Genomic DNA, 55,888 nt, shown 5'->3' with positions numbered 1-55,888 from the left:
GTCATCTATCCAGAACTCCGAGGACCGCAGGCCTAGCGCCAACCTATGCCCGCTAACGCACGTAGGCTACGAATCCGGCTGGCCCCTGCATATCGATTGGGAAGGGCCTGGCGGCCCTTCCCGAATAACCGAAAGCCGGTCCTTATTTAATCACGGGCTCCTCTACGGCAGCGGGTTCCGGCGGAGGAGCCTTCCCCTTTCCTTTGCCGATCATGCCATTCGCGCAGCCGCTCAGGCTGGCAACGGCGAGGGTGGCAACCATTACAATCAACATCCTGTTCATCAAGCAATCCTTTCCCCGAGGGCGGAACAGCCTATGGAATCGCCACAAATAAAAACAATATGCAGCCCCGCCAAGCTACCCGCGATCTACATCAACGCCTAGTGCAGAAATGACACAGTTGGCACCCGGTTCCAGGCGGCACCTTTGCGGTGACGTGCTGGCAGGTTCACCATCCAACGGAGATCAGGCCTGCCCACCATCAAACAACCACCACCGTCGTGCCCAAAGGAGTACGGTCGTAGAGGTCAATGACGTCGTCATCGATCATACGGATGCACCCGTTCGATACTGCTGTGCCTATCGTCCACGGCTCGTTTGTACCATGTATCCGGAAGTGGGTGTCGCGCCCGTCGCGATAGAGATAAAGGGCACGCGCACCAAGCGGGTTGTTTGGTCCGCCAGGGACCCCCCCTGCATACTTCACCAGGCGCGGCTTGCGCTTCATCATGCTGGCGGTGGGTGTCCACGACGGCCAGTCCGCCTTGCGGCCGACGGTCGCTGTACCCTTGAACGAAAGTCCCTGCTCGCCGACGCCGACGCCGTAGCGCGTCGCCCACCCGTCCGTCTCGACGGCATAGAGAAAACGTTGCGAAGTATCGACGACGATCGTTCCGGCCGGCTCGTTTCCGTCGTACCGCACATGCTGCCGTCGGTAACGAGGATTCAGGCCACGCCTTGGTCCGAACGCGGATGAAATCGGCTCCGCCACCTGTTGTAACGTCGACGTACATCCGGAGACCATCAGAGCCAGACTACCCAGCACGAGCCCCCGGCGCGCAATGTGGTGTTCTTCCATTTCTACCTGCTAGGAAACTGGTCATCTACCGCCGCCTTCGTCTCTACCATTCCAAGGCCTGCGGGCCAAGTCTCGCTTTGTGGTGGCAAAATGAATTCACAGGATTGACAAGCGAATTGGAGCGAAACTTCTTGCGATAACCGTCTGCCTCTGTTCGGTTATGTCAAAATTGGCATAGGACAGAGACGATGAAGCCTGACTTCCATGGTAAAGTCGCGATTGTGACCGGCGCAGGATCCGGAATAGGTGCGGCTGTTTCACGGCAACTCGCGCAAGAAGGAGCCGAGATTGTTGTCGCCGACCTTGATGCCGAGGCAGCGCACTGCAGAGCCGCCGAAATAAGCTCGCAAGGCGGCAGGGCCTACGACTTTGCGGTAGATGTCACGGATGCCGCAGCCGTGGAAAAGCTGATCGAGTTCACTGTCCAGAAATGCGGCGGACTGGATATGGCGGTAAACAATGCAGGTATCGACGGCATTCGAAAAGCAACGGCAGACTATCCGCTCGACAACTGGCACAAACTGATAAACGTCAATCTAAATGGCGTTTTCTACAGCATGAAGTACGAAATCGCCGCGATGCTGGATCGGGGCGGAGGCGCCATCGTGAACATGTCCTCCGTTCTCGGTTCCGTCGGCTTGCCAACTGCGTCCGCATACACGGCAGCGAAACACGGGGTCGTTGGATTAACCAAGGTTGCGGCGATTGAATATGCGAGGATGGGCATCCGGATCAATGTCGTCGGCCCCGGCTGGATCGAAACGCCTCTTTTATCGGAGCAAATGGAGGCATTAGCCAGCCGGCGCATGGCAGGTCTTCAGCCGATGGGCAGGCGCGGGAAACCGGAAGAGGTAGCGGCTCTTGTATGCTTCCTGTTGTCCGACCAGGCCAGCTTTATCACTGGGAGCTACCATCTGGTGGACGGAGCTTACACCGCCCATTAGGTGCAGAGGCTGCCCCCACTCACGCCGGCCACCGTCAGGGCGATGACGCCGGAGATCGCCGGGGTGCCCGCCTTGCCCAAGATGGCGCTGTTCCTGCATCGCAAGGAGGCCGAGCCCGACCCGGTAGCGGCGCGGCTTGGCGACATCCTGTTGCAGGCAGCGCTGGAAGCGTTGCCGCAGACGCAACCGGCGCCCGTTCTGCGCAACGTAGCGTAAAGGGACAGTGGCGCTCAGCGGCGCTTCTTTGCCTTGCTGGCGAAAGGATTGTCCGAGGTGCGCAAGGCGATGCGGATCGGCACGCCGGGCATGTCGAAAGCCTCGCGCAGGCTGTTCGAGAGATAGCGGACATAGGATTGCGGCATCGCGTCCGGCCGTGAGCAGGAGACGACGAAGCCCGGCGGCCGCGTCTTGGCCTGGGTGACATATTTGATCTTCAGCCGACGTCCGGCGACGGCCGGCGGCGGATGATGCGCCAAAATGCCTTCCAGCCAGCGGTTGAGCTTGCCGGTCGACACACGGCTGTTCCAAACTCGATGCGTCCGGATGACGGCATCCATCAGCTTGTCGAGGCCACGCCCGGTCTCGGCCGACACCGGCACCGCCTGCATGCCGCGCGCCTGCGGCAGCAGCCGCTCGGTTTTTTCGCGCAGCTCGGCCAGCAACTCCTGGGGATGGTCGACAAGATCCCATTTGTTGAAGGCGATCACCGCGGCACGGCCCTCGCGGATGATCAGGTCGGCGATCTGCAGGTCCTGCTTCTCGAAGGGAATGGTGGCGTCGAGCACGATGATGACGATCTCGGCAAAGCGGATGGCGCGCAAGCCGTCCTGCACCGACATCACTTCGAGCTTTTCGTGGATCCTGGCCTTGCGGCGCATGCCGGCGGTGTCGAACAATTTTAAGCGGCGGCCATGCCAGTCCCAGTCGACCGAGATGGAATCGCGAGTGATGCCGGCCTCAGGGCCGGTCAACAGCCGCTCCTCGCCGATTAGTGCGTTGATCAGCGTCGACTTGCCGGCGTTGGGGCGGCCGACGACGGCGATGCGCATCGGCTTGGTGTCGTCATAGCCCGGCTCGGCGTCCGGGTCGGTGATGTCCTCGCCGATCAGCACCTCGCTGGCCGCGATCTCCTTCTCGCCGGCCTCTTCGTCCCCGCCGAAGGCGCGCGCCTCGCCAAGTGCCGCGATCACCGCGTCGCGCAAATCGGGCAGGCCCTGGCCGTGTTCGGCCGAGACCGGGATCGGTTCGCCAAGGCCGAGCTCCCAGGCCTCCAGCATGCCGCCCTGGGCGCCGCGCGCCTCGGCCTTGTTGGCGACGACGACAACCGGCTTGCCGGACTTGCGCACGATCTCGGCGAACGTCTTGTCGTCGGGCATCAGCCCGGACTTGGCATCGATCGTAAAAAAGATCAGGTCGGCCTCGCGGATGGCGATCTCGGTCTGGGCGCGCATGCGGCCGGGCAGCGTCGAGGCAGCCGCATCCTCGAAGCCGGCGGTGTCGATGACGTCGAAATGCAGGTCGTAGAGCTTTGCGGCATGGACGCGGCGATCGCGAGTGACGCCCGGCGTATCGTCGACAAGCGCCAGCTTCCTTCCCACCAGCCGATTGAAAAGGGTCGATTTGCCGACGTTAGGCCGGCCGATGATGGCGACTTTGAAGGTCATGGACTATCACGACACGCCGCCCGAGCCACGGATCAGCTCGGACATCAAAGTCGCCCGCTCGCGCGTGTTGCGCGGGGCGCCATCATCCGCGGCGATCTGGTCGAACAGCTTCAATGCATCCGCCGCCTTGCCTTCCTTCCAGGCGGCAAGGCCAAGCGCCTCGCGCGCCGTATGGCGCAGCGTGTTGGTGTCGGCGGTAAGCGCCTCGACGCGGCTGGAGACATCTGCGAAAGAGCCGTGGTCGACCAGAAGCAGCGCTGCCCTGAGCCGAGCCATGTCGCGAATGCCGGAGGGGATCTTGGTGTCGGCGGCGACGTCGTCGAAATCCTTGACGGCCGCGTCGACGTCGCCCTTGTCAGCCTTGACGGTTGCCGCGCGCATACGGGCGAGCAGCGGATAGGCGCCGTAGCCGTCCTTCTCCAACGCCTCCAGAGCGGCAAGCGCCTCGTCGTTCTTGCCGTCATTGGCAAGCTTGAGCGCCTGCGAAAAAGCATCGCCCGAGCGGTTGGCGCGAGTTTCGTCCCAATAGCGGTAGCCGACGACAGCGGCAGTGCCGAGCACCACCAGCACGGCCAGCACGAGCAAGGCGGGACCGAAACGATCCCACAGCGCATGCGCCTGGTCGCGACGAATCTCTTCGTTGACTTCGCGGATAAAACTGTCGTCCGACATGGATCAAAACCATTCATGCCCCGGCCGGGGCGGTTGATGAGCCCGCGTTTTAGCGAAATTTTGCCGGCATGGAAGGGGTTCGGCAGGAAAATCGCCTATTCACGAGGCAGTCGCCGCCAACGGCGGCCGTACAGGTCGATCGTACCCGTGCCATATTTCACCGGTAGGCGTCGCTTCTACATTCCTTGATCCGGTCAGATGCCTTTGCCCCGTTTGTCCCGCGTTGTTGCGTTTTCGATTGCCGCGCTTGCTACCGGCGCGGCTTTTGCCGACCCGCCGGCGCCGCCGGCAAAACCGAAGCAGATCGTCATCATCTCATTCGACAGCGCCCGCGACATTTCGCAGTGGCAGCGCAGCCGGGCGCTGGCCCGGCGCACAGGCGCGCATTTCACCTATTTCGTCTCCTGCGTGTTCCTGTTGTCGCCCGAGACACGCAAGGAATACACCCCGCCCGGCAAGACAGAAGGCAAATCGAATATCGGCTTTGCTGCCTCCAAACAGGAAGTCGCCGAGCGGCTCGAGCAGATCAACCTTGCGGCGTCGGAAGGCCACGACATCGGCAGCCATGGCTGCGGTCATTTCGACGGCAAGGATTGGAGCAAAGCCGACTGGCTGAGCGAGTTCGGCTCGTTCAAGCATGTTCTCGAAAACGCCTATTCGATCAACGGCATTGCTCCTGAACCGAAGGACTGGCGCGATTTCGCCCGCAAATCGGTGATCGGGTTTCGCGCGCCCTACCTGTCGGCAAACAAGGCGCTCTACGAGGCGCTGCCCGCGGCCGGTTTCCTGCTCGACGCAAGCGGCGTCTCGCGTGGGCCGGTCGAGCCGCCGACCGTCAACGGCATCACGCGCTTTTCGCTGCCGCAGATCCCGGAAGGGCCGAGCTCAAGGCGTGTGATCGCCATGGACTACAATCTCTATGTCAGGCATTCCGGCGGCTTCGAGCGGCCGAGCATGGCGGAGGAGTTCACTGGGCGGACCTATCATGCCTTTCGCGCCGCCTTCGACGCGCAATACCAGGGCAAGCGCATTCCGCTGGAGCTCGGCTTCCACTTCACGCTGATGAACGACGGCGCCTACTGGAAAGCGCTGGAACGCTTTGCCGGCGAGGTCTGCACCAAAGCGGACGTCGAGTGCATCAGTTTTCGCGATTATCTTTCGCGGCGAGGCGAACGGCAGGCGGCGGTGGGCGGCTGAGCGGAAGCGCTCGCCACCCGATTTTCTTAGCTTGCTGGCTGATCCTCAGGGCGCAGGCCAGCTTGCTCCCGTTCCAGATAGTGCTGATCGATTACCGGCAGCGGTGCCCCTTCAAGGGTCGCTTCGAACGCGCGCAGACGTTTGTAGATAGAAATCAACTCGACGATAGTAGGCCAGGAATTGACGAGATACTGGAACGAACTGGCGACTTGGGAAAAGGCGGAGACGACCTGCTGAAAAATGCCGAAGCTTATCTTGCCTACAGCGAGAGTCGGAACAAGAATAAGTGTGGCGAAAACATTGTCTACCTGGAGATAGAGATACCGGACCATGTCGAAGTAGACATAATGAGCGTAGAGGGTGAAATAGTTCTTCCGAACATTCGCGAACAGCTCAGCTAGGGTTGGCGGTTGCGCTCTTGCCATATCGTCCTCACCAAGGACAAGTTCCTTGCGCAGAGCGGCTTCAACCCGTTGATTCCGAAATTCCAGGCCAGGAAGCTTGACCCCGACCACGGCCAACAACCCAGTGCCGAACAACGACCACACGATTGCGGCGATGACCAGTGGATAGGGAATCGCTCCGACGATGGGAAGGGTTGGGACATGACGAGACAGAGCTGCCAGCAAGGGCAGGAATGCGATGAGGGTCATAACGGAATCGATGAAGTTCACTCCCAGCCCTTGCATTGTGCTCGAGAAGCGCATCGTGTCGTCCTGAACGCGCTGCGACGCCCCTTCGATATGACGTAGCCTCGGCCAATAGGCGGTAAAATAGTCGTTCATGGCCGTCCGCCAGCGGAAGACATAGTGCCTGACGAAGAAGACGTTCAAAACCGCGATGGTCATATAGACCAGCGCCAAAGAGAGGAACTGCCACACTCCGTAGTAAAGCTCGGCAGGCGTGACGGAGCCGGGCGTGGTCAGGGCCCTCTGCACCATGTCGTAGAACATGCCACGCCAATCGTTCAGCGCCACACTTATCTGGACGATGAAATTAGTGACAAAAACAACCAAACCAGAACCAAGGATCGACCAATTCTGCCAGGGATGGGGGGCGTACAGCGCCCAAAAAAGGTAAAATATGCCGATACCAGCGAAGAAATATCCGTAGAACCAGAGGAATGACGGCGTCAGGAATCTCACTGGGCTTATGACAGGCGCTGCCTGCGGATCGACTGGCGGCATGCCAAGCATCGTGCCGAGGTGTTCGCCGCCGAAAAACCAAAGAACAACGAGCAGAAGGCTCCAGACGGCCGCCGAGGTGAAAAACAGCTTCGGCTGCGGAAAAAACGATACAAACACTGTGGGAAAATCCTCGGTCGATGCGCAAATCAGCGGGTTCAGCGCGCATAAAGTCACACATTAGTGGGAAAGAAAATGCCCGCTACCCGACGCCCGGTGCCGAGCAAGACCATAATCATGGCGATTTTGGCGCAGCCGACCAGGCGATCGCGCCGGAGGCGAGCAGGACGGCGGCGGCCACGATCGAGGCAAGGAAAAAGTTACCCGATGCCTGCGCAAGCATCCCGGCGACGATCGGGCCGATGATCTGGCCGAGGCCGAAGGCGGCCGTCATTACCGCCAGCATCCGGCGTGGTGCTTGCGGAGCAAGCTGCCTGCCGGTCTGCAGTCCAAGCGCGGTGATGGCGATGAAGGTGCCGCCGACAAGAAGGCCGCCGAGCAGCGGCCCGATGCGCCCGCCCATGACGACACTGGCGCTGACGCCGACCACCTCGACCAGGCATCCCAGGGCATAGGTGGCATAGAGCCCAATCCTGGCCGCAAGCTTCTGCCACAGCCAGACCGAGGGAAAACCGGCAAGTCCGGTTACCATCCAGACCACGGCTTCGAAGACGCGGCCGCCGCCGCCCTGGCGGACGATGGCGACCAGGAACGTCGCCGTGACGATGTAGCCGAAGCCAAACAGGCCGTAAGCGACAATGATCTTCACCAGTGAAGGGTTTTTTGGCAACGCCGGCTCGGGCCCGGCAACGCTCTTCGCGGCCGAGGTGCCGCCGGCCAGCAAGGCGACGGCGGCAAAGCCGCAGGCCGAAATCACCGCGGACCACAGCCAGCCCGCCGCCCAGCCGGCATGTTCGGTGACGAGGACTGCCAACAGCGCCGAGGACGCCGCGATGCCGAGGCCGACACCGCCGAAATACAGTGCTTGCAGGTCGTTTCGCCCGGCCGCGGCGAGATGACCGAAAACGATGCTGGTCATGAAGACCAGGACAAAGGCGCTGGCGAGGCCGGCAAGAAAGCGGATGACGAGAAACGCGGCCATCGTGCCGCTCAGGCCCATCAGGCCGGCGAGGATCGCGGTGGCGGCAAGGCCGGCCAGCATCAGCTGGCGCTCGCGGCCTTGCGCCCAGCCGCCGGTGGCGGCAAGCGCGCCGACGAGGTAGCCGAGATAATTGGCCGATGCGATCCAGCCGGCATCGGCCGGCGACAGGCCGAGCTCTTCCATCATGCCAGGCAGGATCGGCGTATAGACGAAGCGGCCGATGCCCATGGCGACGGCCAGGGCGATCATGCCGGCGATTGCCAGGCGCAAAGGCGAAGCGATGTTCATCGCGGTGCACCATAGGTGCGCCTGCCGGTGAGACAATCCGCCTTTTATTGGGCCAGAAGTGTTCGCAGCCGCGTCGGCGGCTGGCTCGCCTGAGGTGCCAAGCACGATCCTCGTTCAGGAACTCAGCCGCAGCAGGTCGAGGCCGTCTCGTAGTGAGTACGACCCGCGGTCAGCCTGAACGGCATGTCGGCGAGTTCGCGCTCCGACATGGTATAGAGGAGCGGATGCGCCAGCGGATCGGTCACCCAGCTGCTGGCCTCGCTGTCGTGCCGGTATGGCTGCATCCCGATCGGGGAAAAGGCGCCGAGCCATGATAAAATCTTCATCGGATTTGCCTCCTCACTCTGCGTAATCCACTTAGAATCCGCCGTTCGTTAGCGTCTGGCAATTGAGATTTCCGCCGCTCCAGTTTAGAAAAACTGTATGGCTATGCTGAACCGTGTCCATCTCAACGGCTTGCGCGCCGTCGAGGCCGTCGCCCGCTTGGGCTCGCTTGCGGCGGCGGCCGGCGAGCTCAACGTCTCGGTCAGCGCCGTCAGCCAGCAGATCAACCGAACAGAAAAACAACTCGGCCGCGCGCTGTTCGAACGAACGCCAGCTGGCCTGGTGGCGACGGAATTCGGCACCGTCTTTACCGCGCGGCTCGGCGCAGGGTTTCGCGAACTCGCGCAGGCGGTGGCGCTTGCCGACGAAAGCTCGGAATGCACGCTGGTGGTTTCGGTGGCGCCGGCCTTCGCTTCGAAATGGCTGCTGCCGCGGCTGTCGCGGCATTTCGCCCGCCATCCGAACGTGCTTCTGCGCATCGATGCCTCGGTGCGGCTTGCCGATCTTGATCGTTCGGACATCAACGTCGCCATCCGGCTCGGCGACGGCAAATGGCCGGGCGGGCAGGCCGAATTGCTGCTGGCGCAGGAGGTGTTTCCGGTCTGTGCACCGGTGATCGCCAGCAAGCTGAAATCGATCGAGGACCTTGCTTTGACCTGTGCGATCACCGACGAAAGATCGATGATCAGCTGGGAGAGCTGGTTCGAAGCGGCCGGGGTGAAGCCGGTCACCTTCATGAAGGGCGCGCGCTTCACCGATCCGATGCTGTGCCTGGAATCGGCGATTGCCGGCCACGGCGTCATGCTTGGCTGGCAGTTGCTGGCCGCCGACGCACTGGCCGACGGCCGGCTTGTCGCGCCGTTTGGCGTACGGGCGCAGAGCGGGCTCGGCTATTGGCTGGTGACCTCGGCCAGCAAGAACGAAAGCCGTAAGGTCAGGGATTTCAAGATCTGGGTGCGCGAAGAGATCGAGGCGACGATGGCGCAGTTCAGGTCGCTCGAGAGCGCCAGCTGAGCCTGCCAGCACATCACGGTGGAAAGGTCGGTAGCGCCGGTCTATGTAAGAAACAGTCCCCAATCACGGCAGGCAGGATCATGACCACACATTCGCGCGGCGTTTCCGCAACCATCGACCCGGTGAAGCTCGACAGGCTGGCGGAGGTCGCCGTCAAGGTCGGGCTGCAATTGCAGCCGGGGCAGGATCTGGTGCTGACCTCGTCTATTGCAGCGCTGCCTTTGACGCGGCGGATCGTCGAGCACGCCTACAAGGCAGGCGCGGGCCTTGTGACGCCGATCTTCAACGACGACGAGATCACGCTCGCGCGCTTCCGCTACGGCGCCGATGCCGGCTTCGACCGCGCCGCCGGGTGGCTCTATGAAGGCATGGCGAAAGCCTTCGCCAACAATGCGGCGAGACTTGCCGTGCGCGGCGAGGACCCGTCGCTGCTTTCGGCGCAGGACCCGACAAAGGTAGCGCGTGCCAACAAGGCGATTCGATGGCCTACCAGCCGGCGCTGGAGAAGATCACCGGCTTCGACATCAACTGGAACATCGTCGCCTATCCCGATCAGGCCTGGGCCAAGCAGGTATTCCCGGACGACGCCGAAGACGTCGCCGTGGCCAAGCTTGCCGACGCCATCTTTGCCGCCTCGCGGGTGGATGTCGAAGACCCGATCGGCAACTGGACGGCGCACAATGCGGCGTTGAAGAGCCGCACCGAATGGCTGAACGGCCACAATTTCCACGCGCTGCATTTCACCGGCCCCGGCACCGACCTGACCGTCGGGCTGGCCGAGGGGCACGAGTGGATGGGCGGCGCCTCGACCGCCAAGAACGGCATCACTTGCAACCCCAACATCCCGACCGAAGAGGTTTTCACCACGCCGCATGCAAGGCGCGTCGAAGGCCATGTCACCAGCACCAAGCCGCTGTCCTACCAGGGCACGCTGATCGACGGCATTGCGGTGCGTTTCGAGGCGGGCCGCATTGTCGAGGCCAAGGCCACGAAGGGCGAGGATGTGCTGCAAAAGGTGCTCGATACCGACGAAGGCTCGCGCCGTCTCGGCGAGGTGGCGCTGGTGCCGCATTCCTCGCCGATCGCCAAGAGCGGGCTGCTGTTTTTCAACACGCTGTTCGACGAGAATGCCGCCTGCCACATCGCGCTCGGCCAGTGCTACTCGAAGTGCTTCGTCGACGGCGCCTCGCTCGGCCAGGACGAGATCGCGGCGCGCGGCGGCAACAAGAGTTTCATCCACATCGACTGGATGATCGGCTCGGACAAGATCGACATAGACGGCGTCCATAAGGACGGCAGCCGCGTGCCGGTGATGCGCAAGGGCGAGTGGGTTTAGGCCCGGGATCTCTAAACGAAGGCCAGCAAGCAGCGGCGCCTGCTGGCCCGTGCGGAGTTGGCAATGGAGCTCGCGGTAAAGCGCATCTATGAGCCGCCGGCGCCCGATGACGGGCAGCGGGTGCTCGTCGACCGCATATGGCCTCACGGCGTCCGCAAAGAGGACGCGGCGCTGACGCTATGGCTAAAGGACATCGCGCCAAGCACTGGGTCGCGCAAATGGTTCGGCCATGAGCCGGCGCGCTGGGCGGAGTTCCAGCGGCGATACCGCGATGAGCTCGACCGGAACGGCGAGGCGGTGGCGGAACTGCGCGCCTTGCTCCGTGAGGGCAAGGTGACGCTGCTCTACGGCGCCCATGACGAGGCGCACAATAATGCGGTGGCGCTGGCGAGCTATTTGCGTGGGACGGACTGAAGCGCGAGCCTGCGTCCTGTGACTTTGGAGATTGGCGAAAGCCGTAGCGACGGCCAGAGGGGTGCTTCCCTCCGACCTCTCAAGACCTGGGTTCCTCGCCCCCGCGAAGCGGGGGAGAGGTGGCCGCGAAGCGGTCGGAGAGGGGGCTTTCGTAGAGTGCTCCCCCTCTCCGTCTCGGCTTCGCCGAGCCACCTCTCCCCCACTTTCGTGGGGGCGAGGAACCCAAGCTGGAACGAAGCCGCGAAACCTCGCCGTCCCGCTGCACCGGGTTCAACCACCCATCGCCTGCTGATAAACGTCCGGCTTGAAGCCAACCAGTATGCGATCGCCAAGTTCCAGCACCGGACGCTTGATCATCGTCGGTTTGGCCAGCATCAGCGCCTTGGCCTTCTTCTCGTCCAGGCCCAGTCTGTCCTCGTCCGACAGTTCACGGAACGTTGTGCTCGCCTTGTTGAGCAGGATTTCCCAGCCGACCTTGCCTGACCAGCCGTTCAGCCGATCCGCGTCAAGCCCGTCTGCCCTGTAGTCGTGAAAGCGATAGGCAACATCGTGACTCGCCAGCCAGGAACGCGCCTTCTTGACCGTATCGCAATTGGTGATGCCGTACATGGTGATCGTCAAAACGCGTCCTCGGACCAGTCGAATCTGATGGCACCCTAAAGCCGCGCCTCTCGGTTTTCCAGCGGCCTCGCCGGGCTCCGCGATTTTCGCGCTTGCCAATAGTAAGGAATCTTCCGAACTATTTCCCGAGCTAATTTGAGGCAAGGAAACGACCATGACGGGCCTGCAGACCGAAAGCCCCCCGCCGATCGACGGCATTTTCCGGGCGCTCGCCGATCCGACCCGGCGACGCGTGGTCGAGCGACTGAACCGAAGCCCCGCCTCGGTCAGCGAGCTTGCCCAGCCGTTCGAGATGGCCCTGCCATCCTTCATCGAGCACCTCAGGGTTCTGGAAGGCTGCGGGCTGGTGCATTCGGAAAAGGCCGGCCGCGTCAGGACCTATCGGCTCGCGCCGGAGCCGTTGAAGCTCGCGGAAAACTGGCTGGCCGAGCAGCGTGCGCTGTGGGAGCGCCGTCTCGACCAGTTCGACGATTACGTGCTGAAACTCAAGGAGAAAGACAGATGAATATGGTGCCGTTGTTCCAACCCGATCCGAAGCTCGACCTCGTGCTCGAACGGACGATCGAGGCGCCGCGAAAACTGCTGTGGATGGCCCTGACGAGACCCGAGCATGTCAGCCAATGGTTCACGCCGAAGCCGTGGATCATCACCGATTGCGAGATCGACCTGCGGCCCGGCGGCCTGTTCCGCACCCGCATGCAGTCGCCCGACGGCAAGGAGGTCAACGACAGGCGTTGCTGCTACCTCGAGATCGTCCAGGACGAGCGGCTGGTGTGGACCGATGCGCTGCTGCCAGGCTACCGGCCGTCAGGCGACCCATTCATCACAGCCGTCATAGCGCTGCAATCGCATGGCGAGACGACGCGCTACACCGCCACCGCCATCCACCGCGACGAAGCCACGCGCAACAGCCACGAGGAGATGGGCTTCTACGACGGCTGGGGCACGGTGGCGGATCAGTTGGCCGGCTATCTCAAGACGATCTGAGGCGACCCTGCTTCGCACTCACATTGCGGCCACGCAATCGTTGTGGCCGTTCAGCCGAACGCCGGTGCCGAGGCACCAACGCTCGGAACAAATTTCGACGGTTGGCGCAATGCCAGATGTCGAAGGCTCAGGCGCCGTAGCCGATGATGCCCTTGATCTCGAGGAAGTCGTGGATGGCCCAGTCGGCGTATTCGCGGCCGTTGCCGGACTGCTTGTAGCCGCCGAAGGGCGCGAACGTGTCCCATTCCGGATAGTTGATCGAGACCTGGCCGGCACGCAGGCGGCTGGCAATCTTGCGGGCGTGGTCGATATCCCCGGACTGCACATAGGCAGCCAGGCCATAGACGGTGTCGTTGGCGATCTTCACCGCATCATCATCGTCATCGTAGGAGATGACCGACAGAACCGGCCCGAAGATCTCCTCCTTCTCGATGGTCATGCCGGGCGTGACGTGGCCGAAAACGGTCGGCCGCACATAGTAGCCACGGTTGAGGTGCTCCGGCCGGCCGGGGCCGCCGGTGACCAGCGTCGCACCCTCGGCGATACCTGCCTCGATCAACCGCTGGATCTTGTCGAACTGGATGTTGCTGACCACCGGCCCGAGCTTGGTCTCCTCCGAGCGCGGGTCGCCGACCTTGTGCGCTTCGGCGGCCTTCCTGGCGATCGTCAGCGCCTCGTCGTGACGGGCGGCCGGCACCAGCATGCGGGTCGGCGCATCGCAGGACTGGCCGCTATTGCCGAAGCAGGCGTTGACACCCTTGCGCACCGCCGTCTCGAAGTCTGCGTCGGGCAGCACGATGTTGGCCGATTTGCCGCCGAGCTCCTGCGCGACGCGCTTGACGGTCTCGGCCGCCGTGTTGGCGACGATGATGCCGGCCCGGGTCGACCCGGTGAACGAGACCATGTCTACGTCGGGATGGCCAGCCATGACCTGGCCGACATCCGGACCAGTGCCATTCACCATATTGTAGACGCCCTTCGGCGTGCCGGCGGCGTCCATCACCTCGGAAAAGATGATGCCGCTGATCGGCGCGATTTCGGAAGGCTTTAAAATGACGGTGCAGCCGGCGGCGATGGCCGGCGCCACCTTGCAGACTATCTGGTTGAGCGGCCAGTTCCACGGTGTAATCAGCGCGCAGACGCCGATCGGCTCCTTGACCACCATGGTGGTGCCGCGCTTCTCGCTGAATTCGTAATCCTCCAGCGCCTTGATAGTGGCTTCCATATGCGCCCTGCCCGCCCAGGCCTGCGCCTCGCGCGCCCACCTGATCGGCGCGCCCATTTCCTGGCTGACCGCCTGGGCGATGTCCTCGTAGCGCTCATTGTAGACTTCGAGGATACGCTTCAGCAGCTTCAGGCGCTCGGCCTTGGTCGTTTGCGAAAAGGCCGGGAATGCCGCCTTGGCTGCAGCCACGGCCTTGTCGACATCGGCTTTCGAGCCGACCGAGATTTTGGTGTAGGCCTCTTCAGTGGACGGATCGATCACATCCAGCGTTGCCGGAACCACGGGGCCGACCCATTTGCCGCCGATGAAAAAATTGAGATGATTGCTCATGGGCCGTGCTCCGGTTTTCTGGAAATGAGTGAGACTAGCTAGGCAGCATAGGGCAGTTGGCACCACGGCGCAGGCTGATATGCGCCACGTCGCCGACGCTGAATTGAAAACCCTCTGTCCGGCGCGGCGCGTCGATCACCACCTGTGTCCCCTGCCCCAACTCTGCATGAAGGCGCAAGGTGCGGCCGTGAAAGACGATGCTGTTCACCCGCACCGGTGCAGTACCGGCCGCCGCCTCGGTCGTGGCCAAAAGGTCCTCCGGACGCACGCCAATGGTGCGCACCGTGCCCTCGCCAGGCAGCTCGCCTTTATCCGAAATCGCTTCCAGCGGCAGAGCGCCGGCGATGAACCGCAAGCGCTCGCCGTCACGGCCGACAAAGCGCGACTGCAGAAGGTTCATGGTGCCGATGAAGCTGGCGACGAATTTGGTGGCGGGTCGATCGTAAAGGGTCGCCGGCGGCGCAATCTGCTCTATGCGGCCCTTGTTCATGACGACAATGCGGTCTGAGATCGACAGCGCCTCGGTCTGGTCGTGCGTGACCATGACGAAAGTGGTGCCAAGCCGCGACTGCAGTCGCTTCAGTTCGACCTGCATCTGTTCGCGCAGATGCGCATCGAGCGCCGACAGCGGCTCGTCGAGCAGCAGCACACGCGGTTCGCAGACGATGGCGCGGGCAAGCGCGACGCGCTGGCGCTGGCCACCCGACAATTCCGACACGCGGGCGCCGAGCTTTTCAGCAAGGCCGACCATGTCGAGCGCTGCGCCGACGCGCCTTGCCTGTTCGGCACCGGAGAGCTTGCGCAGCGACAGGCCGAAGCCGACATTTTCGGCAACGTTCATGTGTGGGAACAGCGCGTAGTCCTGGAACACGGTATTGACGGGACGGCCGAAGGGCCTGAGCGCTGTGATGTCGCGGCCTTCGAGCAGGACCCTGCCGTTCGACGGGCTCTCGAAGCCGGCGATGACCCGCAGGCTGGTGGTCTTGCCGCAGCCGGACGGTCCGAGCAGGGTCAGGAACTCGCCGCGCGAAATATCGAGATCGACGGCGTCGAGCCCGATGATGCCGCCGGGGAAAATCTTGGAGACCTTGTCCAGCCGGACGAGCGGATCAGGCGCCATCGCGAACCTCGGACGGTTTGGTGGTGTTGACCCACAGGATCTGGCAGCGCTCGCTGCCCGGATTGCGGAAGGCATGCAGCAACGTGCTCTTGAAGGCGAAGCTGTCGCCGGCCTTCAGCCCGTATCTGGTCGAATCGACCACCAGCTCGACCTCGCCGGACAGGACGAAGCCGAATTCATGGCCGGCATGAGCGTAGGCTTCGGCGGTGCCGCCACCCGCTTCCACGGTCACCAGCATGCCGGTCAGCGTGGCGGCCGGCGGCGACAGCAGCGCCTTGGCGATGCCTTCCGACTTGACCGGGATCTGCCGCCGGCTGTTGGCGCGCACACAATAAAGATCGTTGCCGACATCATTGCCGTCGGCGATCAGCGCCGACGGCTCTATATCGAGGGCGGCGGCAAGCGGCCAGATCACGCGGACCCGCAATGACGACATGCCGCGCTCGATCTGGCTTAGCGCACCTATCGAGACACCGGCTTTGGCGGCTAGTTCGGCCAGCGAGAGATTGCGCTCCAGCCTGAGCGCCCGCACGCGCCGGCCGACCCTGACGTCGGCGTCGTCCTTCGGCTTCTCAGCCGCTTCGTCCAGCATGTCCATTCGTTCGTCCTTGTTACAGTATTTTTGGCCGGCGCCGCGTGGTCTTCCCTTCTCCCCCTTGTGGGAGAAGGTGGCCGAGCGAAGCTCGGTCGGATGAGGGGTGTTCCAGAAAACACCAACGCCTCATTCCTTCCAACACCCCTCAACCGTCTTGGCGCTGCGCGCCAATCCACCTTCTCCCACAAGGGGAGAAGGAAGAGCGAACTCAGCCGCCTGCCTTGACCTTCTCGAACATCTTGGCGAGTTCGTCATTCTGTTTCATCGGCCCGGTGAAGATCGTGGTCTTCAGCATCACCTCGGGATCGGAAGGCAGCTGCAGTTTCTCCAACTCCTCCTTTGGCACGGCGGCGAAAGCCGAGCTGGTCGAGCTGCCATAGCCGTAGGCCTGGATCAGATACTTTCCGGAATCCGTTTCCAGCCGGCTGTTGATGAAGTCATAAGCAAGATCGACGTTCTTGGCGTCCTTGAGCATGACGAAACCGCAAGCCCAGGTCAGCATGCCTTCCTTCGGCTTCATGAACTCTACAGGCACGCCCTGCTTCTTCAGCGAGGTGGCCGAGGCGTTCCAGGTCATGGCCGCGACCAGCTGGCCGCTCGCCAGTGCCTGTTCGACCGAGGTCATGTCGGTGGTGTAGTTCGAGAGCAGCGGGCGCTGCTCGCGCAGTTTTTCCGCCACCTTGTCCATCTGTTCCGGTGTCATGTCGAATGGATTGACGCCGGCCAGAAGGGCCGCCACCACCGGTGTGTCGTGGACGGCATCGATGGTCGCCATGCGCCCGGCATATTGCTTGTCCCAGAGCAGGTTCCAGCTGGCTTCGGGGTTCTTCACCAGATCGGTGCGGTAGAGGATCGAGGTATTGCCCCAGTCCCACGGCACCATCCAGACCTTGCCGTCGCCGGCCTGCAGGTCGGGCAGGTTCTTGAAGACCGGGAAGATCGAATCCCAGTTCTTGATGCGCTTGGTGTCGATCGGCTGCAGCAGGCCTTCCTTGTTCCAGCGCGCCACCTTGTCATAGCAAGGGTGCGCGACATCGGGGCGGAAGCCGGCCTTGACCTTGGTGAAGGCGTCATCGTCGTCGCCGAACGTCGCGGCTTCGACGCCATCAGGGTGCGCGGCGAGGAAGCTCTTGTTGAAGTCGGGCAGCTCGTAACCCGACCAGGTGAAATATTGCAGCTTGTCGCCGGCAAAGGCGACAGTCGACGCAAGCGCCAGCGCGAAGGCGGCCAGTCCGGTTTTCGCTGTCTTTGCCGTTATCGATTTCAAGTCGAATGCCATTGCAGTTCTCCTCTTTCGGTTTCTTCTGGTTTTGACAGGCTGGCGGGCGCTGGCCGCCGGGTGGCGGCAAGCCCGCGATGGCGCAGGATTTCGGCGAGTGCGGCGATAACGAACGACACGGCCAGGATCGCCGTGCCGAGCGCCATGACGGTCGGCAGCGATTTCGGGAAGCGCAGTTGGCTCCAGATATAAAGCGGCAGCGTCGGCTCGGTGCCGGCAAGGAAGAAGGCGACGATGAACTCGTCGAACGAGGTCAGGAAGGCCAGCATGAACGCCGAAATAATGGCGGGCAGGCTGAGCGGCAGCATCACCCGTCTGAAGGTCGTCCAGTCCGAGGCGCCGAGGTCGAGCGCTGCCTCGCGGATGGTCTTCGGGATGGCGGCGAAGCGGCTGCGCATGACCACCACCGTCGTCGGCAGCGCCACCAATACATGGCCGAGCACAATGGCAATGCGCGACGGCCCGAAACCGGCGAGATTGACCAGGATCAACAGCGAGATGCCGACGATGACGCCGGGGATCAGGATCGGCAGCCGCGCAATGGCACTGATCGTGGCGGCCAGCGGCGAGCGGCCGTAGAGGTCCATATAGGACACGGTGATGCCGCAGAGTGTTGCGCCGGTGGCGGCAATGGCGCCGATGACGAGGCTGGTGGCAAGCGCACCGGACAGCGCCGAATTGCCGTAAAGTGTGCCGTACCACTCAAGCGTGAAGCCTTGCAGCGGAAATGCCGCCTGGATCGAATTGTTGAATGAAAACAGCGGGATCAGCAATATCGGCAGATACAGGAACACCAGATAGGCAAGGACGTAGGCTCCGAGCCAGCCGCCGCCTTGCTTTGCGTCCAGGCGCGCGGTGTTCATGTGCGGCTGCCGTATCGCCGGTCGGCGAAGCGCACCACCAGCACCACGGCGAGAATGACCAGCATGACGGCGACGGCGAGTGCGGCGCCGAACGGCCAGTCATTGGCCTTGCCGAACTCGGCCTGGATCAGTGTGCCGATCATTGTACTGGCAGGGCCGCCGACCAGCGCCGGCGTCACATAATCGCCGACGGTCGGCACGAAGACGACGAGAGCGGCCGCCAGCACGCCCGGCATCGAATTGGGCAGCACGATGCGGCGGAAGCTGGTGAATGGTTTTGCGCCGAGATCGGAAGCGGCTTCGAGCAGCGATTTCGGGATGGTGTCCAGCGCCACATAGATGGGCAGGATAGCGAACGGCGCATAAGCGTGGGCGAGCGTGACGACGACCGCTGCCGGCGTATTAAGGAAGGCCAATGTCGGCTCCGACCAGATGCCGCTTTCGATCAACGCCGAGTTGAGCACGCCATTATAGGCAAGCACGATCTTCCAGGCGAAGACGCGCAGCAGATAGCTGGTCCAGAACGGCAGGGTCAGCAGGAACAGCAGCAGCCCACGCCGCCGCCCGCCATGAAAGGCCAGATAGTAGGCGACAGGATAGGCCGTGACGACGGTTGCCAGCGTCACCAGGCCGGCGATGCTCAGCGAGCGCAGCGTCACCGTCCAGTACAGCGGATCGGTGGCCACAGTGACGAAATTCGCAAGGGTGAAACCAGCCCCCAGCAACGAGCCGTCATTGCCGCGGAAGGCGAGGAAAAGCACGAGGCCGAGGGCGAAAAGGATCAGCAAGAAGGTGACCAGCCCGCCGGGCAGCAGCATGGCGAAGCGGAAGGCCGGCGAAGACCGGGTTTCCGGCAGCGACTGCGTTACGACGATGGTCGACATCGGCTGTCCATCGAAATTTGAAATCGATTAAGCTTTTTTCATATTTGTGAAATTGTCAAGCTGTTTCATGCTTGGGCATGAACGTCAGCGTTCGAACGCGTCCAGCATCCGGTACCAGGCGATCGTCGCGGCGACGCCGACCTGCCGAAACGCATGAAACGGAATCGGCCGGATCGGCGAGACCGGGAACGGCAATTGCCTGGTGTCGCCGCTCGACAGGTAGGAGGCGATGCGCTCGCCAAGCGCGGTCATCAGGCCGATGCCGCGGCCCTGGCAACCGACGACCGCCAGCAGACCCTTCTCTGGCTCGTGGATATGCGGGAGATGGTCCGGCGTCATTGCCACCCGGCCGAACCACCGCTTTTCAATGGCAATGTCTGACAGCGCCGGATAAAGCCGCAGCAGCGCGCGCTCCAGATGCGCCCAGTCGGCCGGGCCGTTCGGCAAGGCCATGCGGCCGCGCCCACCAAGCACCAGCCGGCCGTCGGCACTCTTGCGGTAATAGACGAGGATGCGGCGCGAATCCGAAACCGCCTGCCCGTCCGGCAGGATCGCCGCCGCGAGATTGGACGATAGCGGCGCTGTCGCGATCTGGAAGGAATGCAGCGGAACGATCGTCTTGGCGAGGCCGGGGAGCAGGCCGCCGGTATAGGCGTTGGTCGCCAGAACGACCGCCTTGGCCTTGAGTTCGGCGCCGCTTTCCGTCGAAACGTGCCAAATGCCAGCATTCTTGCTGATCTGCATCACGTTCTGGCGCTCGGCGATCTTTACGCCCGCCGCTGCAGCGACGCGCGCCAGTTCCAACGTGTAGGCGAGCGGATCGATGACACCGGCGCGGCGATCGAGCCAGCCGCCGAGATAGCCTTGCGCGCCGGTCATCGTCGCGATCTCCGTCCCGCTCAGCAGCCGGACATCGGCGCCGCGGGCGCGCCACTGCCGATCCCGGTTCGCCGCCGCTTTCAGCGCGGTCTCGGTATGCGCGGCCTGGATCCAGCCATTGCGGACGAACGGCACCGCCAGTCTTTCGTCGCGGATCAATTCGAAGACGGTGTCAGCGGTCGAGGCGGCAAAGTTGACGAGCGCTTCGCCGCGTTCGAGACCAAAATGCTCCAGCAGCCAGTCCGGATCGTATTTCAGGCCGGGAATGACCTGACCGCCGTTCAGGCCGGATGCGCCATTGCCAATTTCGCCGGCCTCCAGCACCTGGACGGCAAGGCCGAGCCGGGCAGCGTGCAAGGCCGCTGACAGACCCAGAATGCCGCCGCCGACGATAACGACATCGACGCATTGGCCGGCTGGAAAAAGCGACTGGAACGCGGTGGCTGTCCGCGGCTTCTGCCAGATTGGATCGGAAAACCGTAAGACCAAGCGTCACCTGAAGATTTCAGTAGGTGAAAACCCTAGCGACGGTTTCATTATTTTGAAAGAGCGTTTTCCGTCGCCGTTGGCGCACGTCAGGCTCGATCAAGGTCCAGCGATGCGAAGACCGCTTGAAAGAATTGACAAAGCTCGCCCTGCAAGCGGGATAGACCTTTGGCGGGAATTTGTTGAAAGTGCCGCGGCCGAAGGACAAGACAACAGGAAATGTAAGCCATGACGAACGCCACACATTTGCCCGCCGAAGGCCTCTTCGTGGGCCGCGCCCGGGCGAGCGATGCTTCCCTTCCGCTGGTGGTCACGGTGCGTGACGGCACGGTCTTCGACATCACATCAAATGTCGCACCGACCGTACGCGACGTTTGCGAATTGCCGGATCCGGCGGGGCACGTCCGCTCGGCCAAGGGGCGGCCGATCGGCCCGCTCGATGCCATTGCCGCCAACAGTTTCGAGACAGCGCGCGATCCGGGGAAACCGTATCTGCTGTCCCCCGTCGACCTGCAGGCGATCAAGGCATCTGGCGTCACCTTTGTCGTCAGCTTGCTCGAGCGCGTTATTGAGGAGCAGGCGCGCGGTTCGGCGGAAAAGGCCGACGCCATTCGCGCCGACATTGCCGGGCTGATCGGCCACGATCTGTCGAAGCTCAAGCCCGGCTCGCCGGAAGCGATGGAGATCAAGGCCAAGCTGATTGCGCGCGGCGCCTGGTCGCAATATCTGGAAGTCGGCATCGGCCCCGATGCCGAGATCTTCACCAAATGCCAGCCGATGGCCTCGGTCGGCTTCGGCGCCGACGTCGGCCTGCATCCGGTTTCGACATGGAACAATCCGGAGCCGGAGATCGCCATGATTGCCGCCAGCAGCGGCAGGATTGTCGGGGCGACGATCGGCAACGACGTCAATCTGCGCGACGTCGAGGGGCGCTCGGCGCTGCTGCTCGGCAAAGCCAAGGACAACAACGCCTCGGCAGCACTTGGCCCCTTTATCCGGCTGTTCGACGAGACATTTTCCATTGGCGACGTGAAGCAGGCGATCGTACGCCTGAAGGTCGAAGGCGAGGATGGGTTCTCGCTGGAGGGCGCCAGTTCGATGGCCGAGATCAGCCGCTCGCCGGAAGAGTTGGTCGCCGCCGCCATGGGGCCACATCACCAATACCCGGACGGGCTGGCGCTCTATCTCGGCACGATGTTCGTGCCGTCGAAGGATCGCGGCGAAACAGGCAAGGGCTTTACCCACAAGGTCGGCGACATCGTCACCATATCGTCAGAGAAGTTCGGCGCCTTGGTCAACCGGGTGCGGTTGTCGCCCGACTGTCCGCACTGGACTTACGGTGCCAGCCACCTGATGCGCGACCTTGCCAGGGCCGACCTCATCTAGTCCCCCACCCTACATCCGATAGATTCTAGAATTCTCTGATTGGAAATTACCTGCTCGTCGGCATTCGGGAGAGTCCATTGATCGTCGCTCTTGAGGGCAAGACCCTTGTCGTTACCGGCGGAACGCAAGGACTTGGCGAGACCATCGTCCGGCTGGCCTCAGCCGATGGCGTCGAAGGGATCGCCATTGTCGGCCGCAATGCCGAGCGTGGCAGACGCATCGCCGAAGAGCTTTCACGACCAAGCCGGCCCGTCGTCTTCATCCAGGCCGACCTTGGAGATCCGGCCGCGCCTGCAGCTGTCATGGCGGAAGCGATCAAAAGACTCGGCCGCATCGATTGTCTGGTGAACGCCGCGGCCCTCACCGACCGGGCCTCTCTGGAAACTGGCACAATCGACGACTGGGACAGGTTGTTTTCCGTCAATGCGCGCGCGCCGTTTTTCCTCATGCAGGGGGCCGTAGCCGACATGAAGACACGGCGGGCGGCGGGCGCCATCGTCAACATACTGTCGGTGAATGCGCATTGCGGTGCGCCGGACCTTGCCATCTATTCCGCAACCAAGGGCGCGCTTTCGACGCTGACCAGAAACATTGCCAACGCACATCTTTCCGATCGCATCCGCGTCAACGGCATCAACATGGGCTGGGTAGCGACGCCGGCCGAACAAGAGATGCAGGCGCGCACGCTGGGCAAGGGCGAAAACTGGGCAAAGATTGCCGCCGCCGGCCTGCCGCTTGGTCGATTGCTGACCATGGACGAAGTCGCCCAGCTAACGCTGTTCCTGCTCAGCGACGCCTCCGGGCTGATGACCGGGACGCTTATCGACCTAGAGCAATACGTGCTCGGCGCGCCGCCGCGCGGGATTGCATGACGGTCACAAGGCCGATCGTCGGCCGCCTGGAAAATATCAGCCAAACTGATGCAATCTGATGGGATTGCTGATGGCGTGGTGCCTTGCGCCAACGTCCATTGGCGATGGAGGCTTGCCATCGGTCGAAAAAGGGAATGCTCTAATGCGCCCAGGTCGACGCTGGCAAATGCGACCACGGTTGTTGGCCGCGCACGGCTTTGGCCGCGATCGTCGTCGGAGGAGGAGTTCGGTTCAAATGGGAGGAAATCAAATGCTGACGAGGCTAAGACTGCTTGTACTTGGCTTGGTGGTGGCGCTGGCCATTCCGGCCGCGGCACAGGCCAAGACGTTCTACTGGATTTCGCATGGCGGCCCGGCCGATCCGGTCTGGACCTACTTCCTTGCCGGCGCCAAGCAATGGGCGACGGACACCGGCAACACCGTCAACACGTCGTTCCACAATGGCGACGTGGCGTCGCAACAGGAAGCCGTCCGCGCCGCAATCGCCGCCAAGGCCGACGGCATCACCACGACCAGCCCCGATCCGGGCAGCCTTGTCGAGATCGTCAAGGAAGCGCGGGCGGCGAACATCCCGATCATCAACTTCAACACGCCCGACCCGAAGGCGGATTTCAACGCCTATGTCGGCGGCGACAACGTCACCTTCGGCAAGCATTGGGCGCAGTATTTGGTCGACAAGGGCCTGGTGAAGAAGGGCGACTTCGTCTGGATGCCGGTCGAAATTCCCGGCGCCACCTATGGCGTCCAGGAAGAGGAAGGCATCAAGAGCGTCTTCGAGCCGCTCGGCATCACCTATGAAATCACCGAAGCGACGCTCGACCAGGCCGAAGTGATCAACCGCATGGTCGATTACCTCACCGCCAACCGGGCCAAGGTCAAGGCGGTCATCGGTCTCGGCGACCTTGTCACCGGCTCGATCAAGCGGGTGTTCGACCAGGTCGGCGTCAAGCCGGGCGAAATCCCGGTCGTCGGCTGGGGCAACTCGCTCGACACCACCCAGGAAGTGCTGAACGGCTACGTCAATGCCGGCCAATGGCAGGATCCGCAGGCGACCAGCTACGTCGCGCTCTCGCTCGCCAACATGGCGGCGAGCGGTATCCCGCCTGGCTTCGACGTGATCACCGGCGCGCTCTACGAGAAGGACACCGCGGCGGTCTACGACAAGATCCTGTCCGGCAAATAAATCCGCGATCGAGTTGGCCACGGCCGCTTCGGCGGCCGTGACCGTCTCATCATTCCGCCGAAGCCGGTTGCGGTCGCGGCCAAATCCAATCCTATCGCGGGTCCAAGGTGGAAAATCGTTCTCTTATCCAACGCTCGATCGCGCGGCCCGAGTTCGGGCCGTTTGTGCTGCTCGTCGTCGAGATCGCCGTGTTCTGGGGCATCAACCACGACTTCCTGTCGCCGCAGAACATCTCGAACACGCTGGCCTTCACGGTCGAGCTCGGGCTGATCGCGCTGGCGATGACGCTGTTGATGACATCAGGCGAATTCGACCTCTCGGTCGGCTCGGTGTTCGGTTTCTCGCCGGTCCTGATGTGGACGTTGTTCAACAGCGGCGTCGCCTCGCTCGAAGCCGCCTTCGTCATCTCGCTGGTGGTCGCTGCATTCATTGGACTGGTCAATGGCTGCTTCGTGACGCAACTCAAGATCCCGTCCTTCCTGGTGACGCTGGGCATGCTGCTGGTGGTGCGCGGCACCGCTTTGTTCGTCACCAACGGGTTTCCGCAGCGGACCTGGAGCGCCGAGGGCAGCTGGCTGGCGGAAGCGCTGGTCGGCGATTTCTTCATCGGGCCGTTCCGTATCTACATGTCGCTGTTCTGGTTCATCGCCGCCGCAATCGTGCTCGGCTACGTTCTGACGCAGAGCCGGACAGGCAACTGGATCCAGGCGGCCGGCGGCAACCCGAGTGCTGCAAGGGCGCGCGGCGTCAATGTCAGCGGCGTCAAGATCGGCCTGTTCATCCTGTCGTCGATCCTGGCCTCGCTTGCCGGCGTCATCTCCTCGCTACGCACCTCTGCGGCCAACCCCAACAGCGGCACCGGCTACGAGCTCGAAGTCATCGCCATGGTGGTGATCGGCGGCACGGCGCTGACCGGCGGGCGCGGCACAATCATCGGCACGGTGCTCGGTATCCTGATCCTGCGCGTGATGCGCAACGGCATCGTGCTGATCGGTGTGCCCGGCCTTGCCTATAATATTTTCATCGGCGCCATCATCCTCGGCATGATGGCGCTCCATTCATGGCTGGAACGCCGGCATCAGGCAGGGACTTGAACCATGGCCGAACCGCTTGTCCGCATGGAAAATATCCGCAAGTCCTATGGCCGCGTGCAGGCGCTGGTTGATGCCAATTTCCATGTCAACGAAAGGGAGATCGTTGGACTGCTCGGCGACAACGGCGCCGGCAAGTCGACGCTGATCAAGGTGCTGTCGGGCGCGGTCCCGCTGACCAGCGGCGACATCTTCATCCGCGGCAAGAAGGTGAATCTGCGCAGCACCAGCGACGCCATCGCCCATGGCATCGAGACGATCTACCAGGACTCCGCGCTGGTGACGCAGCTGTCGATCGCCCGCAACCTGTTCCTCGGACGCGAGCCGATCAAGCCGCCGCGTTTCCTCAACCGCATGGACCAGGAGGCGATGAACGTGGTTGCCCGCGACCTGCTCAAGCAGGTCGGCATCTCGAAGAACATCCCGCCGACGACGCCGATCGGCTCGCTCTCCGGCGGCGAGCGGCAGGCGGTGGCGATTGCGCGCGCCATGCATTTCGACAGCGATCTCATCATCCTCGACGAGCCGACCAACAATCTCGGCGTCGCCGAAACGCAAGGCGTGCTGAGCTTCGTGCGCAGTGCCCGCGATTCCGGCCATTCCTGCATCTTCATCGCCCACAACATCCATCATGTCTTCCAGGTGGTCGACCGCATCGTCGTCATGCGCCGCGGCAAGGTGGTCGCCGACGATGTCGACCCGAAGAAGACCAGCGTCGCCGAAGTCGAACGCGTCATCACCGGCATGTCGGACAAGGAGATCCATGACGCGCTGGTCGAGGGCACGCAACGGCCCGGCTGAGCAGCCGGGGGTCGGCCTGATCGTCGAGGCACTGGATCGCATCGCCACATGGTTGCGACATGAAAGCCACCGTTTCGGATATTGCCAGGAGCTGCGGCCTGTCGACCGCGACGGTCGACCGTGTGCTCAACAACCGGGCGGGAGCCAGTGCCGCCAACCGGCAGCGCGTGATGGAGGCGGCCAAGCAGCTCGGCTATCTGCCGGTGGTCGACCAGGTAGCGTTGCCCTCGCGGCCGGCGCATCTCGAATTCTTCCTGCCGATAGGCAGCAATGCCTTCATGGCCGATCTGGCCAGGCACATCGAGGATTATGCGGCGCGCCTGCCGCTGGTCGCCTCCTGCCGCATCCACAAGCTCGCCGGCATCTCGCCGAGTGCCTTGCAGGCGGCCGTCGAAAACCTCTCGCTCAAGGCGAACGGTGTCGGCGTCATTGCCGTCGATCACCCGAGAACGCGCAACATCTTGCGCGAGATCGTCGAGGCCGGCATCCGCCTGGTCACACTTGTGTCCGATGTTCCGGGCGCGCCCCGCTCGGCCTATGTCGGCATTGACAACCGGGTGGCCGGCCGTACGGCGGCGCTGCTGATGGGACGGTTCCTCGGCGGCCGCCAGGGCCATCTGGCGATGGTCGTCGGTTCACGCTCCTACCGCGGCCATGAGGAACGCGAGATGGGCTTTCGCTCCGTGCTCGGCGAGGAGTTCCCCAACCTAACCGTCACTAGCGCCGTGGAGATCAACGATGAGCCGGAGGTCAGTTATACCGCGACCATGAAGGCGCTGCACAACGCGCCGGAGCTGCTCGGCATCTATTGTATCGGCGCCGGGCGCTCGGGCGTGGCAAAAGCATTGCTCGAAGTCAGGCCGCAGACGAAGCCGGTGTTCATCTGCCATGATCTGACGCGCGAGACGCGCGGCTATCTCGTCGACGATCTGCTCGACGTCGTCATCGACCAGAATGCGCGGCTGATCGCCGAACAGTCGGTCATTCGCCTGCTCGGCTCGATCGCCTCGTCGGCGCCCTATCTGACGCGGAAATTCATCGAGCCGCGCCTGATCTTCAAGGAAAATGTCCCGGTGCAGTGATGTCGCGCGAGGCGATGGTCGCTCGGGCCTCGATCGTTAAAATTCGGTTGATACCGCAAATCTGCACATCACCTATGCAACTTTTGTGGTTGCCGAATCATTGGGCAATCGATAGTTTTGCAGGTGTCGGCCATCTACTCCTCCCAGATGCGATGCCGACGCTGAGTGCGGTACACCTCCTCCCGTGCCGTATTCGATATCGAGCCCGCTGCCACCTCCTCCCGGCAGCGGGCTTTTTTTGTTCCAGCTCCAGGATAGCGGCCAATGCTTGCGGTCGGGACAGCACCGGACACGTTTGCTGATCCGCGGATCGATGAGCTTCGCTGCGACCGCCGCGGCTTGTCGGGCAGAATCCTGTCACACTTGTCACTCTCACCGGTTCGCCGGCGGCCCTATCCTGCCTCACGACCAGCGATCAACGCCGCGCCGGCCATGGTGCGGAGGATCGGCACAGGAGACGCGAGATGGCACATCGCGATGGGACGAGACATCACCCGGCGACGCGGCCCGCAATCGAAACGCCACGTATCGTTTCGCCGCTTGCGAGACTATCTGGCCCTGAAAGACGTGATCAGGCCTTCCGCCATGCGGACGAACTGCGCGCTCGGGCCCTCGGCGCCGACGCTTTGCAGGCTGACGCGGGCGCCCTCGAGCAACAGCGACAGCGTGTCCGCAAGAAGCTCGGCCTGGCCGATGCCGGCATCGCGACACAGCGAGACCAGCCGCTCGCGCTGCGCTTCCTTGAGCTCCTTGATCACTTGCCTTGCCGGATGATCGGCCTCGCTCAGCTCGATGGCGGCGTTGGCCATGTCGCAACCGCGGCGATCCGACATCAGGCAATCGGCCGCCATCCGGACCCAGGCATGCAGCTGCGCCAGCTTGTCGCCCGGATTCTCGGCCTCGAACTTCTCCCACATCGCGTTGGCGCTGCAGGCAGTCGCCCGCAGACATTCGATGATCAGGTCGTCCTTGGACTCGAAATGCCGGTAGAGCGTCATCTTGTTTGTGCCGGCGGCCTCGGTGATGGCGTCGATGCCGACGCCGCGAATGCCATGCTTGTGAAACATGTCCCGTGCCGTCTCCAGGATCCTGTCCCGGGGGCGAACACGCTCCACAACAACGTCTGTCATCAAAACCTCCGTGATTGCGTTTCCCGAAATTCCCTCGGTGCACCTCTTGACTAGGGTGTTACCGGTCTGTAACGTTAGAGATGTTACTTACCTGTAACACCCGCATTGCATCATGTCAAACTCGCAAGTGCCAGCCATCAGCCCCGCCCCGATCGGCAAGGGGACGAACCGCACCTCACGGCCTCGGCCGGCGAGCAAGAAAACACCAGATCCGCGGCTTGCCGCGGATCACCAAAAACCAGGAGCCGCTTCGATGTCGCAGCGCAATGATCTGACGATCGATGAAGTCGTAAGGGATCCGATGATCCGCATGCTGATGAAGGCCGACCGCGTCGACCCGCGGTCTTTCGAGGCGATGCTGCGTGCGGTGGCGGACGAACAGGCCGAGCGCCGCAATGCGCCGCGCCGCCTTGAAGATTTCGGCTTTCTCGAAGATTCCGGCTCAACACGCAGCCGGCGGCTGTCCAGGGTAGCCAGGGCGTTTGGCCGGGCCAGAGCATCGGGCGAGGCTTGCATCTCATGGTAAACTTCTTCATTCATCGTCCGATCTTTGCGTCGGCGATCGCCATCATCATGGTGCTCGCCGGAGCGATCTGTTATTTCCTCCTGCCCGTCTCGCAGTTTCCCGACATCACGCCGCCCCAGGTCGTGGTCAGCGCCCATTACCCGGGCGCCAGCGCGCAGGTCGTCGCCGACACGGTGACGACGCCGCTCGAACAGCAGATCAACGGCGTCCAGGGGATGACCTATATGTCGTCGTCGAGCTCCAATGACGGCTCCTCGACGATCACAATCACCTTCGACGTCGGCTACGATCTGAGCACGGCGGCCGTCGACGTCCAGAACCGCGTTTCGCAGGCGGCTTCCTCGTTGCCGGCCATCGTCAATCAGGGCGGCGTGACGATCAAGAAGCAGAACCCGAACTTCGTCCTGATCGTCGACCTCACCTCGCCAGACGGTTCCGTCAACCCGGTCGCGCTGAGCAACCTCGCCTACTTGCAGGTGGTCGATCCGCTGAAGCGCCTGCCCGGCGTCGGCGACGTGCAGATCTTCGGTGAGCGGCGCTATTCGATGCGCATCTGGCTCGACCCCGACAAGCTAGCCAATCTCGGCATTACTGCCGTCGACGTGCAGAACGCCGTCGCCGAGCAGAACGTCCAGGTGGCGGCCGGCAAGATCGGGCAGTCGCCGGCTCCGGCCGGCACCGCCTTCGAGATGCAGGTCAACGCCGTCGGCAGGCTGAGCGATCCCAAGGAGTTCGGCGACATCGTCGTGCGGGCCAATACCGCCAACGGCTCGCTGGTCAGGCTGCGCGACGTTGCGCGCATCGAGCTCGGCGCGCTGCAATATTCGTCGTCGGCCTTCTTCGGCAAGGACCCGACGGTGGTGCTCGCGGTCTACCAGATGCCGGGCTCCAACGCGCTCGATCTGCAGCAGCGCGTCAAGGACAAGATGCAGGAGCTGTCGGCCCGTTTCCCGAAGGGCGTCAGCTACGCCATGCATTACGATACGACACGTTTCGTTTCGGCCTCAATGCACGACGTGCTGATCACGCTCGGCGAAGCGCTGGTCCTGGTCGTCGCCGTGGTGTTCATCTTCCTGCAAAGCTGGCGCACCACGATCATCCCGACGATCGCAATTCCGGTGTCGCTGGTGGCGACGCTGGCCGTCATGCATATGCTTGGCTTCTCACTGAACATGCTCAGCCTGCTCGGCATGGTGCTGGCGATTGGCCTCGTCGTCGACGACGCCATCGTCGTCGTCGAGAATGTCGAACGCCAACTTGAGGCCGGTCTCAAACCTCTGGCTGCCACGCGCACCGCGATGGCGGAGGTCACCGGCCCGATCATCGCGACGACCGCCGTGCTGATGGCGGTGTTCGTGCCGGTCGCCTTCATTCCGGGCGTGTCCGGCCGGCTCTACAACCAGTTCGCCCTGACGGTGGCGATCTCCTTCGGCATCTCGGCCTTCGTCTCGCTGACGCTTACCCCGTCGCTCAGCGCCGCCTTCCTGCGCCACCGGCCGGAAACGCAGTTCGTGCTGTTCCGCTGGTTCAACATGGGCTTCGAACGGCTGGCGCATGCCTATGCGAATGGGGTCCGTATTCTCATCCGCCTGCGCTGGATCATGCTCGGCGTGTTCGCGGCCGGACTTGTCGCGACCTATTTCGTCTGGCAGCGCCTGCCCTCGACCTTCCTTCCGGTCGAGGACCAGGGCTATTTCTTCGTCGTCATCCAGCTCCCCGACGGGGCCTCGCTGGAACGCACCGACGCGGTGGCGCAAAAGGCACGCGACATCCTGCAGAACACGCCCGGCGTCGACATCGTCGGCTCGATCAGCGGCTTGAACTTCCTGACCAGTGCCGCGCAGTCGAATTCGGCGGTCGAATTCGCTATCCTGAAGCCATGGGACGAACGCGGCCCCGATCAGAGCGCGTCTAAGCTCGTCGCCGACGTGCGCAACAAGCTGCTGCAAATTCCAGAGGCTTTTGCGCTGAGCTTCGACCCGCCGTCGATCCCAGGCATTGGCACCACCGGGGGCTTCGAGTTCCAGGTCGAGGACCTGACCGGCCGCGGCAGCGTGGCGCTCAACGATGCGACGCAAGCCGTGATTGCCGAGGCGCGCAAGCAGCCCGAGCTCAACCCACAGCAATTGTTCTCGTCGTTCTCGACCTCGACGCCGCAGTTCAACTACGATCTCGATCGCGCCAAGGCGAAGCTGCTCGGGCTCAACCTGCCGGACGTGTTCAATACGCTGCAGATCTATCTCGGCTCGCTCTATGTGAACGATTTCAACCTGTTCGGCCGCACCTTCCGGGTGACGATACAGGCCGACAAGGACTCTCGCGCCGGTCCGGCCGACATATCGCGGCTCTATGTCCGCAATGCGTCGGGTGGCATGGTGCCGCTGAGCACGCTGGGCAAGCTTGTGCCCGTCGTCGGCCCCGAGACCGTGCCGCACTACAACAACAATGCGTCGGCCCTGATCAATGGCGGCGCCGCCCCCGGCTTTTCGTCCGGCCAGGCGGTGGCGGCGATGGAACGCGCCGCTGCCACGGCGTTGCCGAGAGACTTCGGCTACGAATGGACCGGCATCACCTATCAGGAGCTCAAGGCGGGATCGATCGCATCCGTCGTCTTTGGTCTCGCGATCGTCTTCGTCTTCCTGATCCTCGCCGCGCAATATGAGAGCTGGGCGATGCCGTTCATGGTGCTGCTGGCGGTGCCGCTCGCACTGTTCGGTGCATTCGTCGTGCTGTGGCTGCGCGGCATGCAGATCGACGTCTATTCGCAGATAGGCTTCGTCATGCTGATCGGACTGGCGGCCAAGAACGCGATTCTGATCGTCGAGTTTGCCCGGCGCCGGCGCGAAGAAGGCCTCAGCATCGTCGACGCCGCGATGGAAGCCGCGCGGCTGCGGCTGCGGCCGATCCTGATGACCGCCTTCGCCTTCATCCTCGGCGTGCTGCCGCTGATGTTCGCCACGGGTGCGGGTGCCGCAAGCCGGCAGTCGATCGGCACCACCGTCTTTGGCGGCATGGTCGCGGCGACGATCCTGTCGCTGGTGTTCGTGCCGGTCTTCTATGCGGTGATCGAGCAGCTGCGCGAGCGCCGCAGCGAGAGCGAACCGGTTTCCGAAGCGACCGAACAACCAACTGCCGAACCCGCCTTCGAGCCATTGGCCGAAGCGGCCGAATAGGACTGGAGAATTGATCATGCGTAAATGGAAAATCGCGCTGGGAACGGCCGTCGCCCTTGGGGCGATTTCGGTGGCGAGCGTTCACCTGCTCGACATGGGCAGCCTCAGCCTCAACGCCGGCACAGCCGGGGCGGCGACACCCAAGCCGGAAGCTTTTGTCATGCCGGTGCCGGTGGTGAGCGTCGTCAAGAAGACGATCCCGATCTATCTCGACTACGCCGCCCGGGTGGAGCCGATCCGCAGCATCACGCTGCAGGCGCGCGTGCCGGGTTATCTGCAGGAGCAGGTCGCTACCGACGGCAGCGACGTTGCGAAGGGCGACCTTCTCTACAAGATCGCCCCTGAGGATTTCCAGGCTGCCCTCGAGCAGGCGAAGGCGCTTATCCAGCGCGACACGGCGACGCTCGACTATGCGCGCTCCAATCTCGGGCGCGGCAGCGAACTCGCCAAGAGCGGCTATCTCGCCAAGGACGTGTTCGACCAGCGCACCAGCACCTTGCGTGAGGCTCAGGCCTCGCTCGCCGTGAACCAGGCCGCCTTGCGGACCGCCGAGCTCAATTTGAGCTACACCGAAATCCGTGCCCCGTTCGCGGGACGCATCGGACGCAGCCAAGCATCTGTTGGAACGCTGGTCAGCGTCGCCGGCACGGTGCTCAATTCGCTGGTGCAGCTCGATCCGATCTACGTCATCTTCAATCCGAGCGAAACGGACCTGACACAGATCGAGGAAGCCCGGGCCGCGGGACCGATCAGTGTCGACGTCCTGCTTCCCGGTGAAACGGAACCGCGCCAGAAGGGCGATCTTACCTTCATGGACAACACGATCGATCGATCGACCGGCACGATCACGGCACGGGCGACGGTCGGCAACGGCAAGTTCACGCTGCTGCCCGGCCAATATGTCCGCGTCCGGCTGCACGTCAAAGAGCAGCCCGATGCGCTGATGGTACCGCAGACGGCACTCGGCTCAGGCCAGCTCGGCAAATACCTCTATGTCGTCGGCAAGGACAACACGGTCGACCAGCGTATCGTTTCGCTCGGACCGACCAATGGCGATCAGGTCGCCATCTTGAGCGGTGTGGCCGAAGGCGACCGGGTGATTACCGGCAATCTGCAGAAGATCGGCCCGGGAATGCCGATCTCGCCGCTGCCCGAGAAACCGGCCACCTGATAACCCCCATCAGGTTCCGGTCCCGCGGCGCCCTCGGCTCCCACGCCAAGGGCGCCGTTTTTGCTGATGTTTTCGACACGGCCGATTCAAGCCGTAGTGCGAACGGCGGCTCTGGCGACGATGGCAGCATAGAGGCGCTCTCCAACTGTGAAGGCAGTTTGTGGATCAGCAAACGAGACATCCATCCAGCCGACGGCTTGTCGCGGCTACACGTATCACTCGCGCGAACGCCCGCTTCGACCTGGATGGATGGACTGCTGGATTTAGGCGGCATAAGGCACCGTCTTCCAGGTCAAATCCTGGCGCAACGGTTTCGCCGGTCAGGCCGCCTGCAGGATCCGGATCCCGTGGCGTCCGGTAAGCTCGATCACGCGGTTAATCATGCCAGCGGTCGGCGGGCCGGAGGGCGCGTCCTTGGATGCAGCCTCTTCGAAGAATGCGATCATCTCGTCGTCGACGATCGCCATGAAAATAACCGGCACGGGACCAGCATTGCGATAGCCATGGGGCGCGTTGCCCGGAATGGTGACGACATCACCGGGTTCCACCTCATATTCTTGCGCGACCCCATCGATCATTGTCCATATCGTGAGGGTGCCCTCGAGAATGCGGAAAATTTCCGCGGAAGGATGCGTGTGGGGCGGCGTGCCGCTTCCAGGAGGTACCGTGACGTCGATCACGTTGAGTGCCGTCCCAGCGAGCTTTGCCCGGACAGCGACCTGATCGCCCATTACCCAGAAGCCTTGAACCGAATCGGCCGGATGGACCGTCGCTTTGGTCTTATGCCAAGTCACTTGCTTTTTCCTTACGAACAGCGCCTTGCTGCGATTTTGCCGCATTGAGCAAGGCGCGAATTGCCCAGGCGGCTGCCTCTCCGGCCTCACGGCCGGTAAGACCCCAGTAGTCTTTCATCGTCTGCCAGGCAGTGGCGCTGAACAGGAGCTGGATCACGGCCTCAAGCTGGCGCGCCGCCTTCGGGTCCATTCCGTTTGCGACTTGCGAAAGGCTGCTCTGAAAGGCACGTTGCCGCTCACCATTGGCTTGCAGGCGCATCTCGCGCCCGGTAGCGCTCGCATGCGAGGCTCTGACTACGCCTTCGATTGCGTCCAACGAGGCGAAAAGGTCGGGAGGAAGATCGATCAGATCCTGCTCCCGCTCAGGCCAGAACCGCACTCCCAGAGAGGCATTGGTGCTGGCCCAAAAGGCTTCCAAAAGCGCTTCCTTCGTCGGGAAATGGCGGAAGATGGTCCGTCGGTTTACGCCCGAAACCTCGGCAACCTCATCGAAGCCAAGGAGGCTGTACGGATTTTGCTCCAGAATCGTTCGAATGGACGCGAGGATGCGCTCGCGCGTGGCCTGCGCCTGCTCTGCCCGCAGCGGGCTCTCGTATTTCTGAGTCATCGTTTGTGAATTCATGTCACTGCTAGTGACACAAACCTTCCCAGTCGTCAATGGACATTGCGAAGGCTACGCACCAGGTTGTTTCCCGCTGCGAGAAGCCAGCTGACGCTCAGCGGCCGGGACCTGGTCGGCTTGCATGGTCAGGCTGGCCGAGGCCGGAAGGGCGCCAATGTCTCCAGGATCGAGAATCCAGCTCTTGTAAGATTGTCGACAATCTGCTTGTCTTGCTTTCGGTTCCCTGGAGCAGCCGAATGGCAAAGCTGGATTTCAGTCCGATCGCGGATACGACACGCAGGGCCGAGATCGTGGGGCTGCTCCGGCGGGCGATCCTGACCGGCCGGCTGGAACCGGGACAGAAGCTCAACGAACTCAGGATTTCCGAGCAGATGCGGGTGAGCCGCGCGCCGCTGCGCGAGGCAATGCGCGAGCTGGTGCAGGAAGGCATCCTGACCAGCATCCCCTACGCCGGAACCTTCGTCATCAACGTCACCGCCAAGGACATCGACGACGCCTATTCGCTCAACAAGGTGCTCGACGAGTTCGCCATCGAGCGGACCTGGCCGCTTCGCGACCAGCGCTTCTTCGACGAGCTTGACCGGCGCCATGCGGCGGTGAAGCAGGCGACGCGCGGCCTGGACACGACGCGGCAGATCGAAACAGCGCTGCAACTGCATGGCCTGATCCACGAATGGGCCGACAATTCGGTGCTGCTGGAAACCTGGCAGCGGCTGACCAGCCGGCTGCAGATGTATTTCGCGCTGCACCAGCGGGCGCGCAACGAGCCGGTGCCTGCCGTAGATGCTCACGAGACCTATGTACGGCTGCTCAAGGGCAGCGACATGCGCGCCGCACAGCGCCACGCCAAGGACCATATCGACCTGGATTTCGAAGAACTGCTCGCCTATGCGCGCGGGCTGGAACAGCGCGGCTCAAAGGGCGCCGGCGCCGATCGTGCCGGCCGACCTAAAGGCGGCTGAGCCCGACAAATTTGACGGACATCCCGGAACACAGACAACGGACAGAAAACGTGCAGATCAAAACCATCAAGGCCTACCATGTCGTGCAGCCCTTCGTGGACGGGCCCTACCGCATGTCCAAGGGGCGTGTCGCCGATGCGTTCGACGCGGTGATCGTCGCCGTCACGGCCGATAGCGGGCTCACCGGCTGGGGCGAGATGGCGCCGCTTGGTAATTTCTATTCGCCTGCCTTCGCTGCGGGTACTCGCGCCGGCGTCGTCGAGATCGCGCCGCATCTCATTGGCCATGACCCACGCGGGCTTGCCAGTATCAACAGGTTGATGGACACGGTGTTCAAGGGCCATCCCTACATCAAGTCGGCGCTCGACATGGCATGCTCGGATCTCGCGGCGCGCGCCGCCGACGTGCCGCTGGTCACGTTGCTTGGCGGCCGCGAGAGCGAGACGGCGGAACTCTACAAGGTCGTCACCCACGGCACGGTCGACGCGATGGCCGCACTTGCCAAGCACATCGTCGGGAAAGGATTTCAACGGCTGCAGGTCAAGGTCGGCGGCAACGTCCATGACGACATCGAACGCGTCACAGCCGTTGCCGCCGCGGTGCCGAAGGGCACCGTCATCTTCTGCGACGCCAATGCCGGCTGGACCCCTTACGAGGCGCGCCAGTTCGTGGATGCGACGCGCACCATCGACTACACGTTCGAGCAGCCCTGCACGACGATCGACGAATGCCTGTCGGTGCGCCGCTCGCTCGACAAGCCGATGGTGCTCGACGAATCCGTCGCCTCGTTGGACGATATGCTCGACATCCACCGCAAGGGCGCGGCCGACGGGCTGACGCTGAAGATCTCGCGCCTCGGCGGCGTCACCAAAACGCGCCAGATCCGCGACCTTGCCGTCGACCTCGGCTTCATGATCACGGTCGAAGACACTGGCGGCGCCGAGATCGACACATCGGCCATGGCGCATCTGTCGCTGTCGACGCCGGAGGAGCGCCGGCTGCACGCCATCGCCTTCCACGAATGGGTGACGGTGCGCACCGCATCCAACATGCCGCCGGTTTCGGGAAGCCGTATGGGCATTCCGGATGGGCCGGGCCTCGGCATCGATGTCGTTCCCGGCCTGCTTGGTGCGCCCTTCTTCGAAATCGGCAGCTGAGCTACAACAAGGCTGCACCCAATCAACCTGAATATGCCGCGTCCTTCTGACTGCGGAGGCACGGCCGTGTGGATGACCGCTCCTCCAATCGTCTTCGGCCGATTGCAGAGCGACAATGCCCAATTGCCGGTTGAAATATTTTTCATTTGCAAATAGAAATGTTCAAACCGTTGATTTGGACGCTGCGGCGCGTCAGGAACTGGAGGAAGCGACATGTCCCATCCGCAATTTGCAGCGGAACTTCTGCAGCGCGCTGAACAGCAGGGGCCGATCACCATCGGGCTTGCCGGCGCCGGACAGATGGGCACCGACATCGTCGTCCAGGTCGCGCTGATGCCGGGCATGCGGATCGGCGCCATTTCCGAAGTCAGGCCGCAGGCAGCGATCGACGCGGCGCTGCTCGCTGGCCATGACCGTTCCGACATCGTCCATGCCGGCAATGCGGCCGCGATCGACCGCGCCATCGAGGCCGGCAAGATCGCGGTGACCGAAGATTTGCATGCGCTGGCGGCGGCCGGCCGGATCGACGTCATCATCGACGCAACGGGTAATCCCAATATCGGCACGCTGTTTGCGCTCGAAGTGATGAAGAACGGCAAGCATATCGTCATGCTCAATGTCGAGGCCGACATCACCATCGGCCGCTTCCTCAAGGAGGAGGCACGCAAGGCCGGCGTCGTCTATACCGGTGCCGCCGGCGACGAGCCCGCCTGCACGCTGGAGATCATCGGCTTTGCCAAAAGCCTCGGCTTCAACATCATCGCCGCCGGCAAGGGCAAGAACAATCCGCTGAAGATCGACGCCATGCCGGCCGACTACGAGAAGGAGGCGGCCGAGCGCAACATGAATGCGCGCATGCTGGTCGAATTCGTCGACGGCTCGAAGACGGCGATCGAGATGGTGGCGATCGCCAATGCGACCGGCCTGGTGCCCGACGTGCCGGGCATGCACGGCCCGACCGCGACGCTGGAGGAGTTGGCCAGCGTGCTTTGCCCGCGCGAGGATGGCGGCGTGCTGCATCGCAAGGGCGTGGTCGATTACTCGATCGGCAAGGGAGTGGCGCCCGGCGTGTTCTGCATCATCGAGACCCGGCATCCGCGTGTGCTGGAGCGCATGATCGACCTCAAGGTCGGCAAGGGCCCCTATTTCACGATCTTCCGGCCCTATCATCTGACCAGCCTGGAAGTGCCGCTGTCGGCGGCGCGCGCCGTGGTCTACAAGCGGGCCGACATGGAGCCGCTCGACCATCCTGTGGCCGAGGCGGTGGCGGTCGCCAAGAGCGATCTTGGCGTTGGCCAGTCGCTCGGCATGATCGGCGAGAACGACTATCGCGGCTTCGCCATGACCTGGGGGGATGCGCGCGCCCGCGGCGCCCTGCCGCTCGGCCTTGCCGAACGCGCCAAGGTGGTCAAGCCGCTCAAGACCGGCGACTTCCTGACCTATGAAAATTGTGTACCCGACGATTCGATGGTGATAACCCAGATCCGCCGCCGTCTCGACCAGTCGGACGGACGGTTCGTTACAAACGCAGCCTGACCCCGCTGGATCTCCGCCTGATGGACGATGTCGTAATCGGGATCGACGCCTCGACCACGGCCGTGAAGGCGATTGCCTTCGCGCGCGACGGCGAGGAGCTGTTCCAGGCGCGCGAGCCGTACCCGCTTTCAAATCCGAAGCCCGGCCATTTCGAGCAGGACGCCGAACAGTGGTGGACGGCGCTGCTTGGCGCATTGAAGCAGGTCACCGAGGCGGTCGGCGCTACGCGGGTGGCGGCGATCTGCATCGCTCACCAGCGAGAGACCTTCACGCTGGTGGACAGCGCCGGCAAAGCACTCATGCCGGCGATCCTGTGGCTCGACGAACGCGCCCGGCCGCAGGTTATCAGGCTTTCGGCCGAACTCGGCCGCGAGGCGATCCGCGACTGGAGCGGCAAGCCCCCGGACCCGACGCCGGCGCTCTACGCCATTGCCTGGCTTGCCGAGCACCAGCCGCAAGTGCTTCGCCAGGCAGCGGCACTGGTCGACGTGCACGGTTTCTTCGTCCAGCGGCTGACCGGGCGATTGGTCACCAGCACCGCAAGTGCGGATCCGCTCGGGCTGCTCGACGTCGAGAAAGGTACCTGGCATCCCCGCCTCGTTGCGGCCGCCGGACTGCAAATGGAGCAATTGCCCGAGCTGGTCGCGCCGGGCGTGGTCTGCGGCAGTCTTTCCGCAAGCATAGCGCAGCTGACCGGCCTGAGGGCCGGCACGCCGGTCGTTGCCGGCGCTGGGGACGGCCAGGCGATGGGCCTCGGCATGGGCGTCTACGGCGAGGGCAAGAGCTATCTCTCGCTCGGCTCCGGCGTGGTCAGCGGCTGCTATTCCGGCAAGGTGAAAACCTCGGACGCCTTTCGCACGCTGGTCTCGCCGACCGGCTCCGGATTCATGCTGGAGACCGTGCTGCGATCGGGCATGCAGCTGGTCGACTGGATCGTGCGAACCACCGGTTCGCCCTCGGCGGCAGCGCTGGAGAAAGTGGCGCTGGATGTTGCCGCGGGCAGCGAGGGCCTGCTCATCATGCCCTATTGGGCCGGCGTCATGAGCCCGTATTGGGACGGTGCGGCGCGCGGCGCCATTGTCGGCCTGTCGCTCGATCACCGGCCGGAGCATCTCTTCCGCGCTGTCCTGGAAGGCATCGCCTTCGAGCAGGCCGTCGCCACCGAGGCCATGGAAGCCCAGGCCGGCGGACCGGCGGCGATGATTGCCGCCGGCGGCGGCACCAATTGCGCGCTGCTAATGCAGATCATGGCAAGCGTGCTCGAGCGGCCGCTCTCGGTTTCGCCGGTCAACGAAGCCGCCGCACTCGGCGCTGCCATGCTGGCGGCAGCGGCTGTCGGCTGGTTTGCCTCGCCGGAAGCCGCAGCAGAGGTAATGGCTGCCGCTCCCACCAGGCATGTCGATCCGGTCGACGGGCTTGTCGCCGCCTATCGCAGCCGCAAGGAAATCTACCGCGACCTTTATCAGGCGACGCGCGACATCCACACCCGCCTCGGCGCTCTCGACGAAATCTAGCGGTTGAGCAGCCCCTTGGCCGCATCCTCGTCGGTGATCAGAACCGATACCTTGGTGTTGGCCAGCGCCGCCCGCATGATGGCAATCTTTTCCTGCCCTCCCGAAACCAGGATTATGCTAGGAATATCCGACAGATCCTGCAGCGGATAGGCACAGACGCGGCGGTTGACCTCGTGGTCGACCGGGCGGCCCTCGGCGTCGATGAAATGACACAGAATATCGCCGACGGCACCGGCCGCCTGCAGTTCCTCGAGTTCACTTGGCTTGATGAAGCCGTAATTGGCGATCGGGCTGTCGCTGGAAAACGAGCCGACGCTGAGCACGGCGATGTTTGCCCGGCGCGCGCGGAAAACAACATCCTGAACGCTGCGCTGGCTCATGAAAGCATCGCGCTGCTCCGGCCTGTCGGCATAGACCGGCACCGGCAGCAGGAAACACTCCGCACCGATCTTCTCGGCGAAATCCCAGGCGCTTTCGGTCGGGTTGAGCGGCTGTGCATGGGTGAGGCCGCCAAGCATCGAAACCACCGTTGTCCTGGCGATCGGCCGCCGTGGCAATTCATTGATGGCGAATTTCAGCGTCCGCCCCCAGCCCAGCGCGATGACATCGCCGGCGTTCACATGGTCGGCCAGGTAGGCGGCGGCGGCGTGGCCGATCATCAGCGGCGCGTTGCTTCGGTCGGCCGCCGACGGTACCACAACAGCCTGGCTGAGCCCGAAGCGCTGCTTGAGGCTTTCCTCCAGGATCACGCATTCGACAACGCTGTCGCGGATGCGGAACTGGACGACACCCTCTTCGCGGGCGGCCGAGAGAATGCGATGCACCTTGATGCGGCCGACGCCGAGAATTTCGGAAATCCGCTCCTGCGTAAGACCCTCGACATAATAGTGCCAGGCGGCGCGGGCCTTGAGTTCGGCGTCGGGGAAGCGCGAGGCTCTTTCGTTCTCTATGATCGTCATCTGTTTGCCTTGCCGCAGTCGCCGGCTCTGCTCATGATATTCCAATCCGGCGACTTCGAAATGCCCAAGATTTCCGAGACATTGCGTAAGGCAAACCGGCGAACAGCGCAAACCGTGCTCGAATGAAGCGGGCAGGTCTTGACAATTTTCCGACGAACAGTTTAGCTGAACAAAATTGCATGTTAAAGATAAATTGTTCACAGGGAGGGGCCTGGTGAACAAAGTGGCCCGGTGATGCAGCGCCGGATTGCTGTGGAGGAGACAAAGTGGCTGTGAGCAACGACGCAAGCAATTTGAAGGCAGGCGAGTTGAAGGCAGGCTCTGGCGCGCAGGCTACGGCGGGCGCAAGGTTTTCGGCTGTCTTTGCCGGAACCATGGGCCCGCTGATCGGGCTGGTTCTGCTGTGCGTGGCGCTCTCGCTAACCACCGACACCTTCCTGACTGTCCGCAACATCCTCAACGTTCTCGACCAGGTCACCGTGCTCGGCATCATGGCGATCGGCATGACGCTGGTCATCCTGATCGGCGGCATCGACCTGTCCGTCGGCTCGGTACTGGCGCTGGCTTCCATGGTGATGGGCTTCGTCGCCCATCCGGACTATCTCAATCTCGGCCTGCCGGCCGGCATCGCCGCAGCCCTCGTCGTCGCCGGCCTTTGCGGGCTGGTTTCGGGCCTGCTGGTGACGGTCACCAAGCTGCCGCCCTTCATCGCCACGTTGGCGATGATGTCGGTGGCGCGCGGCCTCGCCAACATGATCACCGACGGCTCGCAGATCGTCGGCTTTCCCGACTGGTTCACCAGCCTGTCGATAATCCGCCATTTCGGATTCCTCTCGGTCACCGTCGGGCTGATGATCGTGCTTGCCGTCATTTTCGCGATCTTCCTGAATTATCGCGCTACCGGCCGTAGCCTGTACGCGATCGGCGGCAGCGCCGAAGTCGCCCGGCTGTCCGGCATACCAGTCAAGTCGCTGACCAACTGGGTCTATGCGATCTGCGCCGTGCTGGCCGGTCTCGCCGGCATCGTGCTTGCCGCCCGGCTCGATTCCGTCCAGCCGAGCTCCGGCCTTGGCTACGAACTCGACACCATCGCGGCGGTGGTGATCGGCGGCGCCAGCCTGTCGGGCGGCGTCGGTTCGATCGGCGGCACAGCCATCGGCGTCCTCATCATCGGCGTGCTGCGCAACGGGCTGAACCTGCTCGGTGTCTCGCCCTTCATCCAGCAAGTGGTTATCGGCGTGGTGATCGCGCTGGCGGTGGCCACCGACACGTGGCGGCGCCGAGCACAATGAAGAATGGGGCACAATGAAGAATTGGGCTCAATGAGATTCGCCCCGATATTCGGGCGAAAACGGATCGGTGATCCGAAACTGGGAGTTGTTCGGCCAAGGGGCGCCGCGATGCGCGGGCAGGACAGATTGAACATCAACGGAGGAATAAACATGCTGACCAAACGTTCATTGCTGCTTGCCGCCGCGGCCGTCATCCCGCTGCTTGGCCTGTCCGACATGGCCTCGGCCAAGGAGGCCAAAAAGCTCGGCCTCGCCGTCGCCAATCTGCAGGCCGACTTCTTCAATCAGATCAAGCAGTCCGTCGAAGCCTACGGCAAGGAAAAGGGCATAGAGGTCGTTACCGTCGATGCCAAGGGCGATTCGGCGACCCAGGTCAGCCAGGTACAGGACCTGATCACGCAAAACATCGACGCGCTGATCTATATTCCAGCCGGCGCCACCGCCGCCACCGTGCCGACCAAGACCGCCAAGGCTGCCGGCATCCCAGTCATCAATGTCGACCGCAACGCCGACGGCGCGCCCGGCGACACCTTCATCGCAACCAACAGCGTGGCATCGGCCAAGGCGGTTTGCGACTACATCGCCAAGCAGGCCGGCGGCAAGGGCGAGTTGATCATCATCCACGGCCAGAAGGGCACGACGCCCGAGGTCGACCGCTCGAAGGGCTGCGGCGAAGCGCTGAAAGGCTATCCCGACATCAAGGTTGTCGGCGAATTGTGGAGCGAAGGCTGGCACCAGGACGAAGGCTTCAAGCTGACGCAGGATCTGTTGCAGTCGCACCCCGACGTGTCGATCGTCATCGGCCAGGCCGACGCGCTGGCGCTCGGTGCGGCGCAGGCCGTCAAGGTCGCCAATCCCGGCCACAAGGTCTGGGTTGCCGGCTTCGACGGCGACGTGGCGGCGCTCAAGGCACTGAAGGACGGCGTCTTCGACGTGACCGCGACGCAGCAGACCCAGGGCATGGGCCGGCTCGCCGTCGATGCAGCAATCAAGCTGGTGGCCGGCGAGACCATTCCCGCCGAACAGCTGCAGGATGCGACGCTGACCACCAAGGACAATGTCGAGCAGTTCATCGCCAAGCATCCCTGATTGAGACCAGTCCGGCAATCGACGAGCGCAACGATGTCCACCGATCCTCGCCACACGCACAGCCCCCATAACGGGCTCGTCGTCAGCGGCCTCTGCAAAAGCTACGGGCCGGTGCAGGTCCTGGCCGATGCGAGCTTCGAGGTGCGGCCGGGCGAGGTCGTGGCGCTGCTTGGCGAAAACGGCGCCGGCAAGTCGACTGTCTCGAACATCATCGCCGGGTCGACGAAACCCGATGCCGGCACCATCACCTGGCGGGGGAACGCTTATTCCCCCGCCAATCCTGCCGCGGCGATCGACGTCGGCATCGGCATGATCCACCAGGAGCTGAAGCTCTTGCCCGATCTGTCGGTCGCCGAAAACGTCTATGTCGGGCGCCTGCCGATGCGTGGCGGCCGCATCGACCGCGCGGCAATGAATGCGCGGGCATCGGCCCAGTTGAAGCGCCTCGGCCTCGATGTCTCGCCCGAGCGCAAGGTGCGTACGCTGCGTATCGCCGCCCAGCAACAGGTCGAGATCGCCAAGGCGCTGACGCTCAATGCCGAGCTGCTGATCTTCGACGAACCAACCGCAGCCCTTGGCGGCGAGGAAACGGAGCTCCTGTTCCAGCAAATCCGCAAGCTCAAGGCGGAAGGCATGTCCTTCATCTATATCAGCCACCGGCTGGACGAGATCGCCCAAATCGCCGACCGCGTGGTGGTGATGCGCGACGGGCGCATCGTCGCCCGGCATGAGCGCGCCGATATTCCGGTGCGCACTGTCGTCGAGCAAATGGTCGGCCGCAGTGTCGAGCGGATGTTCCCTACGGTATCGGCGCCGGGCAACGACACGCTGCTCGAGGTCGAGAACCTGTCCTCGCCGGAACGCAGCTTTCAAAATGTCAGCTTTTCAGTGCGGGCCGGCGAAATCCTCGGCATTGCCGGGCTGATCGGCGCCGGACGCACGGAGCTGGTGCGGGCGATCGCCGGTGCCGATCCGATCTCATCGGGATCGGTGCGCGTCGCCGGCAAGCCGGTGCATCTCAATGGCCCGGCGGCGGCGATCAAGGCCGGCGTCGTCCTGGTACCGGAAGACCGCAAGGCGCAGGGCGTGGTGCTCGACCAGACGATCGGCGAGAACCTGGCGATCGGCAATTTCGACCATGTCGCGCCGAATGGCTGGGTGTTCCCGAAGGCGGTGCAGAAATTCGCCGAGGCCGGCATTCGCCGGCTCGGCGTCAAGGGCCGGCCGAACCAGGCGGTCAGCAAGCTTTCCGGCGGCAACCAGCAGAAAGTGATCATCGCCAAATGGGTGTCGCGCCCGCCCAAGGTATTCATCCTGGACGAGCCGACGCGCGGCATCGACGTCGGTGCACGCGCCGCGATCTATGATGTCATCGCCGACCTTGCCCGCTCCGGCATGGCGGTGGTGGTGGTGAGCTCCGACCTCGAGGAAGTTCTCGGCCTGTCGCATCGCGTGCTGGTGGTGAGCCGCGGCCGGCAACGCGGCATTCTCGACCGCAGCGAAGCAAGCAATATCGCCGTGATGGAACTCGCCACGAGCTAGGAACAGCCCATCGAAACAAAGCGCAGCAGGTGGTATCCTCCCGGGCACCAGACCGCGCGGGGCGCCAGCAACAGAGTTGGCGCCCCTTTATTTCCGGAGGACGGCGGTTGGAGCAGAGGGACCGACGATGAAATTATTCGACCTTCATGGTGACGTGGCACTTGTGACAGGCGCCGGCAGCGGCATCGGGCAGGCAATCGCCATTGGGCTGGCCGAGGCCGGCGCCGACATAGCCTGCTTCGGCCACGCCTCGAAAGGCGGGCTGGAGGAGACCGCGCACCGGATCACGGCACTCGGCCGCAAGGCGCTGGTGCTGAACGGCACGGTGACTTCAGAGGCCGATCTCGCGGCCGCGATCGAGCGTACGGAGATGGAACTCGGCGCGTTGACCATCGCCGTCAATAATGCCGGCGTCGCCGGAGCTGAACCGGCAGAGATGCTGTCGCTGGAGAAATGGCAGAAGCTCTATGACGTCAATGTCAGCGGCGTGTTCCTGTCCTGCCAGGCCGAGGCCCGCGCCATGCTGACGCGGCGCAATGGCTCGATCATCAACATCGCGTCGATGTCGGGCTCGATCGTCAATCGCGGCCTGACCCAGGCGCATTACAATTCGTCGAAGGCCGCGGTGATCCACATGTCGAAGAGCCTCGCCATGGAATGGGCCGATCGCGGCCTGCGCGTCAATGTCGTCAGCCCCGGCTACACGCTGACGCCGATGAACAAGCGGCCGGAGGTCGCCGACCAGGTCAAAATCTTCGAGCGCGACACGCCGATGGGCCGCATGGCGGCGCCGGAGGAGATGGTCGGCCCGACCGTGTTCCTGGCCAGCCGCGCCTCGAGTTTCGTCACCGGCATCGACCTGATCGTCGATGGCGGCTTCGTCTGCTGGTAGGAGAAAAAATGCAGATGCGATTCCAGGGAAAAACGGCGGTCATCACCGGCGCCAGCGGCGGCATTGGTGCGGCAATGGCCAGGCGCTTCGCGGCGGAAGGTGCCGCGGTCGTCGTCAGCGCCATCGACGCGCGCGTCGACGAGGTCGCCGCCGATCTCAAGGCTGCGGGCGCCAGGGTCGCATCGCTGCGCATGGACGTGACCAAAAAGGACGAGGTCGTCGCCCTTTATGACCTGGCCGAGCAACAATTCGGCCGCATCGACATCTCCGTGCAGAATGCCGGTGTCATCACCATCGCCAGGATCGAGGCGATGACCGAGGCCGAATGGGACAAGGTGATGGCGGTCAACACCAAGGGCGTGTTCCTGTGCTGCCAGGAGGCGATCGCGCGCATCCGCAAGCATGGCGATGGCGGCCGGCTGATCAACACCGCATCCGGCCAGGCGCGGCAGGGCTTTATCTACACGCCGCATTATGCGGCCTCGAAATTCGGCGTCGTCGGCGTCACCCAGAGCCTGGCCAAGGAAGTGGCCAAGGAGAAGATCACCGTCAACGCGATCTGCCCCGGCATCATCGACACCGATATGTGGGCCTATAACGACGCCGCATGGGGCAAGTTGATGGGCGACTACAAGCCCGGCGAGCTGATGGCCGAATGGGTGAAGAACATCCCGATGGGCCGCGCCGGCAGCGGCGAGGATGTCTCCGGCCTGGTCAGCTTTCTCGCCAGCGAAGATGCGGCCTACATCACCGGCCAGACCATCAATGTCGATGGCGGCCTGATCATGTCGTGAGCGGCGCGGGCCGACGTACCATCCACCGGATATGAAAGCCGCTTCGCTGCGTTCAGCCTGGTCGGCCGGCCCGTGCCAATCCATGCTCCACGAGCCGGTCGATGATTTCGGAATAGCTGACGCCGCTCGCCGCCATTGCCTTGGAATACATGCTGATATCGGTGAAGCCGGGGATGGTGTTGATTTCATTGACCAAGAATTGCATGTCCGGTGTCAGGAAAAAGTCGACGCGCGCCATCCCGTCACAGCCGACGGCTCTGAAAGCCCTTGCGGCCACGTCCCGCATGGCTGCCTCGACCTCCGGCCGCAGTTCGGCCGGCACTTTAAGTGCCGCGCCGTTCTCGTCGATGTATTTGGCATCGTAGCTGTAGAAATCGTGGCTTTCGGCCGGCACGATCTCGCCTGGCCGCGAGACGAACAGGTCGCCTGCCGGGTCCTCCAACACGCTATATTCGATCTCGCGCCCACGAATGAATTCCTCGGCCAACAGCTTGCAATCGTGCCGGAAGGCTTCAGCAAGCGCTCCATCGAATTCCTGGCTGGCATGGACTTTTCCGACGCCGACAGACGATCCCTGACGCGCCGGTTTGATGAAGAACGGCAGGCCGAGTTCGCTTTCCAGTGCAGCGAGGGCGGGCGCCGCACCTTCATGGATCGTCACTGAGCGCGCGATTGGCAGCCCCGCCGCTTCCAGGAGCCGTTTGGCGATGTCCTTGTCCAGCGCGGTTGCCGAACCCAGGATGCCGCAGCCGGCGAGCGGCACCCGAGCCACCTCGGCCACCCCCTGTACCGAGCCGTCTTCGCCATGAGGGCCGTGCAGGACAGGAAACAGGATGTCGATCTTCGGCAGATCATAGGGCGTGCCGTCGGCCGGGATCGCCATCATCCGTCCGCGCCCGCCCGGAACCAGGCAAACTTCCATGCCGGCCGCAGGTTTTGCGAGCGTACCATCCTGGAAGCTGCTCAGCAGCCACTGTCCTTCGCTCGTGACGAAGATTGGGAGGGCATCGTATTTGGCGGACAGCAGCGCACGCATGACATTGGTTGCTGAAAGCACCGAAACGTCATGTTCGGCGGAACGTCCGCCAAAGAGCACGGCAATTCGCAGTCTGTTCAAGGAAGAGGTCATGAAAGCCTCGGATATGATCTGGTGTTGAAAGGTCACAAGCCGGCGGCGATCCCGCGGTTGGCGAAGACGTAAGGCATTTTGGTCTGCTGCATTGTATCGGTACCCTGTCCTTGCGGCTCGCACACGGGATGACCGGCAATCTTGGCTTTTTTCAAACTCATCTACGGGTCCATCCAAAAGACGGGCCGTGAAATTGGCACCGGCGTTAATCGTTGCGCGACGTGAACGTTGGTATATATAATTTCATCCCATGAAAGTGGCTCTGGTCGAGTTGCCGAGCCAAGAGCCGAGATCATGGGACTTTGATGGTTTGCCCCTCAAGACCGGCGATCGATCCGTGGATGACTGCTTCGGCAGCAATCCTTCGGCAGTCATGACGCGGCCGGTCCCGTCACATCTTCACCAATTTGGGCACCACCCCCGTTTTTGCGCCGGCATCCGCTTCGGCAGCATTGTGGCGCCTACGGCCTTGCGCAACGACCAGCTTTTCCAACACAATCAAAAAGACGCAAGAAGGGAACTAACGACAACGTCCACCAGAGCTTGACAGGAGAACAAGCATGTCACTTCGGAGCATGATTTCGAATTTCTCAATGGGAGCCTTAACACTTGCCGCAGCCGCACTGACATCTTCGGCCTATGCGGCAGCGCCGGAATCCAACGACCCGATCAAGATCGCACTGTTCGATTGGACCAGCGTCAATCTGAACGCCAAGATCCTCGGCGGCATCCTCGAAAAGCTCGGCTATACCGTCGAGTATCCGACCGCCGACTATCTCTCCAGCCTGACCACCGGCCTGACCAATGGCGACATCGATGTCGGCTTGGAATTCTGGGACACGACGGCCGGCGAGGCGATGAAGGCCTCGGACGCGACGGGCCAGACCGAACGCCTCGGCAAGCTCGGACCCAAGGCCAAGGAAGAATGGTGGTTTCCCGAATATATGAAAGAGAAATGCCCCGGCCTGCCGAACTGGGAAGCGCTGAAAGACCCGAAATGTGCCGAGGCCTTTTCGACGGCCGAAACCGCGCCGAAGGGGCGCTATCTCGGCGGCCCGGTGACATGGGAAGGTTTTGACGACGAACGCGTCGAGGCGCTGAAACTGCCCTTCACCGTCATCCATGCCGGCACCGATGCGGCGATGTTCGCCGAACTGGACTCGGCCTATCAGCGCAAGGCGCCGATCATGCTGTGGATCTATTCGCCGCATTGGGCGCCGGCCAAATACAAGGGCGAATGGGTCGAATTCCCCGACTATACGACAGAGTGCTACACCGACCCGAAATGGGGTGTGAACCCCGACGCGAAATACGACTGCGGCAAGCCGCATGGCGAGATCTGGAAATATTCTTGGGCCGGCATGAAGGACAAATGGCCTGTCGCCTACAAGGTCGCGAAAAACTACACGGTCGACACCGACGAGCTCAACAAGATGAGCGGCGAGATCGATCTCGAAGGCAAGACGCCGGAAGACGTCGCCGCCGCCTGGATCGCCGCCCACGAAGCCGACTGGAAAGCCTGGGCCGAGTGACCGTCTGACTGGAAATCCGACGACCCGGCCATCCGTGGCCGGGTCTCGATCCCGTGTTCCAGAAGGACGATCGCATGACCGATACGATTGAACAGGCGGCGAAAGCGGGCAACGATGCCCGCCCGATAAAGCTTGCCTGTCGCAATGTCTGGAAGCTGTTCGGGGCGGACGCGGCCAATTTCATCCGTCGGCGCGACGGCAAGGCCAGCCTGGCGGACATCGCCGCTGCCGGACTGGTTGGCGCGGTGCGCGCCGTCGATCTCGAAATCCGCCAGGGCGAGATCTTCATCATCATGGGACTTTCGGGGTCAGGCAAGTCGACGCTGGTGCGCTGCATGTCGCGGCTGATCGAGCCGACCCACGGCAAGGTCGAGTTTGAAGGCAAGGACCTGCTCAAGATTTCCGATGCCGCGCTGATCGAGCTGCGACGCCATCGCATGGGCATGGTGTTCCAGAATTTTGCCTTGCTGCCGCATCTCAACGTACTGGAGAACATCGCCTTTCCCTTGGGCATCCAGGGGCAGGACCGGCCGACGCGCGAGAAGCGGGCCGGTGAAGTCATCGAGCTGGTCGGCTTGCGCGGCCGCGAGCATTTCTATCCGCGCGAGCTTTCCGGCGGCCAGCAACAGCGTGTCGGCATCGCCCGCAGCCTCGCCACAAAGCCGGAAATCTGGTTCCTCGACGAGCCGTTCTCGGCCCTCGATCCGCTGATCCGCCGTGAGATGCAGGACGAGCTGATGCGGCTGCAGACCATGCTGCACAAGACCATCGTCTTCATTACCCATGATTTCGACGAGGCCATCCGGCTGGCCGACCGGATCGCCATCATGAAGGACGGCGAGGTCATCCAGATCGGCACGCCGGAAGAGCTGGTGGTCAATCCGGCGACCGACTATGTCGCCGAATTCACCCGCGATGTCGATCGCGCCAAGGTGATATCGGCGCGCAGCCTGATGCGCGCCTGCGACGGTGCCGAGTACGGCGGCACGGTCGCGCCGGATGCCAAGATATCAAGTTTTTCGGCTGATATCGTCTCTGCCGGCAAGCCCTTCGCGGTGGTCAACGGCACCGGCAAGCCGATCGGCTTAGTCACGCCGCAGGCGGTGATCGATCTTCTCGCCGGCATCGAGCGTCGTGGGGCCGGCGCATGACGGTCACGGCAAGCGCCAGCGCAGCGAGGCCCCGGCCGGTTCAAACCTGGCTGGCGATCTGGGCCTGCGCGCTCGCCGCCGTGCTTATCGTCTTCCTGCTGCAGGAAAGCCTGCCCTGGGCGGTCAATTACCCGGCCGGCGCGATCGTTCCTGTCGCAGACTGGGTCGGTGCGCTGATGAACTGGGTGAAGTCGAACTTCTCCTGGCTGACCCGCTCGATCACCGCGGTGCTCGGCGTGCCGCTCGATTTCGCGCTCGCTCTTCTGGCCAAGAATTTCAAGATCGGCCATGGCGCGGATATGATCGTCTTGCCGCGCCTGTCCTGGGTCGGCGTCTGCGCTACCGCCTATCTTGCCGGGCGCGCCGTCGGCGGCTGGAAGCTGGGTGCGCTGGTCGGCGGCTGTTTTCTCTACATCGCGCTGTTCGGGCAGTGGACCAGCGCCATGCTGACGCTGGGCTTGATCTCGATCGCCGTGCCGTTTTGCATTGTTACTGGGCTGTTCGCCGGCATCTGGGCATGGCGCAAGCCTTGGGCGGAGAGGTTGTTGATCTCCCCTGCCCTCGATCTGATGCAGACGATCCCGACCTTCGCCTATCTGATCCCGATGCTGCTTCTGTTCGGCAACAGCCCGGTCTCGGCAATGATCGCGACGGCAATTTTCGCGACGCCGCCAATGGTGCGGGCGACGATGCTCGGCCTGTCGCGGGTGCCGTCGGAGATCGACGATTTCAGCCAGATGGCCGGCTGCACGGCACGGCAGAAGCTGTGGCGGGTGCTGTTGCCGTCGGCGCGGCCGACATTGATGGTCGGCGTCAACCAGGTCATCATGCTGGCGCTCAATATGGTGATCATCGCCTCGATGATCGGCGCCGGTGGGCTCGGCTATGACGTGCTTTTGGCGTTGCGCGCGCTCAAGGTCGGCGAGGCCATGGAAGCTGGCCTCGCCATTGTCGCGCTGGCAATTGCACTCGACCGGCTGAGCCAGGCGATCGCGCACAATCACGCCAAGGGCAATGTCCGCCATCAGGCCAGCACCAGTTTCTGGCGACGCTATCCCAATCTGACGCTGGCCGTCGCCATTCTCGCCGCCACCACGCTGCTCGGCCTGTTCGTGCCAGCGTTCGCCGCGGTGCCGAAAGCGATCACCTTGACCACCGCGCCTTTGTGGAAGGCGGCGGTGAACTGGATCACCATCAACTTCTTCGACACGATCGAAGCGTTCCGCGTGGTGCTTATCCTCAATGTGCTCAACCCGGTGCGCGCCTTCTGCGAGGGCTTTCCGTGGCTGGGCGCGGTGTGTCTCCTCGGCCTTGCCGGCTACCAGCTCGGCGGCTTGCGCCTCGCCGCCCTGGTCGCGGCTTTGACAGCGTTCTGCGCCGTCACCGGACTTTGGGAAAAGACCATGGCGACGGTCTATTTGTGCGGAATCTCGGCCTTTATCGCCTGCCTGATCGGCATCCCGATCGGGCTGATGGCATCGCGCAGCGACCGCTTCGAAAAGACCGTCACGCCGGTCATCGACACGCTGCAGGTGCTGCCGTCGTTCTGCTTCATCATTCCGGTGGTGATGCTGTTCAGGGTCGGCGACGTCACCGCGATGATCGCCACCGTCGCGTTCGCCGTGGTGCCGGCGATCCGCTACACCAATCACGGCATCCGGCAGGTGCCGTCGGCGCTGATCGAGGCGGCGAAGGTTTCGGGCTGCACCAGGCGCCAGACCTTCTTTCGCGTGCAGCTGCCGCTGGCGTTGCCCGAGATCATGCTCGGCGTCAACCAGACCATCCTGATGGCACTGGCGATGATCATCATCTGCGCCATGGTCGGCACGCGCGATCTCGGCCAGGAGGTGTTCATCGCCCTATCCAAGGCCGATTCCGGCCGCGGCATCGTCGCCGGCCTGGCCATCGCCTTCATCGGCATCGTCGCCGACCGGCTGTTCAACGCCTGGACGGCCAAGGCTCGGGCAAGGCTGGGATAGGCAAAAATCAACACTCGGTTAGCTGGCCGTCGCCAATGGCGCGGCGGTGATGAGCTGCCGACCCCCTTATACCCACTGATATAGCCCTTTGTGATTATTGCTCGCTCTTGGCTCACAGCGTAAGGCTGTGATGGGTCGGAGGCTCAACAGGAGAGCGTACAATGTCTAAACGCGTTTCCTTTACTCCCGGTGATCTAGCAGATCGTCAATGGGGCACCAATGACACCCTCGCAGGCGATCTAAATACAAACATCTTAATCGGTGATGCTGGCGGCAGCCTGCTCGATTTCTCGAGGGGCGGCAACGATACCTTCACGGAAAACGAACCCTCAACCTACACCCTTTACGGTGACGCGGTTGGCAGCATGTTCAATTTTACTCGAGGCGGTGATGATACCTTCACGGGGTCGAGTTTCTCCATCACCACTGCTTACGGTGATGCGGGCGAGGATATGTCGGACCACAGCAAGGGCGGCAACGACTCCTTCCAGGGCAGCTCCACACAGGTCATCAACACTTTCTTCGGTGACGCCGGCGGCAACATGATCGGCCATGCTCAGGGCGGAGATGACAGTTTCACGGCCCTTCCTAACTCTTTCAACGACTTCTACGGTGACGCCGGCGTCGATATGTCGGACCACAGCAAGGGCGGCAACGACACCTTCGAGGGCGCCAGTGTCGCCGTCAACATTTTCTTCGGCGACGCCGGGAACAACATGTCTGGCCATGCTCAAGGTGGCGACGACAGTTTCATGGCCAGGAGCGACTCCAGCAACGCTTTCTACGGGGACGCCAACGGCGATATGTCGGGCTACAGTAAGGGCGGCAACGACAATTTCAATGGCGCCAGTAACGCCGACAACATTTTCTACGGTGACACCGGTCGCAGCATGTCTGGCCATGCTCAGGGTGGCGACGACCATTACACAGACTTTGGTGGCACGGTTCAGACCAAAAGCTTCTTTGGCGACGCGAGCCTACATATGTCCGACTTTGCTCAGGGCGGCAACGATACCTTCACGAGCGTGGGTGGGTCCGGGATAAGTTTCCATGGTGACGCGGCCGGCATCATGTCCGGCCATGCTCGCGGTGGCGATGACGTGGCCGTGCTGCAAGGCACCAATAATTTCGGCTATGGCGATGCTGGTGCGATGGCCGGCAATGCTTTGGGCGGCAACGATACTCTGATCGGCGGCAATAAGAGCTCTGGTCCTGATGATGTTCAAAGCGAGTTGTATGGCGACGCACCTTTCATGTCCGGTTCCGCCCAGGGCGGCAACGACATTCTTACCGGCGGCCACAACAGCGAAAGCGGCCAGGTCCGCAACTTCCTGTGCGGCGACGCCCTGCAAATGTCCGGTTCGGCTCTGGGCGGAAACGATACCCTGTACGCCGGGAGCGCGGCACCCGGCTGCACCGTCATCAACGACATGTGGGGTGACGGGCAACTGAGCGAACTGGCTCAGGGCGGCAGAGATCAATTCATATTCAAGGACGATGGTTCAATGACGGTCGGAACCCAAAACACCATCTACGACTTCAGCCAGACCCAAGGCGACACCATTGTATTTAGTGGCGTGGAGGGCGTGCAATCGTTCGATGATCTCACAATTGCGCAAAGTGGAACCGACACCATCATTACCGCAGGAGTCGATCAAGTTACTCTCGCAAACTTTACAAGCCCGCTGACGACGAGTGACTTTTTGTTTGTCTGAAAGCGAAGCTCTTATCGCATTCGAAGAGGGGGAATGCGTGAGAATTCGTTGAGCATCGTCGCGCGGCCGGTCGCCCCAATAATGCTCGACCGGCCGATCGACAATCCCAGCCGCAAGTATGGATCAAGCGGCCAGGAATCTCTCGGTCAAACGAGCCCAGAGCGCTGCGCCGACGGTCAGATTGCCGTCGTTGAAATCATATTTCGAGCTGTGCAGGATGGCTGAATCCTCGCCGTTTCCGAGGCGCAGGAAGCAACCGGGTTTGTGTTCGAGGAAATAAGAAAAATCTTCGCTGCCGGGGATCAACGGGCAGACGGACACCTTGTCCTGACCGACGAGTTCGACAGCGATGTCTGTCGCAAAGGACGTCTCGCGCTCGGAATTGACCACCACCGGGTAGCCGCGCTCATAATCGATCTCGACCGTTGCGCCATGCGCCTGCGCCACAAGTGCTGCGATATTGCGAATACGCTGCTCGAGCGTGTCGCGGATCTCGGCCGAGAAGGAGCGGACGCTCAGCGTGATTTCGGCGTGTTCCGGGATGACGTTGGAGGCCGTGCCTCCGTGAATCGTGCCGACGGTGACGACAGCCGTCTCGATCGGGTTGACGTTGCGCGACACAACCGTCTGCAGGGTCATGACGATGTTGGCGGCAGCGACGATCGGGTCTACCGTCAGGTGCGGACGCGAGGCGTGGCCGCCACGCCCGGCGATCCTGATGGTGACGGTATCGCTCGCCGCCATCAGCGGCCCGGCGCGCATCAGGAACGAACCCGTCGGCGCGCCCGGGTGGTTGTGCAGCCCGAATATCGCATCGCAGGGAAAGCGCTCGAACAGGCCGTCGGCGATCATCGCCTGCGCCCCGCTTCCCTTGCCGGCTTCCTCGGCCGGCTGGAAGATGAGGTTCACCGTGCCGTTGAAATGCCGTGTGCGCGCCAGGTATTCGGCGGCGCCGAGCAGTATCGTGGTGTGGCCGTCATGACCGCAGGCGTGCATCTTGCCGCTGGCCTGGCTGGCATAAGGGAGATTGGTAGCTTCGGTGATCGGCAGGGCGTCCATGTCGGCACGGATGGCGATGCTGCGGCCGCTGCCCTGGCGCAGGCGGCCGACGACCCCGAGCCCGCCGACATTGCGCGTCACCTCATAGCCCCAGCTTTCGAGCCGTTCGGCAACGTATGCAGCCGTTTCGTGCTCCTGGAATGAAAGCTCGGGATGGGCGTGCAGGTGCTGGCGGGCCGCTGCAAGCTCGGCGGCCTTGTCGGCGAAGTCGGAAATGGCGGCGAACTGGTTGGAGGTCTTTGGCATGGGAGGTCCTTTGCCGGCCGAGCAGGTGCCGCGCCGGCTTTGCTTTTAGATGAAACGGCTTAAGAAAGCCCGCGTACGCGGGTGCCTGGGTTTAGCGAGAACCTCGTCCGGAGGCCCGGCCTCGATCACATTACCGTCGTCCATGAACACCACCCGATCCGCCGCTTCGCGGGCGAACCCGATCTCATGCGTGACCACGATCATGGTCAAGCCCTGCCTGGCGAGATCGCGCATGGTGGCGAGCACCTCGCCGACCAGCTCCGGATCGAGCGCCGACGTCGGCTCGTCGAAGAGCATCAATTTCGGGCGGATGGCGAGCGCACGGGCGATGGCGACGCGCTGCTGCTGGCCGCCTGAAAGCTGGCGCGGATAGGCGTCGATCTTGTCGGCAAGACCGACACGGGTCAGCAGTTCGCGGGCGTAGCCGATCGCCTCCTTGCGGTTCTCCCGGTGAACGCCGACCGGAGCCTCGATGACGTTCTGCAGGGTCGTCATGTGCGGATAGAGATTGAACTGCTGGAACACCATGCCGATCTTGCGCCGCTGCGCGGCGATCGCGCGGTCGGGAAGCCTGTCGAGGCGGCCGTCGTGCAGCCGGTAACCGATCTGCTCGCCGTCCACCTCAATCGACCCCTGGTCGATCGCCTCGAGATGATTGATGCATCGCAGGAAGGTCGACTTTCCGGAGCCGGACGGTCCGAGAATGACCACCACCTCGCCAGGCGCGACGTCCAGATCAATGCCCTTCAGCACCTCGAGCGGGCCGAAGGCCTTGTGAACGTTGCGCGCCCGGACCAGGGGCGTGTCATGCGCGCTCATTGGCGGCCTCCAGGGTGGCGGTCGCCGTCTTCTCGCGCGCGCCGCGGTCGCCGCGGCTGTAGTGGCGTTCGATCGCGCCTTGCGCGACATTGAGGACCGAGGTGATCAGCAGGTACCACGTACCCATCCGGTGAAGACCGCAGACGTGTATCCGGCGGCCATGAGGACCTGAGCACCGCGGTGCCGGCGTCAAGTTTTTGATG

53 protein-coding genes and 2 pseudogenes (1 of these 55 cut by a window edge) are annotated in these 55,888 nt (G+C 63.0%); 30 read left to right on the top strand and 25 right to left on the bottom strand.

Annotation, left to right across the window (positions count from 1 at the left end; all coding sequences use genetic code 11):
* The 3 genes from NKI58_RS27820 to NKI58_RS27810 all read right to left on the bottom strand — a co-directional run.
* Positions 1-5: the 5' end (the start) of a hypothetical protein gene (locus NKI58_RS27820; protein WP_031195118.1), read on the bottom strand. Its footprint begins 595 nt before the window's first position; 5 of the gene's 600 nt are visible here — the first part of the coding sequence; its start codon is at positions 3-5; its stop codon lies beyond the left edge, outside the window.
* 137 nt (positions 6-142) lie between these two features.
* On the bottom strand, positions 143-283 hold the full coding sequence (locus NKI58_RS27815; protein ID WP_023722423.1) for a hypothetical protein: 141 nt from the start codon (positions 281-283) through the stop codon (positions 143-145).
* A 199-nt stretch (positions 284-482) separates the two neighbouring features.
* Positions 483-1,079: a L,D-transpeptidase gene (locus NKI58_RS27810; protein ID WP_352593225.1), complete on the bottom strand. Its 597-nt coding sequence runs from the start codon at positions 1,077-1,079 to the stop codon at positions 483-485.
* 188 nt (positions 1,080-1,267) lie between these two features.
* Between NKI58_RS27810 and NKI58_RS27805 the strand changes: the two genes are divergently transcribed.
* Together NKI58_RS27805 and NKI58_RS27800 are read left to right on the top strand one after the other, a co-directional pair.
* Positions 1,268-2,023 carry an SDR family NAD(P)-dependent oxidoreductase gene (locus tag NKI58_RS27805; protein WP_352476622.1) on the top strand — a complete coding sequence of 252 codons (756 nt, stop codon included), beginning with the start codon at positions 1,268-1,270 and terminating at the stop codon, positions 2,021-2,023.
* The gene (locus NKI58_RS27800) at positions 2,024-2,239 is read left to right on the top strand and encodes a hypothetical protein (RefSeq protein ID WP_352593222.1); all 216 of its coding nucleotides are present in this window, start codon (positions 2,024-2,026) and stop codon (positions 2,237-2,239) included.
* Between the two features lie 14 nt (positions 2,240-2,253).
* On the opposite strand, the gene der is transcribed toward NKI58_RS27800, so the two are convergent.
* Together der and NKI58_RS27790 are read right to left on the bottom strand one after the other, a co-directional pair.
* On the bottom strand, positions 2,254-3,687 hold the full coding sequence (gene der / locus NKI58_RS27795; protein WP_352828180.1) for a ribosome biogenesis GTPase Der: 1,434 nt from the start codon (positions 3,685-3,687) through the stop codon (positions 2,254-2,256).
* A 6-nt stretch (positions 3,688-3,693) separates the two neighbouring features.
* Entirely contained in the window at positions 3,694-4,359 is a 666-nt protein-coding gene (locus NKI58_RS27790; RefSeq protein ID WP_352788388.1) for a tetratricopeptide repeat protein, read from the bottom strand.
* Between the two features lie 204 nt (positions 4,360-4,563).
* Here NKI58_RS27790 and NKI58_RS27785 point away from each other — a divergent pair, with 204 nt between their 5' ends.
* Positions 4,564-5,556 (top strand): polysaccharide deacetylase family protein, encoded by a 993-nt coding sequence (locus NKI58_RS27785; protein WP_352788413.1) that lies wholly within the window; start codon positions 4,564-4,566, stop codon positions 5,554-5,556.
* Between the two features lie 26 nt (positions 5,557-5,582).
* Here the strand turns inward: NKI58_RS27785 and sbmA are convergent, their stop codons facing one another.
* The 3 genes from sbmA to NKI58_RS27770 all read right to left on the bottom strand — a co-directional run bounded on the left by sbmA (position 5,583) and on the right by NKI58_RS27770 (position 8,456).
* A complete protein-coding gene (sbmA, locus tag NKI58_RS27780; protein ID WP_023716846.1) occupies positions 5,583-6,860 on the bottom strand; it encodes a peptide antibiotic transporter SbmA in 1,278 nt (425 codons plus the stop codon).
* A gap of 115 nt (positions 6,861-6,975) precedes the next feature.
* Positions 6,976-8,130, bottom strand: a complete 1,155-nt coding sequence (locus NKI58_RS27775) for a YbfB/YjiJ family MFS transporter (protein WP_352788384.1) — start codon at positions 8,128-8,130, stop codon at positions 6,976-6,978.
* Positions 8,131-8,252: 122 nt separating this feature from the next.
* Positions 8,253-8,456: a hypothetical protein gene (locus NKI58_RS27770; protein WP_352788381.1), complete on the bottom strand. Its 204-nt coding sequence runs from the start codon at positions 8,454-8,456 to the stop codon at positions 8,253-8,255.
* 97 nt (positions 8,457-8,553) lie between these two features.
* On the opposite strand from NKI58_RS27770, the gene NKI58_RS27765 reads away from it, so the two are divergent.
* The 3 genes and pseudogenes from NKI58_RS27765 (at position 8,554) to NKI58_RS27755 (ending at position 11,218) form a co-directional block, all read left to right on the top strand.
* Positions 8,554-9,468, top strand: a complete 915-nt coding sequence (locus tag NKI58_RS27765) for a LysR substrate-binding domain-containing protein (RefSeq protein ID WP_352788378.1) — start codon at positions 8,554-8,556, stop codon at positions 9,466-9,468.
* Positions 9,469-9,548: 80 nt separating this feature from the next.
* Positions 9,549-10,804: pseudogene (locus NKI58_RS27760) on the top strand (aminopeptidase).
* 57 nt (positions 10,805-10,861) lie between these two features.
* Positions 10,862-11,218 carry a DUF488 domain-containing protein gene (locus tag NKI58_RS27755; RefSeq protein WP_352579419.1) on the top strand — a complete coding sequence of 119 codons (357 nt, stop codon included), beginning with the start codon at positions 10,862-10,864 and terminating at the stop codon, positions 11,216-11,218.
* Positions 11,219-11,488: 270 nt separating this feature from the next.
* Here NKI58_RS27755 and NKI58_RS27750 read toward each other — a convergent pair whose 3' ends face one another.
* Positions 11,489-11,839, bottom strand: coding sequence for an ArsC family reductase (locus NKI58_RS27750; protein WP_352579420.1), 351 nt, complete (start codon positions 11,837-11,839; stop codon positions 11,489-11,491).
* A 154-nt stretch (positions 11,840-11,993) separates the two neighbouring features.
* On the opposite strand from NKI58_RS27750, the gene NKI58_RS27745 reads away from it, so the two are divergent.
* Together NKI58_RS27745 and NKI58_RS27740 are read left to right on the top strand one after the other, a co-directional pair.
* A complete protein-coding gene (locus NKI58_RS27745; protein ID WP_292659938.1) occupies positions 11,994-12,344 on the top strand; it encodes an ArsR/SmtB family transcription factor in 351 nt (116 codons plus the stop codon).
* Positions 12,341-12,826, top strand: coding sequence for an SRPBCC family protein (locus tag NKI58_RS27740; RefSeq protein ID WP_502897029.1), 486 nt, complete (start codon positions 12,341-12,343; stop codon positions 12,824-12,826). The genes NKI58_RS27745 and NKI58_RS27740 overlap by 4 nt, the downstream gene beginning before the upstream one ends.
* Positions 12,827-12,953: 127 nt before the next feature.
* Here the strand turns inward: NKI58_RS27740 and NKI58_RS27735 are convergent, their stop codons facing one another.
* The 7 genes from NKI58_RS27735 to NKI58_RS27705 form a co-directional block, all read right to left on the bottom strand.
* On the bottom strand, positions 12,954-14,381 hold the full coding sequence (locus NKI58_RS27735) for an aldehyde dehydrogenase family protein (RefSeq protein WP_352579422.1): 1,428 nt from the start codon (positions 14,379-14,381) through the stop codon (positions 12,954-12,956).
* A gap of 34 nt (positions 14,382-14,415) precedes the next feature.
* Entirely contained in the window at positions 14,416-15,501 is a 1,086-nt protein-coding gene (locus NKI58_RS27730) for an ABC transporter ATP-binding protein (RefSeq protein ID WP_352579423.1), read from the bottom strand.
* On the bottom strand, positions 15,491-16,099 hold the full coding sequence (locus NKI58_RS27725) for a cupin domain-containing protein (RefSeq protein WP_023674050.1): 609 nt from the start codon (positions 16,097-16,099) through the stop codon (positions 15,491-15,493). The genes NKI58_RS27730 and NKI58_RS27725 overlap by 11 nt, the downstream gene beginning before the upstream one ends.
* 205 nt (positions 16,100-16,304) lie before the next feature.
* Positions 16,305-17,375: an ABC transporter substrate-binding protein gene (locus NKI58_RS27720; RefSeq protein WP_352579424.1), complete on the bottom strand. Its 1,071-nt coding sequence runs from the start codon at positions 17,373-17,375 to the stop codon at positions 16,305-16,307.
* Positions 17,360-18,238, bottom strand: a complete 879-nt coding sequence (locus NKI58_RS27715; RefSeq protein WP_352579425.1) for an ABC transporter permease — start codon at positions 18,236-18,238, stop codon at positions 17,360-17,362. The genes NKI58_RS27720 and NKI58_RS27715 overlap by 16 nt, the downstream gene beginning before the upstream one ends.
* Positions 18,235-19,122 (bottom strand): ABC transporter permease, encoded by an 888-nt coding sequence (locus NKI58_RS27710; RefSeq protein ID WP_352724043.1) that lies wholly within the window; start codon positions 19,120-19,122, stop codon positions 18,235-18,237. The genes NKI58_RS27715 and NKI58_RS27710 overlap by 4 nt, the downstream gene beginning before the upstream one ends.
* 84 nt (positions 19,123-19,206) lie before the next feature.
* A complete protein-coding gene (locus NKI58_RS27705) occupies positions 19,207-20,490 on the bottom strand; it encodes an NAD(P)/FAD-dependent oxidoreductase (protein WP_352788368.1) in 1,284 nt (427 codons plus the stop codon).
* A 225-nt stretch (positions 20,491-20,715) separates the two neighbouring features.
* Between NKI58_RS27705 and NKI58_RS27700 the strand changes: the two genes are divergently transcribed.
* The 6 genes from NKI58_RS27700 (at position 20,716) to NKI58_RS27675 (ending at position 26,902) form a co-directional block, all read left to right on the top strand.
* Complete coding sequence (locus tag NKI58_RS27700) at positions 20,716-21,873, top strand: fumarylacetoacetate hydrolase family protein (protein ID WP_352788366.1); 1,158 nt, start codon at positions 20,716-20,718, stop codon at positions 21,871-21,873.
* A 77-nt stretch (positions 21,874-21,950) separates the two neighbouring features.
* Positions 21,951-22,745 (top strand): SDR family oxidoreductase, encoded by a 795-nt coding sequence (locus NKI58_RS27695; RefSeq protein ID WP_352788363.1) that lies wholly within the window; start codon positions 21,951-21,953, stop codon positions 22,743-22,745.
* Between the two features lie 250 nt (positions 22,746-22,995).
* Positions 22,996-23,928, top strand: a complete 933-nt coding sequence (locus tag NKI58_RS27690; RefSeq protein ID WP_023716807.1) for a substrate-binding domain-containing protein — start codon at positions 22,996-22,998, stop codon at positions 23,926-23,928.
* A 107-nt stretch (positions 23,929-24,035) separates the two neighbouring features.
* Entirely contained in the window at positions 24,036-25,022 is a 987-nt protein-coding gene (locus NKI58_RS27685) for an ABC transporter permease (protein WP_352590106.1), read from the top strand.
* A 3-nt stretch (positions 25,023-25,025) separates the two neighbouring features.
* On the top strand, positions 25,026-25,820 hold the full coding sequence (locus tag NKI58_RS27680; RefSeq protein ID WP_352788359.1) for an ATP-binding cassette domain-containing protein: 795 nt from the start codon (positions 25,026-25,028) through the stop codon (positions 25,818-25,820).
* Between the two features lie 59 nt (positions 25,821-25,879).
* The gene (locus NKI58_RS27675) at positions 25,880-26,902 is read left to right on the top strand and encodes a LacI family DNA-binding transcriptional regulator (protein WP_352590109.1); all 1,023 of its coding nucleotides are present in this window, start codon (positions 25,880-25,882) and stop codon (positions 26,900-26,902) included.
* Between the two features lie 548 nt (positions 26,903-27,450).
* Here the strand turns inward: NKI58_RS27675 and NKI58_RS27670 are convergent.
* Positions 27,451-28,032, bottom strand: a complete 582-nt coding sequence (locus NKI58_RS27670) for a TetR/AcrR family transcriptional regulator (RefSeq protein ID WP_352569411.1) — start codon at positions 28,030-28,032, stop codon at positions 27,451-27,453.
* A gap of 253 nt (positions 28,033-28,285) precedes the next feature.
* On the opposite strand from NKI58_RS27670, the gene NKI58_RS27665 reads away from it, so the two are divergent.
* From NKI58_RS27665 to NKI58_RS27655, 3 genes are read left to right on the top strand one after another with little or no spacing between them, the layout of a single operon-like run.
* Positions 28,286-28,558, top strand: coding sequence for a hypothetical protein (locus tag NKI58_RS27665; RefSeq protein ID WP_352788356.1), 273 nt, complete (start codon positions 28,286-28,288; stop codon positions 28,556-28,558).
* The gene (locus NKI58_RS27660) at positions 28,552-31,731 is read left to right on the top strand and encodes an efflux RND transporter permease subunit (RefSeq protein WP_352615187.1); all 3,180 of its coding nucleotides are present in this window, start codon (positions 28,552-28,554) and stop codon (positions 31,729-31,731) included. Before NKI58_RS27665 ends, NKI58_RS27660 begins: the two co-directional genes overlap by 7 nt.
* A 16-nt stretch (positions 31,732-31,747) precedes the next feature.
* Positions 31,748-32,902, top strand: a complete 1,155-nt coding sequence (locus NKI58_RS27655; RefSeq protein WP_352853975.1) for an efflux RND transporter periplasmic adaptor subunit — start codon at positions 31,748-31,750, stop codon at positions 32,900-32,902.
* A 320-nt stretch (positions 32,903-33,222) separates the two neighbouring features.
* Here NKI58_RS27655 and NKI58_RS27650 read toward each other — a convergent pair whose 3' ends face one another.
* Together NKI58_RS27650 and NKI58_RS27645 are read right to left on the bottom strand one after the other, a co-directional pair.
* Positions 33,223-33,633, bottom strand: coding sequence for a cupin domain-containing protein (locus tag NKI58_RS27650; protein ID WP_352827864.1), 411 nt, complete (start codon positions 33,631-33,633; stop codon positions 33,223-33,225).
* Between the two features lie 49 nt (positions 33,634-33,682).
* Positions 33,683-34,303: a TetR/AcrR family transcriptional regulator gene (locus NKI58_RS27645; RefSeq protein WP_352455172.1), complete on the bottom strand. Its 621-nt coding sequence runs from the start codon at positions 34,301-34,303 to the stop codon at positions 33,683-33,685.
* 251 nt (positions 34,304-34,554) lie between these two features.
* Between NKI58_RS27645 and NKI58_RS27640 the strand changes: the two genes are divergently transcribed.
* The 4 genes from NKI58_RS27640 (at position 34,555) to NKI58_RS27625 (ending at position 39,487) form a co-directional block, all read left to right on the top strand.
* Complete coding sequence (locus NKI58_RS27640) at positions 34,555-35,280, top strand: GntR family transcriptional regulator (RefSeq protein ID WP_352590120.1); 726 nt, start codon at positions 34,555-34,557, stop codon at positions 35,278-35,280.
* A 50-nt stretch (positions 35,281-35,330) separates the two neighbouring features.
* Positions 35,331-36,437, top strand: a complete 1,107-nt coding sequence (locus NKI58_RS27635; RefSeq protein ID WP_352590123.1) for a mandelate racemase/muconate lactonizing enzyme family protein — start codon at positions 35,331-35,333, stop codon at positions 36,435-36,437.
* Positions 36,438-36,650: 213 nt separating this feature from the next.
* Positions 36,651-37,973: an NAD(P)H-dependent oxidoreductase gene (locus tag NKI58_RS27630; RefSeq protein ID WP_352590126.1), complete on the top strand. Its 1,323-nt coding sequence runs from the start codon at positions 36,651-36,653 to the stop codon at positions 37,971-37,973.
* Between the two features lie 20 nt (positions 37,974-37,993).
* Positions 37,994-39,487, top strand: coding sequence for a xylulokinase (locus NKI58_RS27625; RefSeq protein ID WP_352782022.1), 1,494 nt, complete (start codon positions 37,994-37,996; stop codon positions 39,485-39,487).
* Here the strand turns inward: NKI58_RS27625 and NKI58_RS27620 are convergent.
* Positions 39,484-40,446 (bottom strand): sugar-binding transcriptional regulator, encoded by a 963-nt coding sequence (locus tag NKI58_RS27620; RefSeq protein WP_352621190.1) that lies wholly within the window; start codon positions 40,444-40,446, stop codon positions 39,484-39,486. The genes NKI58_RS27625 and NKI58_RS27620 overlap by 4 nt on opposite strands.
* A 308-nt stretch (positions 40,447-40,754) precedes the next feature.
* On the opposite strand from NKI58_RS27620, the gene NKI58_RS27615 reads away from it, so the two are divergent.
* From NKI58_RS27615 to NKI58_RS27595, 5 genes are all read left to right on the top strand, one after another.
* On the top strand, positions 40,755-41,738 hold the full coding sequence (locus NKI58_RS27615; protein ID WP_502897030.1) for an ABC transporter permease: 984 nt from the start codon (positions 40,755-40,757) through the stop codon (positions 41,736-41,738).
* Between the two features lie 150 nt (positions 41,739-41,888).
* Entirely contained in the window at positions 41,889-42,827 is a 939-nt protein-coding gene (locus NKI58_RS27610; RefSeq protein WP_254820381.1) for a sugar ABC transporter substrate-binding protein, read from the top strand.
* Positions 42,828-42,860: 33 nt separating this feature from the next.
* On the top strand, positions 42,861-44,369 hold the full coding sequence (locus tag NKI58_RS27605) for a sugar ABC transporter ATP-binding protein (RefSeq protein ID WP_352621184.1): 1,509 nt from the start codon (positions 42,861-42,863) through the stop codon (positions 44,367-44,369).
* Positions 44,370-44,496: 127 nt separating this feature from the next.
* Positions 44,497-45,261 carry an SDR family oxidoreductase gene (locus NKI58_RS27600; protein WP_352590138.1) on the top strand — a complete coding sequence of 255 codons (765 nt, stop codon included), beginning with the start codon at positions 44,497-44,499 and terminating at the stop codon, positions 45,259-45,261.
* Positions 45,262-45,269: 8 nt separating this feature from the next.
* Positions 45,270-46,055 (top strand): SDR family oxidoreductase, encoded by a 786-nt coding sequence (locus NKI58_RS27595; RefSeq protein WP_352788345.1) that lies wholly within the window; start codon positions 45,270-45,272, stop codon positions 46,053-46,055.
* A gap of 52 nt (positions 46,056-46,107) precedes the next feature.
* Here NKI58_RS27595 and NKI58_RS27590 read toward each other — a convergent pair whose 3' ends face one another.
* Together NKI58_RS27590 and NKI58_RS27585 are read right to left on the bottom strand one after the other, a co-directional pair.
* Complete coding sequence (locus tag NKI58_RS27590; RefSeq protein WP_352788342.1) at positions 46,108-47,184, bottom strand: D-alanine--D-alanine ligase family protein; 1,077 nt, start codon at positions 47,182-47,184, stop codon at positions 46,108-46,110.
* 32 nt (positions 47,185-47,216) lie between these two features.
* Positions 47,217-47,345: a hypothetical protein gene (locus tag NKI58_RS27585; RefSeq protein WP_352621178.1), complete on the bottom strand. Its 129-nt coding sequence runs from the start codon at positions 47,343-47,345 to the stop codon at positions 47,217-47,219.
* 399 nt (positions 47,346-47,744) lie between these two features.
* On the opposite strand from NKI58_RS27585, the gene NKI58_RS27580 reads away from it, so the two are divergent.
* The 4 genes from NKI58_RS27580 (at position 47,745) to NKI58_RS27565 (ending at position 53,561) form a co-directional block, all read left to right on the top strand.
* A complete protein-coding gene (locus NKI58_RS27580) occupies positions 47,745-48,716 on the top strand; it encodes an ABC transporter substrate-binding protein (protein WP_352473408.1) in 972 nt (323 codons plus the stop codon).
* A 74-nt stretch (positions 48,717-48,790) separates the two neighbouring features.
* Positions 48,791-49,867 (top strand): quaternary amine ABC transporter ATP-binding protein, encoded by a 1,077-nt coding sequence (locus tag NKI58_RS27575; RefSeq protein WP_352621176.1) that lies wholly within the window; start codon positions 48,791-48,793, stop codon positions 49,865-49,867.
* The gene (locus NKI58_RS27570) at positions 49,864-51,846 is read left to right on the top strand and encodes an ABC transporter permease (RefSeq protein ID WP_352621174.1); all 1,983 of its coding nucleotides are present in this window, start codon (positions 49,864-49,866) and stop codon (positions 51,844-51,846) included. Before NKI58_RS27575 ends, NKI58_RS27570 begins: the two co-directional genes overlap by 4 nt.
* 161 nt (positions 51,847-52,007) lie before the next feature.
* A complete protein-coding gene (locus NKI58_RS27565) occupies positions 52,008-53,561 on the top strand; it encodes an autotransporter outer membrane beta-barrel domain-containing protein (protein WP_352621172.1) in 1,554 nt (517 codons plus the stop codon).
* 123 nt (positions 53,562-53,684) lie between these two features.
* On the opposite strand, the gene NKI58_RS27560 is transcribed toward NKI58_RS27565, so the two are convergent.
* From NKI58_RS27560 to NKI58_RS27550, 3 genes and pseudogenes are all read right to left on the bottom strand, one after another.
* Positions 53,685-54,866, bottom strand: coding sequence for a M20 aminoacylase family protein (locus tag NKI58_RS27560; protein WP_352621170.1), 1,182 nt, complete (start codon positions 54,864-54,866; stop codon positions 53,685-53,687).
* A gap of 45 nt (positions 54,867-54,911) precedes the next feature.
* Complete coding sequence (locus NKI58_RS27555) at positions 54,912-55,685, bottom strand: amino acid ABC transporter ATP-binding protein (protein WP_352788335.1); 774 nt, start codon at positions 55,683-55,685, stop codon at positions 54,912-54,914.
* Positions 55,672-55,888: pseudogene (locus NKI58_RS27550) on the bottom strand (hypothetical protein); the annotation flags it as partial. The gene NKI58_RS27555 and the pseudogene NKI58_RS27550, both read right to left, overlap by 14 nt.

Origin of the sequence: Mesorhizobium sp. M0522 (genome assembly GCF_040321085.1) — a bacterium.
Lineage (GTDB): Bacteria > Pseudomonadota > Alphaproteobacteria > Rhizobiales > Rhizobiaceae > Mesorhizobium.
The sequence above is the reverse complement of the archived record's forward strand: the minus strand, read 5'-3'. Positions and strand labels throughout refer to the sequence as shown.

Excerpts from the sequence above, each read along its gene's own strand:
- NKI58_RS27815 (WP_023722423.1), bottom strand. The coding sequence starts at position 283 with ATGAACAGGATGTTGATTGTAATGGTTGCCACCCTCGCCGTTGCCAGC.
- NKI58_RS27590 (WP_352788342.1), bottom strand. The coding sequence starts at position 47,184 with ATGACCTCTTCCTTGAACAGACTGCGAATTGCCGTGCTCTTTGGCGGA.
- NKI58_RS27730 (WP_352579423.1), bottom strand. The coding sequence starts at position 15,501 with ATGGCGCCTGATCCGCTCGTCCGGCTGGACAAGGTCTCCAAGATTTTC.
- NKI58_RS27735 (WP_352579422.1), bottom strand. The coding sequence starts at position 14,381 with ATGAGCAATCATCTCAATTTTTTCATCGGCGGCAAATGGGTCGGCCCC.
- NKI58_RS27625 (WP_352782022.1), top strand. The coding sequence starts at position 37,994 with ATGGACGATGTCGTAATCGGGATCGACGCCTCGACCACGGCCGTGAAG.
- NKI58_RS27585 (WP_352621178.1), bottom strand. The coding sequence starts at position 47,345 with ATGAGTTTGAAAAAAGCCAAGATTGCCGGTCATCCCGTGTGCGAGCCG.
- NKI58_RS27765 (WP_352788378.1), top strand. The coding sequence starts at position 8,554 with ATGGCTATGCTGAACCGTGTCCATCTCAACGGCTTGCGCGCCGTCGAG.
- NKI58_RS27675 (WP_352590109.1), top strand. The coding sequence starts at position 25,880 with ATGAAAGCCACCGTTTCGGATATTGCCAGGAGCTGCGGCCTGTCGACC.
- NKI58_RS27620 (WP_352621190.1), bottom strand. The coding sequence starts at position 40,446 with ATGACGATCATAGAGAACGAAAGAGCCTCGCGCTTCCCCGACGCCGAA.
- NKI58_RS27560 (WP_352621170.1), bottom strand. The coding sequence starts at position 54,866 with ATGCCAAAGACCTCCAACCAGTTCGCCGCCATTTCCGACTTCGCCGAC.
- NKI58_RS27775 (WP_352788384.1), bottom strand. The coding sequence starts at position 8,130 with ATGAACATCGCTTCGCCTTTGCGCCTGGCAATCGCCGGCATGATCGCC.
- NKI58_RS27790 (WP_352788388.1), bottom strand. The coding sequence starts at position 4,359 with ATGTCGGACGACAGTTTTATCCGCGAAGTCAACGAAGAGATTCGTCGC.
- NKI58_RS27670 (WP_352569411.1), bottom strand. The coding sequence starts at position 28,032 with ATGACAGACGTTGTTGTGGAGCGTGTTCGCCCCCGGGACAGGATCCTG.
- NKI58_RS27595 (WP_352788345.1), top strand. The coding sequence starts at position 45,270 with ATGCAGATGCGATTCCAGGGAAAAACGGCGGTCATCACCGGCGCCAGC.
- NKI58_RS27645 (WP_352455172.1), bottom strand. The coding sequence starts at position 34,303 with ATGACTCAGAAATACGAGAGCCCGCTGCGGGCAGAGCAGGCGCAGGCC.
- der (WP_352828180.1), bottom strand. The coding sequence starts at position 3,687 with ATGACCTTCAAAGTCGCCATCATCGGCCGGCCTAACGTCGGCAAATCG.
- NKI58_RS27665 (WP_352788356.1), top strand. The coding sequence starts at position 28,286 with ATGTCGCAGCGCAATGATCTGACGATCGATGAAGTCGTAAGGGATCCG.
- NKI58_RS27805 (WP_352476622.1), top strand. The coding sequence starts at position 1,268 with ATGAAGCCTGACTTCCATGGTAAAGTCGCGATTGTGACCGGCGCAGGA.
- NKI58_RS27700 (WP_352788366.1), top strand. The coding sequence starts at position 20,716 with ATGACGAACGCCACACATTTGCCCGCCGAAGGCCTCTTCGTGGGCCGC.
- NKI58_RS27810 (WP_352593225.1), bottom strand. The coding sequence starts at position 1,079 with ATGGAAGAACACCACATTGCGCGCCGGGGGCTCGTGCTGGGTAGTCTG.
- NKI58_RS27575 (WP_352621176.1), top strand. The coding sequence starts at position 48,791 with ATGACCGATACGATTGAACAGGCGGCGAAAGCGGGCAACGATGCCCGC.
- NKI58_RS27660 (WP_352615187.1), top strand. The coding sequence starts at position 28,552 with ATGGTAAACTTCTTCATTCATCGTCCGATCTTTGCGTCGGCGATCGCC.
- NKI58_RS27725 (WP_023674050.1), bottom strand. The coding sequence starts at position 16,099 with ATGGACATGCTGGACGAAGCGGCTGAGAAGCCGAAGGACGACGCCGAC.
- NKI58_RS27640 (WP_352590120.1), top strand. The coding sequence starts at position 34,555 with ATGGCAAAGCTGGATTTCAGTCCGATCGCGGATACGACACGCAGGGCC.
- NKI58_RS27605 (WP_352621184.1), top strand. The coding sequence starts at position 42,861 with ATGTCCACCGATCCTCGCCACACGCACAGCCCCCATAACGGGCTCGTC.
- NKI58_RS27655 (WP_352853975.1), top strand. The coding sequence starts at position 31,748 with ATGCGTAAATGGAAAATCGCGCTGGGAACGGCCGTCGCCCTTGGGGCG.
- NKI58_RS27740 (WP_502897029.1), top strand. The coding sequence starts at position 12,341 with ATGAATATGGTGCCGTTGTTCCAACCCGATCCGAAGCTCGACCTCGTG.
- NKI58_RS27710 (WP_352724043.1), bottom strand. The coding sequence starts at position 19,122 with ATGTCGACCATCGTCGTAACGCAGTCGCTGCCGGAAACCCGGTCTTCG.
- NKI58_RS27770 (WP_352788381.1), bottom strand. The coding sequence starts at position 8,456 with ATGAAGATTTTATCATGGCTCGGCGCCTTTTCCCCGATCGGGATGCAG.
- NKI58_RS27720 (WP_352579424.1), bottom strand. The coding sequence starts at position 17,375 with ATGGCATTCGACTTGAAATCGATAACGGCAAAGACAGCGAAAACCGGA.
- NKI58_RS27580 (WP_352473408.1), top strand. The coding sequence starts at position 47,745 with ATGTCACTTCGGAGCATGATTTCGAATTTCTCAATGGGAGCCTTAACA.
- NKI58_RS27690 (WP_023716807.1), top strand. The coding sequence starts at position 22,996 with ATGCTGACGAGGCTAAGACTGCTTGTACTTGGCTTGGTGGTGGCGCTG.
- NKI58_RS27555 (WP_352788335.1), bottom strand. The coding sequence starts at position 55,685 with ATGAGCGCGCATGACACGCCCCTGGTCCGGGCGCGCAACGTTCACAAG.
- NKI58_RS27610 (WP_254820381.1), top strand. The coding sequence starts at position 41,889 with ATGCTGACCAAACGTTCATTGCTGCTTGCCGCCGCGGCCGTCATCCCG.
- NKI58_RS27680 (WP_352788359.1), top strand. The coding sequence starts at position 25,026 with ATGGCCGAACCGCTTGTCCGCATGGAAAATATCCGCAAGTCCTATGGC.
- NKI58_RS27715 (WP_352579425.1), bottom strand. The coding sequence starts at position 18,238 with ATGAACACCGCGCGCCTGGACGCAAAGCAAGGCGGCGGCTGGCTCGGA.
- NKI58_RS27565 (WP_352621172.1), top strand. The coding sequence starts at position 52,008 with ATGTCTAAACGCGTTTCCTTTACTCCCGGTGATCTAGCAGATCGTCAA.
- NKI58_RS27600 (WP_352590138.1), top strand. The coding sequence starts at position 44,497 with ATGAAATTATTCGACCTTCATGGTGACGTGGCACTTGTGACAGGCGCC.
- NKI58_RS27745 (WP_292659938.1), top strand. The coding sequence starts at position 11,994 with ATGACGGGCCTGCAGACCGAAAGCCCCCCGCCGATCGACGGCATTTTC.
- NKI58_RS27630 (WP_352590126.1), top strand. The coding sequence starts at position 36,651 with ATGTCCCATCCGCAATTTGCAGCGGAACTTCTGCAGCGCGCTGAACAG.
- NKI58_RS27650 (WP_352827864.1), bottom strand. The coding sequence starts at position 33,633 with ATGGGCGATCAGGTCGCTGTCCGGGCAAAGCTCGCTGGGACGGCACTC.
- NKI58_RS27570 (WP_352621174.1), top strand. The coding sequence starts at position 49,864 with ATGACGGTCACGGCAAGCGCCAGCGCAGCGAGGCCCCGGCCGGTTCAA.